We start from the raw sequence: 46,450 nt of genomic DNA, 5'->3' as shown, positions 1-46,450 counted from the left end.
GGCCGGCGCCCTCGTGGGGCGCAACCGGCGAGCCCTATTGTGGGGTCAGGACCTGTAGTCCGCGTTGATGCTGACGTAGTCGTGCGAGAGATCGCAGGTCCACACGGTGGCACTGGCCGCGCCGCGGTGCAAATGGACCTTCACGGTGATCTCGGACTGCTTCATCACGCGCTGGCCGTCTTCCTCGCGGTAGGCCGGATGGCGGCCGCCCCGCACAACCACGTGCACGTCGTCCAGGTGCAGGTCGATCAGGCCCTGGTCGAGGTCGGCGATGCCGGCATAGCCCACCGCGGCCAGGATGCGCCCGAGGTTCGGGTCGCTGGCGAAGAAGGCCGTCTTGACCAGCGGCGAATGCGCGATGGCATAGGCGGCGAGCCTGCACTCGGCCTCGTCGCGGCCACCCTCGATGCGCACGGTGATGAACTTGGTGGCACCTTCGCCGTCGCGCACGATGGCCTGCGCCAGCTGCTGCGACAGCGAGACCAGCGCCTCGCGGAAAGCGCGCGCCTCGGGCGAATCGAGCGAGGTGATCTCGGCGTGCCCGGCCTGGCGCGTGGCGACCAGCACGAACGAATCGTTGGTCGAGGTGTCGCCGTCGATCGTGATGCGGTTGAAGCTGGCATCGGCCGCTTCGCTGACCAGTGCCTGCAGAAGCCCTGGCGCGATGACCGCATCGGTCGCGACGAAGCCAAGCATCGTGGCCATGTTCGGGCGGATCATGCCGGCGCCCTTGCTGATGCCACTCAAAGTGACCGTCCGTCCGCCGATCTGCAGCTGGCGCGAGGCCGCCTTGGGCAGCGTGTCGGTGGTCATGATGCCCTCGGCGGCCAAGGCCCAGCCCGCATCGGCGCGTGCCGCCAGCGCCGCCGGCAGCCCGGCCTCGATGCGCTCGACGGGCAGGGTCTCCATGATCACGCCGGTGGAGAACGGCAGCACCTGCTGCGGCGCCACGCCCAGCAGCGCGGCCAGCGAAGCGCAGGTGCGGCGCGCACGCGCCAGGCCGTCGGCCCCGGTACCGGCATTCGCGTTGCCGGTATTGACGACGATCGCCCGGATGCCCAGCGGCCCGGCCAGGTGCTCGCGGCACACCTGCACCGGCGCGGCGCAGAAGCGGTTGCGCGTGAAGACGCCGGCCACCGCGCTGCCTTCGGCCAGCGTCATCACCACCAGGTCGCGACGGTTGGCCTTGCGCACGCCGGCCATCGCGACGCCGAGTTGAACACCCGGCACGGCCAGCAGGCCGGCGGGATCGGGGGCGGTGAGGTTCACGGGCATCGCGCAGCGCTTCGCAGGTTCAGGCCAGGCGGCCGTGGCAGGCCTTGTACTTCTTGCCGCTGCCACAGGGGCACGGATCGTTGCGGCCGACGCGCGGCACCTGGTCGGCCAGCGTCGCCACGTCCTGCTCCTCGCTGACGCTGCCGTCCTCGTTCGGATGCGTGTAGGTGACGTTGCTGACGTGGCCGGCGCGTTCCTCGATGGCCTCCGCCGCCTGGGCCACCTGCTCCTGCGTCTGGATGCGCACGGTCATCAGCACGCGGGTGACTTCCAGCTTCACCAGGTCCAGCAGTTGCGAGAACAGCTCGAAGGCCTCGCGCTTGTATTCCTGCTTCGGGTTCTTCTGCGCGTAGCCGCGCAGGTGGATGCCCTGACGCAGATAGTCCAGCGCGGCCAGGTGCTCGCGCCAGTGCGAGTCGATCGACTGCAACAGCACCATGCGCATGAACGGGTTGAACTGCTCGAGCCCGACCACCTCGATCTTGGATTCGAACACCCGCGTGGCCTCGGCGACCACCTTCTCGACGATGTCCTCGTCGGTGATCGAATCGCTCTTGGCCACCTCGGCCGCCAGCGAGAGCGAGGTGAGCTGCCATTCCTCGGCCAGCGTCTTCTCCAGGCCGGGCAGGTCCCACTGCTCCTCGACGCTTTCCTTGGGCACGTAGGTGCGCACCACGTCTTCGAGCGCGCTGCGGCGCAGGTTGGTGATCTGTGCCACCACCGAGTCGCTCTCGAGGATCTCGTTGCGCTGCTGGTAGATGACCTTGCGCTGGTCGTTGGCGACGTCGTCGTACTCGAGCAGCTGCTTGCGGATGTCGAAGTTGCGCGCCTCGACCTTGCGCTGCGCGCCTTCGATGCTGCGGGTGACGATGCCGGCCTCGATGGCCTCGCCCTCGGGCATCTTCAGCCGGTCCATGATCGCGCGCACGCGGTCGCCGGCGAAGATGCGCATCAGCGGGTCTTCCAGCGACAGGTAGAAGCGCGACTGGCCGGGGTCGCCCTGGCGGCCGGCACGGCCGCGCAACTGGTTGTCGATGCGCCGGCTCTCGTGCCGTTCGGTGGCGATGATGCGCAGGCCGCCCGCAGCCTTGACCTGCTCGTGCAGGCCCTGCCACTCGTCCTTCAGCTGCTGGATGCGGCGCGCCTTCTCGTCCTCGGGGATCGCGGCGTCGGCCTCGAGGAACTGGATCTGCTTCTCGACGTTGCCGCCCAGCACGATGTCGGTCCCGCGACCGGCCATGTTGGTGGCGATCGTGATCACGCCCGGGCGCCCGGCCTGGGCCACGATCTCGGCCTCCTTCGCATGCTGCTTGGCGTTGAGCACCTGGTGCGGCAGCTTGGCCTGCGTGAGCAGTTGCGAAATGAGCTCGGAGTTCTCGATCGAGGTGGTGCCCACCAGCGTCGGCTGGCCCTTCTGGTGGCAGGCGCGGATGTCGTCGATGACCGCGTTGTACTTCTCGCGCGCGGTCTTGTAGATCAGGTCGTTCTCGTCCTTGCGGATCGTCGGCCGGTTCGGCGGGATCACCACGGTCTCGAGACCGTAGATCTCCTGGAACTCGTAGGCCTCGGTGTCGGCCGTGCCGGTCATGCCGCCGAGCTTGGCGTACATGCGGAAGTAGTTCTGGAAGGTGATCGAGGCGAGCGTCTGGTTCTCGCTCTGGATCTGCACGCCTTCCTTGGCCTCGACGGCCTGGTGCAGGCCGTCGCTCCAGCGACGGCCCGTCATCAGGCGGCCGGTGAACTCGTCGACGATGATGATCTCGCCGTTCTGCACCACGTAGTGCTGGTCACGGTGGTACAGGTGGTTGGCCCGCAGCGCCGCGTACACGTGGTGCATCAGCGTGATGTTGGCGGCGTCGTACAGGCTCGCGCCTTCCACCAGCAGGCCGGCCTGGCGCAGCAGCTCCTCGGCATGCTCGTGGCCGTCTTCGGTCAGGTAGACCTGGTGCGTCTTCTCGTCGACGGTGAAGTCGCCCGGCTCGATGACGCCTTCGCCGGTGCGTGGGTCGGCTTCGCCGATCTGCTTCTTCAGGCCCGGGATCACCGCGTTGATGCGCACGTAGAGCTCGGTGTGGTCCTCGGCCTGACCGCTGATGATCAGCGGCGTGCGGGCTTCGTCGATCAGGATCGAGTCGACCTCGTCGACGATCGCGAAGTTCAGGCCGCGGGCGACGCGGTCGGCCACCTCGTAGACCATGTTGTCGCGCAGGTAGTCGAAGCCGAACTCGTTGTTGGTACCGTAGGTGACGTCGGCGTTGAAGGCGGCCTGCTTTTCCTCGCGGCTCATGCCGGGGACATTCACGCCCACCGTCAGGCCGAGGAAGCCGTAGAGCCGGCCCATCCATTCGGCATCGCGGCGTGCGAGGTAGTCGTTCACCGTGACCACGTGCACGCCCTTGCCCGACAGCGCGTTCAGGTACACCGGCAAGGTGGCCATCAGCGTCTTGCCTTCGCCGGTGCGCATTTCGGCGATCTTGCCGTTGTGCAGCGTCATGCCGCCGATCAGCTGCACGTCGAAGTGCCGCATCTTCAGGCTGCGCTTGCCGGCCTCGCGCACCACCGCGAAGGCCTCGGGCAGCAGGTCGTCCAGCGTCGAGCCGGCGCCCAGGCGCTGGCGGAATTCGTCGGTCTTCGCCTTCAGCGCGGCGTCGTCCAGGGCTTCGAACTGCGGCTCCAGCGCGTTGATCTTCTCGACGACGCGGCGGTATTGCTTGAGCAGCCGGTCATTGCGGCTGCCGAAAATCGAGGTGAGGAGCTTGGGCAACATGCGGTGTCGGGACTCGGCGTGGCAGCCTGCGCATCTGGGGTCGCTTGGCGCCGGTGCAAGGGGCCACGGCAGGCGGTCGGCCGGGCGCGGAAAAAGCCAGCGAGTCTACCACCCGGGGTATGGCGCCCCCTGGGCGAACGGCCTCGGCTCAGCCCGGCGCGCGGACGCGCGCCAGGGCCTGGGCGGACAGGAAGCGTGTCGGGTCCTGCGGCGAGCCGTCGACCAGCACTTCGAAGTGCAGATGCGCACCGGTCGAGCGGCCGGTGTTGCCGACCTCCGCCACGCGCTGGCCAGGCTTGACCAGGTCGCCGGCATGGACCAGCAGCTTCGAGACATGGGCATAGCGCGTGACCAGACCCTTGCCATGGTCGATTTCCAGCATCTGGCCGTACTGCGGGTGCCACTCGGCCAGCTGCACCATGCCGCCGGCCGCGGCCACGATGCTGGTGCCGACGTCGGCCGGAAAGTCCAGGCCCGAATGCAGCGCCGCGCGACCGGTGATCGGATCGGGTCGCACGCCGAAGCCCGAGCCGATGGGACCCTCGACCGGCAGCACGCTCGGCACCGTCAGCTGCTGCAGGCGCGATTCGAGCAGGCGCGAGGTGATCAGCGTGAAGAGATCGGTGCCGAGCGCGCTGCGCTCGTCCAGCTGCGCCAGCGCCAGGTTCAATTCGTCGAGGCCGGCGCGCCGCGGCAGCCGGCCGTCCGGGCCAATCGGGTAGTACGGTCCGCCCTGTCCGCCCGGGGTCTTCGCGGCGTTGCCGGTCGCCGGCGTGGCCGGCTTCAGGGCGCCGGCATCGACCCCCGCGAGATCGGACACCCGGTCCCCCATCGCCTCCAGCTTCACCAGCCTCGCCTGCATCTCGCCGACCTTCTGCGCCATGGCGTCCAGGCTGTCCTGCATGAAGCGCTCGCGCTGCGCCAGTTCGAGGCGGACGATCGGCCGCACCAGCTGGCTGACCACCGGCCAGCCATCGCGTACCGCCTTCAGGAAGACGAAGTGATAGACCGTGCCCGACAGCAGCAGCAGCAGGCTGGTCAGCCCCGCCAGTGCCGCCACCAGCTGCCAGCGGCTGAACTGCAGCACGCGGGTGCGCGCCACGGTGCCGTGGGTGATCATGATTTGCATCGGCTGGATCTCCTGCCCGTCCGGCCTGCGGCCCGTGCGCCGCGCGAAGGGGTGGGCAGGCTACGCCGAAGCGCCGCCTGCGGCAAGCCCGCGCCGGACCCGATGGCCCGGTTTTACACTGCGCCGATGGCCCTGCCCCCGCCGCCCAACACGCTGTCGATCGACGCCGCACTGGCCGCCAACGAGTCCCTGAGCCGCCTGGGGGAACGCCTGCGGGCCTCGCAGGCCTGCCTGGCCGCCGTGGCCCCGCTGTTGCCGGCGCCGCTGGCGGCGCAGTTGCGGCCTGGCCCGATCGACGACTTGAGTTGGACGCTGCTGGTGCCCAACGGCGCGGTGTCGGCCAAGCTGCGGCAATGCCTGCCGATGCTGAACGCCCGGCTCGCGGAGCTGGGTCAGCCGCCGCGCGAGATCCGCGTGCGCATCCTGACCGGGTCGTGACAACCGCGTGAATCCGGCGCGCCCCACGGTCGACGAATTAGGGGGCTGCAGGGATTCCAGGCCACGCTTGTGCACTTTGGCGGATTGACCGGTCAGGTCCCGCCGGTATCGTCGCGGAACCTCGAATGCCACGCCACGGGTGACGGTCCGCCGCATCCGCAGGAGCCGCCATGCGCCTGTCCGCCACCCGCCCGCCCTCCGCTCGCCCGGCAGCCCTGCCGGACGATCCGACCACGATGCCGATGCCCAACGAGCCGGTGGCCTGGCGCCGCTGGGCCGATGCGATGCCTGACATCTGCCTCTGGATCGCGCCGCACTCGGGCCGCATCGTCGACTGCAATCGTGCCCTGTTCGGCGTGCTCGGTTTCAGCCGGCAGGAGGTGTTCGGCTGGCCCTTGCAGGCCCTGGCCGAGCCGCGCAACCTGAGCCAGGCAGCGGCCACCTGGCGCAGCCTGGCTGCCTGCCGGACGCTGCGCGATGCCGATTGCACGCTGCGCGCGCGCGAAGGCTTCGAGGTGGCCGTCAGCGCCACGGCCAGTCCGGTGCTGAACGACGAAGGCAAGGTGGTGGCCGGCCTGGTCGTGCTGCGCGACATCACCGAGCGGCGACGCCGCGAACAGACCTTGCAGGCCCGCAAGCGTCAGCTGAAGACCCTGGCCTACGAGCTTGCTGCCACCGAGGCGCGCGAGCGCCAGCGCCTGGGCGAACGCCTGCTGGCCGAGGCCGGCCCGCTGTTGAAGGCTGCACGCGACGGGCTGCTGGCGCTGGGCAAGCCGGGCGATGCGGTGCAGGCGCAGCGCATCGGTGAACTCGACGCCCTGCTCGGCAGGGTGCTTCAGACGCAGCGCGACACGGCCGACGACCTGGCCCTGCCGCTGCTGCGAACACGCGGGCTGCAGGCGGCGATCGATCACCTCGCGCAAGGACTGACCCGCGAGGGCGGGCTCGTCGCGCGGGTCGAAGGCGCCGTGCCCGACACCCTGGACATTCCCGAGGCCGTGCAGGCCACCCTCTTTCGTGTCCTGCGCGAGCTCGCGACCAATGCCAGCCGGCATGCCCATGCACGCCACCTGTGGCTGCGCATTCAGGCCGAACCGGAGCGACTGGGCATCGTGATCGGCGACGACGGCTGTGGCTTCGACATGGCGCGGCTGTCCACCGAACCGGCCGCTGGCGGCGGCATCGGCCTCTTTGCGGCCGATGCGCGGATGCAGGCGATTGGCGGCCGCCTGGTCGTGCAGTCCAAGCCCGGGCGCGGCACGCGCGCCATACTGATGCTGCCGCTGATGGCGGCCCCTGCAGCGCAAGACACCCGCTGAAGCCCGATGAGCACCTGGCGCCTGTTCCGTCCGCTGGACACCACCACGCTCGACTTCCTGTCGCTGGGCGCCGACGCCGCGGGCAGCCTGCTCGGCGGCGACCATTTCCGGGAGACGGGCGGCGACCTCGTCCTCGATCTGTTCGGCGACGGTCTGCGCGCCAGCCACGGCGAGCTGCTGCCCTTCGGCGACATCACCCGCATCGAGCTGGGCGACTCGATCGACGCGGCGCTGCAGGTGGTGGACATCGTGTGGGATCTGCTGAAGATCCTGTCGTACTACAACCCGCTGACCGATCGCTGGGACACCCAAGGTCTGCTCGACTACCTGTTCCGCGAGGCCGACTGGTTCGACGGCTCCGACGGCAATGACCGCTTCGCCGGCCTGGGCGGCAACGACACGCTGCGCGGGGGCGGGGGCATCGACACCGCGATCTACCGCGGGTCACGCGGCGACTTCGTCCTCACGCGCCAGGCGGACGGCTGGCAGTTGCAGGACACGCGGGGCCGCGAAGGCCGCGACGCGTTGAACGGCATCGAGCGCCTGCAATTCGCCGACGGCGACCTGGCCCTGGACCTCGACGGCCACGCCGGCATGGTGGCGCGCCTGATCGGCGCGCTGTTCGGCAAGGACGCGCTGGCCCGCGGTGACCTCGTCGGCCTGGGCCTTTCGCTGCTCGACGAGGGCCGGTCTTGGAGCGATCTGGCGGCGCTGGCCGTGGACAGCGACCTGTTCGCACAGGCAGCCGGGTCGCATTCGAATGTCGACTTCGTGCGCGTGGTGTACCGCCATGTCGTGGGCACAGCGCCCGACGATGCCACGCTGAACCACTACGTCCAGCTGCTCGACAGCGGCGCCACCAGCCAGGCCACGCTGGCACTGATGGCCAGCCAGACCGACCTGAATGCACAGCAGATCGACCTTGCCGGCCTGACCGAGCACGGCCTGGCGTTCCTGCCGGCCGGGTGAGCGCCGGCTTCAGGGCGCTGGGCTGCTGGGCGCAGTCGGCGCCTTGGCCAGGGTCAGCTCGTTGCGCACGTCTCGCACACCCGCCGGTGCGCGCGCCAGCACCGAGGCCCGTTCCCGCGCCGCGACCGACGGGGCCGGGCCGCTCAGGGTGACGATGCCGCGCTCGGTGCGGACATCGATCTTGAAGGCGCTCAGGACGGGATCGGCGACCAGCCCGGTCTTGATGCTGGTGGTGATGCCGACATCGGCCAGGGCCGCTGCCACATGGTCAAGACCCTCGGTGCCGGAGTGCGCCAATCCGTCGGCGAGGCCACGCGCGGCGTCTTCGCCACGTTCGACGGTCGCATCCAGCCGTTCGCCGAGCGTGGCCGTCTCGTAGTGACCCGACACCAGGAAGCCGGCTGCGAGCGCACCCAGCGCGGCTGGCAGCAGCCAGGACCAGCCCGAGCCGCGCCTGCGCGGCGGCGGTGCGGGTCGGGTGGGCGCGGGGGTCGGCGGCTCGGGGTCGCCGTCAGGTCGGTGGGTCCCGCGAAGGTCCGGCCGGCCGTGATGCAGGAGGTGTGTCGCCATGGTCACCAGCGTAGGCGCAGCGCGCTGCGACAGCTGTCAGCCGGGCTGCGAACGCACTGTCCGCATCCGCTGACAGGGCGGGACGCAGGATCGGGCCGCTGGTGCCGGCTGTCAGAATCGAACTGACGACCTTCCGCTTACAAGGCGGGTGCTCTACCAACTGAGCTAAGCCGGCGGCGAAAGCGAATTCTAGGCGCCGGGCCAGCGGGCTACTTGATGCGCTTGAGCGTTGGCCGGCTGCCGGGTGGCGAGGGGGGCGTGGGCTCGGGCGGCTGGTCGTCGGACCAGCCAGCACGCGGCGCCGGCGGCTCGCCGCTGGGTTCGGGCGCTGCCTCTTCGGCGTGCGCCAGCCGCAGTCCGCGGCTGGCGGGCTCAGGCGCCGGACCAGCGTCGGCCACGCGCGGCGCCGCGCCGGACGAAGACGCCTCGGTCGGCACCGGAAAGGCCATGCCCTGGCCGTTCTCTCGCGCATAGATCGCCACCACGTGGTCGACCGGCACGACGATGTCGCGCGAGACGCCACCGAACCGCGCACGAAACTCGATGAAGTCGTTGCCCAGCTTCAGCCCGGACGTGGCCTCGAAGCCCACGTTGAGCACGATTTCGTTGTTCTTCACGTACTCCATCGGCACCTGCACCAGCCGATCGACGAACACCGCGATGTACGGCGTGAAGCCGTTGTCGGTGCACCAGTCGTGCAACGCACGCACCAGGTAGGGCCGGGTGGAGGTGCCCTGTTCGTCGGGAGCGGACGGTGTGCTCATCGGGTGTCTTCGCTTACTTGCGCATGACCTTTTCGGACGGGGTCAGCGCTTCGATGTAGGCCGGGCGCGAGAAGATGCGCTCGGCGTACTTCAGCAAGGGAGCCGCGTTCTTCGACAGGTCGATGCCGTAGTAGTCCAGGCGCCACAGCAGCGGCGCAATGGCGACATCGAGCATCGAGAAGTCGTCACCCAGCATGTACTTGTTCTTCAGGAAGATCGGTGCCAGCTGGGTCAGACGTTCACGGATCTGCGAGCGCGCACGCTCGAGCTGCTTGTCATTGGCCTTGACGCCCGAGCGGGCCTCCAGCGTGTTGACATGGGCGAACAACTCCTTCTCGAAGTTGAACAGGAACAACCGCACGCGGGCGCGCGCCACCGGGTCGCCAGGCATCAGCTGCGGGTGCGGGAAGCGCTCATCGATGTATTCGTTGATGATGTGCGACTCGTACAGGATCAGGTCGCGCTCCACCAGGATCGGCACCTCGTTGTACGGGTTCATCAGCGCGATGTCTTCGGGCTTCGCGAAGAGATCGACGTCGCGGATCTCGAAGTCCATGCCTTTCTCAAACAGCACGAAGCGGCAGCGGTGCGAGTAGGGGCAGGTGGTTCCGGAGTAAAGCACCATCATGACGGCGGCTCCCAGTGAGACAAAATGCAGGAGAGAGACAGAGGAATCTGAAAAAACAAGGCGCGCAGGGAGCCTTCTAGGCTACCACTGCGCGCGCGGCCCGGGGCTCCGGGCCGGTGGAAAGGCTTACTTGATGTCTTTCCAGTAGGCAGCGTTCAGACGCCAGGCAATCACCGTGAACGCAGCGAGGAACAGCAGCACCCACACCCCCAGGCGCACCCGCTGGGTCTGTGCCGGCTCGCCCATCCACTGCAGGTAAGCCACGAGGTCGGCGACGGTGCTGTCGTATTCGGCGCGGGTCTGGGTGCCGGGCTGGGTCAGCTCGAAACCCTTGAACACATGCGTGGTCTTGCTCGGGTCGTGCGCATCCTTTTCCTCGACGAACACCGCACGCTGCTCACCCTGCAGCTGCCACAGCACATGCGGCATGCCGACGTTCGGGAAGATCACGTTGTTCCACCCTGTCGGGCGCGCCTCATCGCGGTAGAAACTGCGCATGTAGGTGTACAGGTAGTCGGCACCCGAGCCCTGCGCACCGGCGCGCGAGCGTGCGATCACGCTCAGGTCGGGCGGCACTGCGCCGAACCATTCCTTGGCCTGCTTCGGGTCGAGGGCCACCGTCATGAGGTCGCCGACCTTCTCGCCGGCGAACACCAGGTTCTTCTTGATCTGCTCGTCGGTCAGGCCGATGTCGTGCAGACGGTTGTAGCGGTTGAACGCGGCGGAGTGGCAGTTCAGGCAGTAGTTGACGAAGATCTTCGCGCCGTGCTGCAGCGCGGCGACATCGGTCACGCGCTCCTTCGGGAACTTGTCCCAGGGGACGCCCCCCTCGTTGGCCAGGACCGCACTGGTGAAGGACAGGGCGGCCAGCAGGCAGGCAAGCAGTCTTTTCATGTTGTGGCTCTGGGCTGTGCGGTCAATGGGCCGAGAAGGTGACGCGGTCAGGCACCGGCTTGAACATGCCGATCGTGCTCCACCAGGGCATCAGCAGGAAGAAGCCGAAGTAGAACAGCGTGCCCACCTGCGCGATCAGCGTGCCCTCCGGCGAAGGCGGCTGGATGCCCAGGTAGCCCAGCACCAGGAAGAAGACGACGAAGATCCCGTACAGCAGCTTGTGCCAGGTCGGGCGGTAGCGGATCGACTTGGCCGGGCTGTTGTCCAGCCAGGGCAGGAAGAACAGGATGATGACCGCGCCCCCCATCACCACCACGCCCCAGAACTTGGCGTCGAAGTACTTCAGCAGTGCGATGGCGATCACGGCGGCCACCGGCGTGACGACACGGGCCTTGCCCTTCATCGCCATGACAGCGACGAGCGCCGCGATGCCCACCACCACGCACAGCACCGTCACCATCGGATCCGTGGTGGCCCGCAGCATCGAGTAGAAGGGCGTGAAGTACCACACCGGCGCGATGTGCGGCGGCGTCTTCAGCGGATCGGCCGGGATGAAGTTGTTGTACTCGAGGAAGTAGCCGCCCAGTTCCGGACCGAAGAAGACGATCGCGCAGAAGATCATCAGGAACACGCCGACGCCGAACAGGTCGTGAACCGTGTAGTACGGATGGAACGGGATGCCATCGAGCGGGATGCCGGTCTTCGGGTCCTTCTTGGCCTTGATCTCGACGCCGTCCGGATTGTTCGAGCCCACTTCGTGCAGCGCGATGATGTGCGCCACGACCAGGCCCAGCAGCACCAGCGGCACCGCGATGACGTGGAAGCTGAAGAAGCGGTTCAGCGTCGCATCGCCGACCACGTAGTCGCCGCGGATCAGCAGCGCCAGGTCAGGACCCACGAAAGGCACGGCCGCGAACAGGTTCACGATCACCTGGGCGCCCCAGTAGCTCATCTGACCCCAGGGCAGCAGGTAGCCCATGAAGGCCTCGGCCATCAGGCACAGGAAGATGCCGCAGCCAAACAGCCACACCAGTTCGCGCGGCTTGCGGTACGAGCCGTACATCAGCCCGCGGAACATGTGCAGGTACACCACGATGAAGAACGCGCTCGCGCCGGTGGAGTGCATGTAGCGCACCAGCCAGCCCCAGGGCACGTCGCGCATGATGTACTCGACCGAGGCGAAAGCCAGGTTCGCATCGGGCTTGTAGTGCATCACCAGGAAGATGCCCGTGACGATCTGGATCACCAGGACCAGCATCGCCAGCGAACCGAAGAAGTACCAGGCGTTGAAGTTCTTCGGAGCGTAGTACTCCGACATGTGCTCCTTGTACATCTTGGTGGCCGGGAACCGGTTGTCCACCCAGGTCATGAGCTTGACACCCAGCGGCGCATCCGCCGGTGCTTGCTTGAAATCTGCCATGTCGTCGACCTCTTGTGCTTGTTGGGCTAGCGACCGCTGCGCAGCGGTCAGGCCTTCTTGTCTTCGCCGATCAGCAGCACCGTGTCGGACAGGTACATGTGCGGCGGCACCTCGAGGTTGTCGGGCGCGGGCTTGTTCTTGAAGACGCGGCCGGCCAGGTCAAAGGTCGAACCGTGGCAGGGGCACAGGAAGCCACCTTGCCAGTCGTCCGGCAACGAAGGCTGCGCGCCGGGCGTGAACTTGTCGGTCGGAGAGCAGCCCAGGTGCGAGCAGATGCCCACGGCCACCAGGTACTCGGGCTTGCGCGAGCGGTACTCGTTGCGGGCGTATTCGGGCGTCAGCTCGTCGGGCTTGCGCTTGGAGTCGGGGTCGGCCACCTGCGCATCGGTCTTCTTCAGCGACTCGAGCTGCTCCTTGGTGCGGCGGACGATCCACACCGGCTTGCCCCGCCATTCGACGGTCATCTTCTCGCCGGGCTTCAGCGCGCTGATATCGGCTTCCACCGGAGCGCCGGCGGCCTTGGCGCGCTCGGAAGGGGCGAAGGTGCTGACGAAGGGCACTGCCGCGGCAACGCCACCAATGGCGCCGGCGCCGGCCGTGATCGCCACCCAGGTGCGTCGACTTTGGTCGACCGGGCTGTCACTCATGGGATTCCTCGGATGAAGAGCTGCGTTTGGACTTCGGGCAACCCGGGATTCTAGCGGAGCGATCAAGCCCCGCCCCGCCGGCAAGGCCCGGTTGACTTCGCGAGGCACTGCGCAATACTGGCCCGGCGCCGTGTCTGTGGCGCGCCTACATCAGAAATTACCGCAGCAGGAGTGAGAAGCCCATGGGATTCGCCAGCGAGTTCAAAGAGTTCGCGATGAAAGGCAATGTCGTCGACCTGGCGGTCGGCGTCATCATCGGTGGCGCCTTCGGCAAGATCGTCGATTCCGCCGTGAAGGATCTGATCATGCCGATCGTCAACCTGGCGCTGGGGGGCCAGGTCGATTTCTCGAACAAGTACCTCGTGCTCTCGGGCAGCGTGCCGGCCGGTGCCTCGCTGGCGGAGGCACAGAAGGCGGCCAACGTCTTCGCCTGGGGCAACTTCGTGACGATCACGATCAACTTCGTCATCCTGGCCTTCGTGATCTTCATGATGGTCAAGCAGATCAATCGGCTCAAGCGCGCCGAGCCTGCTCCGCCGCCGGCCCCACCCGCGCCGCCGGCAGAGGACGTGCTGCTGCTGCGCGAAATCCGCGACGCCCTCAACCGCCGCTGAATCCCCTTGTAGCAAGGCCGCCGCGTGGCGGCCGCTTTTGGCCGCATACTTCAGGTCGTAACAGGCGTCGCTTGGGAGTTGCCGGGCGGCGCCTTGCCGTCGTGGTTCCCGGCCGCCATGAATCTGACCCCTCCTCTTCGCCTGCCTCCCGCCTTGGAGAGTGCCGTGCAGCGTGTGCGCATGGCGGCCCGTTCCGCTGCCGAACGCACCGTGGACAGCCTGGGCCTGGCTGCACTGTCATCGAACAATGTGTTTCATCGGGATGGTCTGCTCGGCGCGCAGTTCGAGCTGAACCGCAAGCTGGCCATCTTCGCGCTGACGTTCAACGAATCGCTCGACCAGCAGGTGGCGCGCGAGGCGGGCATGCTCGAGGCGCGCAACGCCGCTGGCGGGATGCCGACCAATTGGGACGCCCTGAGCCTGGTCGACGACCATGAGCTCGAAATCCAGGTCTCGGCCGATCGCTTCGCGCTCGAGATCTCCCATGCGTGCGAGTGGGAGATCCGCGAGCTCGATGCCTACATGGGCACGCTGCTGAAACTGGGCCGGGCCGAGCACGAACGCAATCCGCTGCGGGCCGAGGTGGTGGGCCAGGCCATGATCCGCGCCGTCGAGGCGGTGGCCGACCGGCCCGAAACCCGCAAGGTGCTGGGCACCGAGATCGGCCGTTCGCTGGCGAATGCCATGCGGCAGACCTATACCGAGATCGTGGCCGACCTGCGCAATGCCGGCATCAAGCCGGTCGGCCTGCAGGTGCGGCAAACGCCGCACGATGCGGCCGGTCGCGCGGGCAGCACCGGTCCCGGCAGCCTTCACGGTGACCTGCGCGACAGCATCCATGGCCGCGGCCCGGCGCACGAGCTGTCCGCCAGCGGGCGACTGTCGCCACGTGCCGGTGGCAGCAGCGGCCAGGGGGCCTTCGGACCGAGCACCGCCGGCGGCGGATTCAGCCACAGCGGCGGGGGCCGCGGCACGCCGATGGGCCGGGTGGACGGCGAAATGATGGCGCTGCTGCGCCGCCTGTCGCATGGCAGTGGCGCGCTGATGGACAGCGGCAGCAGCGACTTCGGCGGTTACGTCAGCAGCGGGGGCGGCTATGGCGATGCCGGCGCGTCCGGCATGGGCATGCTCGGCGGCGGTGCGTTGATGGCGCCGAACCTGATCGTCGCCCACCGCGAAGAGCTGCGCCAGGCGGCGAGCGGTGCGCTCGACCACATGGTGATCGACGTGATCGCCGGGCTGTTCGACCAGATCCTGTCCGACCCCAAGGTGCCGCCGCAGATGGCGCGGCAGATCGCCCGGCTGCAGTTGCCGGTGCTGCGCGCGGCGCTCGGCGACAACACCTTCTTCTCGTCGCGCAAGCATCCGGTGCGGCGCTTCATCAACCGCATCGCGTCACTGGGCACCGCCGTCGACGATTTCGAGGGCGCGGAAGGCCGCGCCCTGCTGGCCCGCGTTCGCGAACTGGTGCAGGAGGTCGTCGAGGGCGACTTCGAGCAGATCGAGCTCTACGAGCGCAAGCTCAATGAGCTCGAGGCCTTCGTGGCGGAGCAGGCCAAGGCCGAGGTGCACGCCGAGGGCCAGGCCGATGTCCTGCTGGCGCGCAAGGAAGACCAGCTGCGCGTGCAGCAGCGTTTTGCGCAGCAGCTCGACGGCGCGCTGCATTCGCTGCCGGTGCCCGACTTCCTGCGCGACTTCCTGGGCAAGACCTGGAGCCGCGCCATTGCCCAGGCCGAGCAGCAGTTCGGCGCCGACAGCGCGCAGGCCAAGCGCATGCGCGAGGTGGGCCGCGAACTGGTGATGAGCGTGCAGCCCAAGGGGGTGCCGGCCCAGCGCCAGGCCTTCCTGCGCACGCTGCCGCAGCTGATGAAGGACGTCAACGCGGGCCTGGACCGGCTGCGCTGCAGCGAGGAACTGCGGCGCGACTTCTTCGCCAAGCTGCTGCCCGCGCACGCCGAGTCCCTGAAGAGCCAGGCGCTCAGCACGCTCGAGCACAACCTGCTGGCCAAGCAGGTCGAGACCGCGCTGGCCGTGCCGTTGCCCAAGGCGACCGAGCTGCCGCCGATGCCCGCCAGCGCGCTGCCGGTGCTGAATGACGCGATCATGCCGGCCGACTTCAGCGCCGAGGAAGCCAAGGCCGTCGGCCTGGTGGACGAGAGCAAGGTCAACTGGAACGGCAAGGTCGACATCGACATCGGCGCCGAGCCCGAGATTGCCGCGGCCGACGTCAACATTGCCGGCCTGCCATCGTCGGACGAAGCGCTGGAGCCGACGCAGGGCAAGTCGCTCGCCGACAACGTGCAGATCGGCTTCGCCTACCAGATGCACATCGAGGACAGCTGGCAGAAGGTGCGGCTGAACCACGTCAGCCCGGCGCGCACCTTCTTCGTCTTCCGCTACGGCGCCAAGCAGCGCAAGACCATCTCGATGACCTACCGCATGCTCTCGCGCATGTGCGAGACCGGCCGCATGCGTGCCTTCGAGAACGCGTACCTGCTGGAGCGGGCCACCGCGCGCGCGCGGCGTCAGCTGGCCGGCCTGAAACCTTCGGCGGCGGGCTGAACCACCCGTCAGCGCGAGGCCGCCGACAGCTGGCGCGCCATGCGCAGCGCCGCCTGCAGGCTGCGCGGATCGGCAATGCCCCGGCCAGCGATGTCGAAGGCCGTGCCGTGGTCCGGGCTGGTGCGCACGAAGGGCAGCCCCAGCGTGACGTTGACGCCCTGCTCCACGCCCAGGTACTTCACCGGGATCAGCCCATGGTCGTGCGTCATCGCGACCACCACGTCGAACTCGCCGGGGTGTGCCGGCGGCGCATGGCGCGCGCGCATGAACACGGTGTCCGGCGCGTAGGGGCCGCGCGCGTCGATGCCCTCCGCCACCGCGGCGGCGATGGCCGGCGCGATGAAGCGCTGTTCCTCGTCACCGAACAGGCCGCCCTCGCCGGCATGAGGGTTCAGCCCCGCCACCGCGATGCGCGGGCGTTCCAGCCCCCAGTGCCGCGCTGCCTGCTGCACGATGCGCAGGGTGGACAGCACGGCATCGAAGTCCAGCAGCTCGATCGCGCGCCGCAAGGCAACATGGATCGTCACCAGCACCACGCGCAGCTCGTCATTGGCCAGCATCATCCGCACCGGTCCACCGCCGGCCAGGGCCTGCAGCATCTCGGTATGGCCGGGATAGCCGATGCCGGCGGCGGCCAGCGCTTCCTTGTGGATGGGCGCGGTCACGATTCCGGCCACGCGGCCCTGCAAGGCGAGCTGCGCGGCGGCTTCGATGCACCGGGCCGCCGCCGCGCCGGCCGCGGCCTGCACGGCGCCGATCTGCAGGTCCTCCAGCCCCGCCGGCAAGCCGGCCGGCTCCCAGACCGGGAGGCAGTCGGGCGGGGCCTCGTCGTCCGGCGCATCGAGCAGCGCCACCGGCCGCATCAGCCCGAGCCGGGCCACCGTGCGCCGCATCAGCGCGGCGCTGCCCAGTACCACGCAGCGGCCCGCATCACCGGCGGCCAGGGCCTTCACGATGATCTCGGGCCCGATGCCGGCGGCATCGCCCATCGTGATCGCCAGCAGCCTGTTGTTCATGCCGGGTTCCCGATCTCGATGAAGCGGTGCTCAAGCCCGAATTGCTGTGCCAGGTGTTCGCCGACCGCCGGGGCGCCATAGCGCTCGGTGGCATGGTGGCCGCAGGCCAGGAAGGCAACGCCGGTCTCGCGTGCGATGTGCGCCTGCGGCTCGGAGATCTCCCCGGTGATGAAGGCATCGGCGCCGGCCGCGATGGCGGCTTCGAAGTAGCCCTGGGCCCCGCCGGTGCACCAGGCAATGCGCCGCAACGGCCGGTCGTCCCCCGCCAGCAGCACGGGCGCACGCTGCAGGCGCTGGCCCACCCGCTCGGCCAGCGCGGTGGCATCCAGCGCCGCATCGGCCGCCCCGATGAAGCCGAGGTCCTGTTCGCCGAAACGCGCGTCCGCCAGCAGGCCCAGCCGCAGCCCCAGCTGCGCGTTGTTGCCCAGCTCGGCATGCGCATCCAGCGGCAGGTGATACGCGAACAGGTTGATGCCATGCGCCAGCAGGCGCGCCACACGCTCGCGCAGCCAGCCGACCAGCCGCCCGTCCTGGCCGCGCCAGAACAGGCCGTGGTGGACCAGCAGCGCGTCAGCCCGCGCCTCGATCGCCGCGTCGATGAGCGCGCGGCTGGCCGTGACGCCGGAGACGAGCGTCTGCACCTCGTCACGCCCCTCGACCTGCAGACCGTTCGGCCCATAATCCTTGAAACGATCCACCGCCAGCAGCGTGGCCAGATGGGCTTCGAGTTGCACACGCTGCACCATGGTGCGAATTCCTGTTGTCGATGCGAAGACTCTGGCTGATTTTCTCGCAGGCCGCGACCGTGGCCCTGGCGGTGATGTTCGTCGTCGCGACGCTGAAGCCGCAGTGGCTGCAGCGTGACGGCCGCGGCTTCGCCGAAGTGGTGGCCTTGAGCCAGGCGCCACTGCTGCCGGCCAGCGCCGCCGCGGCGGCCAGCGCCGGTGCTTCCTTCACCGGCTACAACGCCGCGGCGCGGGCCGCCTCGCCGGCCGTTGTCAGCGTCACTGCCAGCAAGGCCGGCCTGCGCAATCCGCATGCGCAGGACCCGACCTTCCGCTTCTTCTTCGGCGAGCGTTCGGCCGAGACGCAGGTGGGCTTCGGTTCGGGCGTGATCGTCTCGCCGCAAGGCGTGCTGCTGACGAACAACCACGTGATCGAAGGCGCCACCGAGATCGACGTGCGCCTGCCCGACGGCCGCGAGGCGCGCGCCGAGATCGTCGGCACCGATCCCGAGACCGACCTCGCGGTGCTGCGCATCCAGCTCGACCGGCTGCCGGCCATCACCTTGGGCAACATGCAGGCGCTGCAGGTCGGCGACGTGGTGCTGGCCATCGGCAACCCGTTCAACGTCGGGCAGACGGTCACCTCGGGCATCGTCAGCGCCCTGGGCCGCCAGGGACTGGGCCTGTCGACCTTCGAGAGCTTCGTGCAGACCGATGCCGCCATCAACCCCGGCAACTCCGGCGGTGCGCTGGTGGATGTGCGCGGCCACCTGGTCGGCATCAACACCGCGATCTTCTCGCGCTCGGGCGGCAGCATGGGCATCGGCTTCGCGATTCCGGTCGACGTGGCCCAGCAGGTGATGGAAGGCCTGCTGCGCGATGGCCAGGTCACCCGGGGCTGGATCGGTGTGGAGCCGCGTGACCTGACGCCGGAGTTCGCCGAGAACTTCCGCCTGCCCATCAAGGACGGCGTGCTGATCACCGGGGTGCTGCAGGACGGCCCGGCCAGCAAGGGCGGCCTGAAGCCCGGCGACGTGGTGGTGACGGTGGCCGGCGAGCCGGTGGGCAACACAGCGCAGCTGCTGCACCGCGTGGCGGCGCTGAAGCCGGGCAGCCCGGCGGTGATTGGCGTGCAGCGCGGCACGCAGACCCTGCAGCTGAGCGTCACCGTGGCGCAGCGGCCGCGCCAGACGCAGCGCCAGCGCTAGCGCCAGCCACACCGCGTCAGGTGCCGGTCTTGGCCTCGGCCTCGGCCTCCGCGTCCGGCGCCTTGGTGTGCTTGATGAACAGCACGGCCGACCAGATGCCGAGCTCGTACAGCAGGCACATCGGGATCGCCAGCGACAGCTGCGACACCACGTCCGGCGGCGTGATCACCGCAGCGACGATGAACGCCACGACGACGAAGTAGCCGCGCCATTCCTTCAGCTTCTCGACACTGACCACACCCAGGCGCGCCAGCACGACCACCGCGATCGGCACCTCGAAGGCCGCGCCGAAGGCAATGAACATCGTCAACACGAAGCTCAGGTAGGCCTCGATGTCCGGCGCCGCGGTGATGCTCTTGGGCGCGAAGTTCTGGATGAACGCGAACACCTTGCCGAACACGAAGTAGTAGCAGAAGGCCACGCCCGCCAGGAACAGCACGGTGCTGGAGATCACCAGCGGCAGCACCAGCCGCTTCTCGTGGCTGTACAGCCCCGGCGCGACGAAGGCCCAGATCTGATACAGCACCACCGGCAGCGCCAGCAGCAGGCCGGCCATCAAGGTGACTTTCAGCGGCACCAGGAACGGCGAGATCGGGTTGGTGGCGATCAGCCGCGCGCCTTCGGGCAGGTGGGCCACCATTGGCGCGGCCAGGATGTCGTACAGCCCGGCGGGCCCGGGCCAGATGCACAGCACGCCGAACGCGATGCCAATGGCCATCAGCGCGCGGATCAGGCGATCGCGCAGTTCGATCAGGTGCGAGACGAAGGGCTGCTCGGTGCCGGCCAGTTCGTCATGCGGGTCGTTGCCGGCACTCATCGCTTGAGGCCCGGCGGCCGGAAGCGCGCCACCCGCGCCGCACCGGACTGCGTGTGCAGCCGCACGCCGGCGCGCTGCTTGTACCAGCGCGGGACGGCCGAGCGCTTGAGCCGCCACTTCTTGTTCGGGCGCTTGTACTCGGGCACCGGTGCCCAGGCGTTGCCGCCGCTGTCACCGGACAGGCCCACCGAGTCGAGGCCCGAGGTGGCGTCCTGCAGGCCCTTGCCGATCTCGTTGAAGGCCGCGCTCGCGGCATTCACTTCCTGGGTCACGCTGGATTCGACATCACGCGCCGCGGTCTCGAACTGCGTCTTCATCTTCTGCAGTTCCTCGAGCTCGATCGACCGATTGACCTCGGCCTTGACGTCAGCCACGTAGCGCCGCGCCTTGCCCAGCAGGTGGCCGACCGTCCGGGCCACGCGCGGCAGTTTCTCGGGACCGATGACGATCAGCGCGACCGCGCCGATGATCGCCATCTTGTCGAAGCCGAAGTCGATCATTCAATGCGCGTCAGGACTTGGTCTTGGCTTCGACGTCCACGGTGTGGCTGTCGTTCGCCTTGCTGGCCGTCACCTGCTGCGGCGGCGGCGCGGGGGCGTCGGACGCGCCATCGCGCATGCCGTCCTTGAAGCCCTTGACAGCTGAACCGAGGTCGCTGCCGACGTTCTTCAACTTCTTGGTGCCGAAGATCAGCACCACCACCGCGAGCACGATCAGCCAGTGCCAGATGCTGAGGGATCCCATTGCAGACTCCTGAAAAAGATGGCCGGGATTCTAGGTGACCCGCCCCGGCCGAATTGGTGCCGCACCAGCGCCGGAATTTCAGCCCTTGGCCCAGGGGCGCGGGCCGCCCATCACATGCAGGTGCAGGTGCATCACCTCCTGCATGCCGTCACGGCCGGTGTTGACGACATGACGGTAGCCGTTGGTGACGCCCAGCTCTGCCATCAGCCGTGGCGACACCGCCATCATCCTGCCCAGCAGCGCCTGGTCCTCGAGCCCCACGTCGACCATGCTGGTGATGTGCCGCTTCGGAATGATCAGGATGTGCACGGGCGCCCAGGGGTGGATGTCGTGGAAGGCCAGGACGTCCTCGTCCTCGTAGACCTTCTTCGACGGGATCTGCCCTGCGACGATCTTGCAGAAGATGCAGTTCGCATCGTGGCTCATGACGGGTCTTCCTTCGAAGGGAAATGAACGAAATCGCGGCTCAGCGCGGCGTGGTCGGGCGCTGGGCGAATTCTTCCAGGCCCGACAGGCCCTCGCGGCGCGCCAGCTCGGCCAGCACGTCGGCCGGCTTCAAGCCGAAGGCGGCCAGCGCGATCATCGAGTGGAACCACAGGTCGGCCACCTCGTAGACGATCTTCTCGGGCACGCCGTCCTTGGCGGCCATCACGGTCTCGGTGGCTTCCTCGCCGATCTTCTTCAGGATCGCGTCGGTGCCCTTGTGGAACAGCCTGGCCACATAGCTCTTGGCAGGGTCGCCGCCGGCCTCGGGCTTGCGCGATTCGATGACCTCGGCCAGACGGGCCAGCAGGTCCTGGGAATTCAGTTCGCTCATCGGCGGTAGATGCGTTCAGGGTCTTCGAGCACCGGATCGGTGGTCAGCCATTGCGTGCCGTCGAGCTTGCGGAAGAAGCAGGAATGCCGCCCGGTGTGGCAGGCGATGCCAGGCTCGTGGCCCAGCTGCGTCACCTTCAGCAGCAGCACGTCGGCGTCGCAATCGACGCGGATCTCGTGCACCTGCTGGAAATGGCCCGATTCCTCGCCCTTGTGCCAGAGTTTCTGTCGCGAGCGGCTCCAGTACACCGCCTGGCCCAGTTCGGCGGTGCGCGCCAGCGCCTCGCGGTTCATGAACGCGAACATCAGCACGTCGCCCGAGGACGCTTCCTGCGCGATGACGGGCACCAGGCCGTCGCGGTCCCACTTGATGCTGTCAAGCCACTCCATGGGCGGCAAGTGTAGGGGGTCGAACCTTCAGCTTCGTGGCAGCCGCAGTTCGAACACGACGCCGTCCCCGGCATTGCGCGCGGCGATCGTGCCGCCCATCTTGGCCATGTAGGTGCGGGCGACGAACAGGCCCTGGCCACGCGAGCCCTCGGCGGCCGAATCGGGCTGGTCCGACACGCCGTACTCGAAGATCTTGTCCAGCATGGCCGCCGGGATCGGCGCCCCGTTGTTGTGGATCGTCACGCAGGCCTCGGTGTCGGTGGCCGCCAGGCCCAGCGTGATCGGCGTGCCGGGCGGCCGGTGCCGGTCGGCGTTGTGCAGCACGTGCGTCACCACGTCCTCCAGCGCGTACTCGTCGGCCGGCACGGCCACGGCTTCATCGGGGGCCGTGAAGCGCACGTCGGCGATGCCCACCGCATCGGCATTGGCCGCCACATGGCCCAGGAACGCGACCAGGTCCAGCGGCTGCAGCTGCAGCGTGGTGGACGCGAAGGCCTCGCTCGGCGAAGCCTGGCCGTACAGCACCCGCACCGCCTGCTGCATGCGGCTGATGTAGCGGCGGCTGGGATCGTCCGGCGCGCCATGCAGCGCCAGCAGCGACTGCAGCGGCGACATGATCTCGTGGCCCACCGCATGCCACTGGTCCTTCTCCTGCGCGGCGCGGATCTGCGCGCGGCGCACGTCCTCGTTCACCCGCTGCAGCAGGTCCTGCAGGCCCTGCGCCAGCACGCCCAGCTCGTCGCGGCCGCGCAGGTCCGACAGGTCGACCTGGGCGATGGCCTCGCTGCCGCGCACGTTGCCGGAGACACTGGCGGCGCGGCGCGTCAGCTGCGTGATGCGGCGGATGATGCGCAGCTCGATCAGCAGCCAGGCCAGCAGCACCGCCGCCAGCATGGCCGCCACGTACCACGACAGCCGCGCCGCCACCTCCGCCAGCGCCTTGTTGACGCTGCGCACGTCACCCGACAGCTCGACGTCATAGCGCCCCAAGGACGTGGCCACCGTCTCGCGCAGCGCCAGGGGCGTGTCGAAGCCCTCCACCGGCAGGCGTCGCACCAGGCGGTCGATCCAGGTCGGCGGACCGGCGTCGGGGTCGCGCCCGATGGCCTGGAACAGGTCCTCGGCCGCGCCCTGGCGGCGAATGCGCAGCCGCTCGCCGGGCAGCAGCAGCTCGGCCAGGTCGGCCAGCGCGAACGGCGGCGCGGCACCCGGCGCGTCGCTGTCGAACAGCGCCGTGCCCGTGCCCGGTGCCAGCACCTGCAGCCGCACCTGGATCTGCGCCAGGTCCGGCGGCGGCCAGACGATGCGGCCGCGGTCGGCCTGGAACAGCGCTTCGCGGAAAGGCTCGATCGGCAGCCGCACCGACAGGAACGAACGGCGCTGGCAGTCGGCCGCCGCCGCGGCGGGTGTGTCGTCGATGCAGCGCCCGTCCTGCCACAGCCAGCCGCGGAACTCGCGCACCGGCCGCACACCATGCGTGACGGGCACCTCATCGGCATAGCCGGTGAGCCGGCCGCGGCTACCGGGCCCGGCGCCATCGGGCAGCGCCTCGAAGGGTGCGATCCAGCCGAAACGCTGGCCGCGCAGGGCCACGCTCACCTGCACCCGGTGCGAGCTGCTGAAGTCGAGGTCGCCGGCCAGATGCGGCACCAGCGGCCCGCTGGCAAAGCTGCCCGCCAGGTACAGGAAGCCGCCGGCGAACGGGTTGTTGCCCACCGCCACGCACAGCGTCGCGCCGTCGCGGTACTGCACCTGGCAGCCGGCCATCTCCACCGCCTGCTGGGCCTTGGTCTTGTCGTCGAAGTCGATGGCCGAGAACGGCAGCACCAGCGGGCGCAGCGGCTTGCCGGCCTCGCCGCTGGCGCGCGGGTTCAGCAGCGCCAGCTGACCGGTGGGGTGGCGCAGCCGCGCGACGATCTGCGCGCCGGTCTTGCGCAGCCCTTCCTCGTAGTGGCGGTGGCTGCGCTGCTTCTCCTCCTTCAGCACGCCCACCGCCATCGTCAGCGTCACCAGCGCCAGCAGCAGGAACACGCCGCGGAAGAACAGCCGCAGCCGCAGCGGTACCCGCTGCGCCAGGCGCCAGCGCGCGCGCCAGGACCTCAAGCCCCCGCCACCCATCGGAAACCGCGCATCGGCACGTTTTCGATGCCGTCGAAGCCCGGCTCGATCTCGCGCAGCGCATCGCGGATGGTGCTGACATGCTTGCGCACGTTGTCGCGGTTGCGGCCACTCTTGACCACCTGGAACAGTTCGTCGTAGCTCACCACCTCGCCGCGGCGCTGGTGCAGCGTGGCCAGGATGCGCTGCGCGGTGAGGGGCAGGTTCAGCCGCTGGCCGCGCCAGATCGGCGAGCTCTGGCGCAGCGGGTCGATCGACAGCTCGGTGGCCGGCGCAGCGGCCGGGGCGGCCGGCCGGTCGCGCACCGCGCGCAGCATGTCGAGCACGGTGTCGATGAAATCGGCCTCGGAGAAGCTGGTCTTCTGCAGGTAGTCCCAGGCATCCAGCGCCTTCATGATGCCGCGGTAGATGGCCGCCGGCATCGCCGACACCACCAGCACCGGCGTGCCGTGGTGCAGCCGGTTGATCGCGTTGATCAGCGCCACGCCGGCATGGCGCTCGCGGCCCAGTTCGATGTCCAGCACCACCAGGTCGTAGCGGGTGCGCTGCAGCGCGGCCTCGGCCTCGTCGCGGGTGAACCATTGCTCGATGCGCACGCCGGGGCGCGCCGCCTCGATCCAGCCCTTGAGCTGATTGCTTGTCGGCGCGTCGTCTTCGATCAAGGCCACGGAAACCATGACGGCATTGTCCCGTGGTGGCACGCAGGGCGGTGTGAAGCTTTCTTCCGGACCTGGAAGACAGTCGCCCGGCGCGCCGCTATCAGCTTCCGGGGCCGCTGCGAAGAATGGGCTGCGTCGGACACACGACACACCCCCGCAACCACCGGAGCACCACGATGAACCCCCGCCTGAACGCCCTGACCCAGTTGATGAACAGGGCGCTGCGTTCCACCGCCACAACCTTGCGCAGCCGTGGCGTGCTGCTGATCGGCACCGCCGCGGTCGCCGTCGGCAGCTACTGGCTCATCGTGCATCCGCCGGTGCAGTCGGTGCCGGGGGGCGAGCTGGTGATCCGTCAGAACCAGTTGACCGGCGAACTCAGCCAGCATCGTGAGGGCTCGCTGTGGGTGCTGCCCGGTCTGCACGCCGTGCGCCACTTCACGCTACGCGACCAGGTCTACCGCCCGCAGGACAGCGCCAAGGCCGATGGCGCGGCGCCGTTCCAGTCGATCGAAGGGCTCTCGCTCGGCGTCGACCTGACGATCCGCTACGCGCTCGACCCCGCGCGCATCGGCGCGATCGCGAAGAACCTGCCCGAGGACCTGGGCGCGGAGGTGGTGCAGCCCGCCGTGCAGGGCGTGATCTACAAGACCTTCACCCGCTACACGGTGCGCGAGATCTTTTCCAGCAAGCGGGCCGAGATCCAGCAGCAGATCGAGACCGAGTTGAAGCCGCGCCTGGCGGCCGACGGCATCGTGCTGCGCGCGGTGCAGATGGGCCAGGTCGACCTGCCGGCCGAGTACCGCGCCGGGCTCGACAAGCTGCTGGCCACCGAGCTGGAGAGCGAGAAGATGCGCTACACGCTGGAGCTGAAAGCCAAGCAGGTGGAGCAGACCGCGCTGGAAGCCGAGGCCGACCGCGTGCGCCGCGAGAAGAACGCGCAGGCCGCCGCCAACGAGCAGCTGATCGCCGCCCGTGCGCAGGAAGAGGCGATGAAGCATGTGCTGCCGTTCAAGGAGAAGCAGATCGCGCAGCGGCAACTGGAGGCGGAAGCGGAAAAGCAGTCCCGGATTCGCGCCGCCGAAGGCGCCGCGCAGGCCCGCCGCATCGAGGCCGCGGGCGAAGCCGAGTCACGCCAAAAGCTGGCGGATGCCGAAGGCTACCGGCTCGAGCGCGTCGGCAAGATCACCAGCGAGCAAATGGCCCGCGACGGTGCGCTGCTGAGCAAGCACCCGCTGTTGATCCAGAAGGCGATGGCCGACAAGCTGTCGGACAAGGTCGCCGTGATCATCGCGCCGCCGCCCAGCGATGGCGGCTTCATCGGCACCGCATTGCTCGGCAAGCTGCCGCCAGCGCAGCCGCAAGGCGAGGCTGCTGACAAGGAAAGCGAGTGACCATCATGCTGTTCACGATGCTCGCGACGATGGCCATCGTCACGCAGGACCAGGCCGCGCTGCGCGCCGGTGCGCGCGAATCGGCGGCGCAGCAGGCGGTGCTGTGGCGGGGCGATGCGCTCGAAGTGCGCGGCCGCAGGCTCGACTACCTGCAGGTCTGGGACCACCGCCGCGAGCGCGGCGGCTTCGTGCGCGCCAGCCAGGTGCGCGTCACCGAGCTGCAGCCGGCCGAAGCGCCGGAGCTGCTGTCGGTGCTGCGCTTCGTGCGCGACACGCCGGGCGCCGAGGCGCTGGGCGTGGCCTACGCAGCGGCCTACCTGCAGGCCGTGCCGCCGGCGCAGCTCGGCCCCGAGGTGTTCGACGCGATCGGCACGCTGGCCGACCGGCTGGCGCGGCGCGCCGCGATGAAGCCGGGGCAGAGCAGTTCGGCAACGATCGCCGCACACCTGGAGGTGGTGAAGTTCTACGGCGTCGCGATCGGCGGCACCGAGCGCGACGGCCAGTTGCAGCCCTGCTACGACGGCGAGGCCTTCCGCCGGGTGCTGGCGCTGCCCTCCAGCGCCGAGCAGCGCGCTCGCGCCGCGCTGGGGCTGACGCGCCACGACTGCGTCGACACCAGCCTGTCACCCGTGCAGCGCCTGCCGCTGGACCAGTGGCGCGCGCAGGTGCTGGACCAGCTCAGCGCCGAGCAGTTCGCCAGCCTGCCGGAGCAAACGCGCAACCAGCTGCGCCTGCGCCGTGCCGGCGTCTGGGCGAGCCTGGCGTACCAGCAGACTCGCCGGCACGAGCCGGCAGCCGCGGCCGCCGCTGCCCAGCGCGCGCTTGGCGAGCTGGCGGCGGTGAACAAGACCGAGCTGAGCGACGACGACCGCGCGGCGTACCAGGAAGCCGCGATGCGCGTCAGTGCCTCGCGCTGGGCCGCCGAGGCGGAACCGACGCCGGCCGCCGCGGGCCTGGCGATCCGCACCGAAGCGGGCCAGCCCGGTGAGACCTGCGTGCAGTTGGTCGACGCGCGCCAGCCGCAGGCCAGGCCCTTGGCCAGCCGCTGCACCTACGGCCTGGTATGGGCGGCCTCGGCGCGCGCCAACCCCGCCGGCAACGCGCTGGCGCTGGCCGTGCAGCCGCTGGACACCTGGCGCGAGCTGTGGGTCTTTCGCCGCCAGGGCAAGGACTGGGTCGTCGACGCGCTGCCGCCCGCGGCCAACGGCCCCGAGCTCGGCTACCTCGAGTTCGCCGGCTGGGTGCCCGGCAGCGACCGCCTGCTGGTCGCGCGCGAGAGCAAGGTCGAGGGTCGCGTGAAGCGCAGCTTCGAGGTGCTCAAGCCCGACACCGGCGGCCAGGCCGAGAAGAGCGCTGCCGCGCCGGACCAGATCGCCGCCTTCGCGCGCTGGCAGGACCCGGCCTGGAAGCGCCAGACCGTGAGCCTGCGCTGAATCGCGACTGCGCCGCGACGCCGGCCGCTCAGATCCGGTCGAGGTAGCCGAAGGTGCCCTGCTCGAACACCTCGGTCGCGGCCTTCTGCATCGCCGACATCGCCGCGCGGTACAGCGAAGTGGCCAGGCTGATGCGCCGTACGCCGACGGCCTGCAACTCGGGCACGCTGAAGGACTTGCCCTTGATGCCGACCATGAAGTTCACCGGCTTGCCGGGCAGCGCGGCGCACACCGCGCGCACCGCGTCCAGCGTCGGCAGGCCGGGCGCGAACAGCACGTCGGCGCCGGCCTCGGCAAAGGCCTGCAGGCGGCGGATGGTGTCGTCCAGGTCGGGGTTGCCGCGCAGGAAGTTCTCGGTGCGCGCGGTCAACGTGAACGGCACGCCGACGCTGCGCGCAGCCTCGGCCGCGGCCGCCACGCGCTCGACCGCATGGCCGAAGTCGTACAGCGGCTGCTCGGGCCGGCCGGTGGCGTCCTCGATCGAGCCGCCGGCCAGGCCGATGGCCGCGGCCAGGCGGATGGTCTCGGCGGCGAAGGCCGGCGCATCGCCGAAGCCGTTCTCCATATCCGCCGCCACCGGGATGTCGACCGCCTCGACGATGCGCCGGGCATGCGCCAGCGATTCGTCGCGCGTGATCTGGCCGTCCTTGCGGCCCAGCACCATCGCCGCCGCGCCGCTGGAGGTGGCCAGCGCCGGGAAGCCGATCTTCGCCAGCGCCTGGGCCGAGCCGGCGTCCCAGGGATTGGGAATCAGGAAGGTCGGGCCCTGGTGCAACTGCCGGAAACGTTGCGCCTTGTCCTGCTGGGTGCTGCTCATGACGGATCGCTCTCCTCGTGGTCAGGAGGCGCAGTATCGCGAAGCGCGATGACCCGCCAAGAGCTGAGGCTTAGCCCTTCGGCTTGGGTCGTGCTGCAGCCTGCAGCCGTTGGACGGCGCCCTCGCCGAGCCGTGCCTTCAGTGCCTCGCGCAGCAGGTACTCGACCTGCGCGTTGCTGCTGCGCAGCTCGGCCGCGGCCAGGCGCTCCACCTCGGCCCACAAGGCCGGGTCGATGCGCAGCAGGAAGGACTTCTTGCCAGGGCTGGCCATCGTGCAGCGCTGCGCCGTCAGTGAACCCTGTGGTCACGCATGGCCGCTCACTTCAGGTGTACAGCGTGCCTGCGTTGACGACCGGCGTCGCGTCGTGGTCGGAGCACAGCACCACCAGCAGGTTGCTGACCATCGCGGCCTTGCGCTCGTCGTCCAGGTCGACCAGGCCGCGCTGCTCCAGGCCCTTGAGCGCGAGCTCGACCATGCCGACGGCACCCTGCACGATCTTGGACCGTGCCGCCACCACCGCTTCGGCCTGCTGGCGGCGCAGCATGGTGCCGGCGATTTCCGGCGCATAGGCCAGGTGCGTCAGCTTGGCATCGAGCACGCTGATGCCGGCCTGCGCGAAGCGCGCCTGCAGCTCGGTGCGCATCGCCAGCGCGACCTCTTCGGTGCCCGAGCGCAGCGTGATCTCGGCCGACGCATTGCCATGCTCGTCGACCTGCAGGTTGTCGTAGGCATAGCGCGAGGCCAGGTGGCGCACCGCGGCCTCGGCCTGCGTCAGCACATAGGCCTCGTAGTTCTCGACATCGAAGCTGGCACGCGCGGTGTCCTCGACGCGCCAGACGATGGCCGCGGCAATCTCGATCGGGTTGCCGCGCAGGTCGTTGACCTTCAGCTTCTCGCTGTTGAAGTTGCGCGCCCGCACGCTGATCTTGCCGGTGCTGTAGAACGGAATCGCCCAGCGCAGGCCCTCGCTGCGGTCGGTGCCGCGGTAGCTGCCGAAGAACAACAGGATCGCGGCCTGGTTGGGCTGCAGCATGTACAGCCCGGCCCAGCACCAGGCGGTGGCCAGGAACAACAGCAGTGCGATGCCGATCGTGCTGCCGCCGGGTCGCTCCATGACGAGCCAGATCGCCAGCGCGCCGCTCAGCAAACCGAGCGCGATGGCCCCGAATCCGTTGTACGTGCGGGCTTGTCTCTCCTGTGCGGGCTGGTGCGCCATGCGGCCTCCTGGGCTGCTTTCAAAGTGATATCACTTTAGTAGCAGACCCAGGCGCCCGTCAAGCACCTGTCTTCGGGACCTCGGCCGGGGTGTTGCCGATGTCCAGCGGACCGGGGTGCCCGCGCTCGGCCGCGAACCAGCGCAGCACCGGCACCGTGCCGGGCAGCACCGGCTGCACCTGCACCGGCAGGTCCTGCCAGGCCATCTGCTGCTGCTCGCGCATCTCGAACTCGCCGGTCCAGTCGTACACCTTGCAGAAGTGCAGCTTCACCAGCGCATGCGGGTAGTCGAACACCTCCTCGTGCCACGGGTGCACCGCGCCAATGGTGATGCCCAGCTCTTCGTGCAGTTCGCGCCGCAGCGCCTGCGCCAGCGTCTCGCCGGGCTCGAACTTGCCGCCCGGGAATTCCCAGTACCCGGCGTAGACCTTGCCGGCGGGCCGCGAGGTCAGCAGGAACTGGCCTTCGTTGCCGGCGGCGTCACGCCGGATCAGCACACCCACCGCCACGTCGATGGGCTGCCGCGCCTCAGACACGGTCCAGCCCTTCCGGTGCCGGCGTGTCGCTGGACGGTGCCGCAAACTCGTCGGCCGTGTGGTCGCGCCCGGCCCAGTCGCGCGCGAACTGGTAGGCCACGCGGCCCGAACGCGAGCCGCGCTCCAGCGCCCACACCAGCGAGGGCTGGCGTGCCCGGTCGATCGCCGGTTCGCTAACCCCGAAATGGCGCAGCCACTGCGCCACGATCACCAGGTATTCCTGCTGGCTGAACGGGTAGAAGCTGATCCACAGCCCGAAGCGCTCGGACAGCGAGATCTTCTCCTCCACCACCTCGCCCGGGTGCACCTCGCCATCGTCGGTGTGCGTGTAGCTCAGGTTCTCCTTCATGTACTCGGGCAGCAGGTGGCGGCGGTTGCTGGTGGCGTAGATCAGCACGTTGTCACCGGCGGCCGAGACCGAGCCGTCGAGGATGGACTTCAAGGCCTTGTAGCCCGGCTCGCCCTCGTCGAAGCTCAGGTCGTCGCAGAAGATGATGAAGCGCTCGGGCCGCTCGGCCACCAGGTCCACCAGGTCCGGCAGGTCGACCAGGTCGGCCTTGTCGACCTCGATCAGCCGCAGGCCCTGCGCGGCGTATTCGTTCAGGCAGGCCTTGATCAGCGAGCTCTTGCCGGTGCCGCGCGCGCCGGTCAGCAGCACGTTGTTGGCCGGCGCGCCGGCCACGAACTGCGCGGTGTTGCGCACCAGCCGTTCCTTCTGCCCATCCACTTCCTGCAGGTCGGTGAGCGCAATGCGCGCCACCTGGCGCACCGGCTGCAGGAAGCCCGATCCGCCGCGCTTGCGGTAGCGGAACGCGACGGAGGCCGCCCAGTCAGGCGCGGTCAGGGGGTGCGGCAGGATGGCTTCCAGTCGGCTCAGCAGGCTGTCGGCGCGCTGCAGCAGGGTGTCGAGGGAGGACGAACTCATCGCGGCAGTGTACGAGCCGTCCCTTGGCGGCCGGGCCGCGGGCCGGGTATTCAAGGGTCGTTAAGCCACCGAAAATCCGTTAATGTTCTGGTCATGAACCTGCTGCTCGCCGAAGATGACGCGATCCTGGCCGATGCGCTGAGCGCGCAGCTGCAGCAGGCCGGCTTCGCGGTCGAGCATGCGCCGAACGGCGCGGTGGCCGAGTACCTGATGCTCAAGCACGAGTTCGACGCCGCGGTGCTGGACATCGGCCTGCCGATGGTCGATGGCTTGACGGTGCTCAAGCACGTGCGCGCCGAAAAACCGGCGCTGCCGGTGCTGGTGCTGACGGCGCTGGACGGGCTGGACGACCGGGTTGCGGGCCTGAATGCCGGCGCCGACGACTACCTGACCAAGCCCTTCGACTTCCCGGAGCTCGAAGCCCGTCTGCGCGCGCTGCTGCGCCGCACGCGTGCGATGCCGGCGCCCACGCCGCCGGCCGACATGGGCCGCCTGGCCTTCGACCGCGAGGCGCGGCGCGCCAGCATCGACGGCAGCCCGATCGAGCTCTCGCCGCGCGAATGGGACCTGCTCGAGCTGCTGCTGAGCAACCGCAACAAGGTGGTGCACAAGGACCAGATCACCCAGGCCTGGACCAACGACCGCGACGAGGCGCCCACCGCGCCCGGCATGATCGAGGTCTACATCCACCGGCTGCGGCGCAAGCTGGAAGGCTCGGGCGTGGTGATCCGCACCGTGCGCGGCCTGGGCTACCTGCTCGAATCCGAAGCCGCGCCGAAGGCCGGCAGCGTGCAGTAACGCGCTGCCAGCTAGCGCACAAAGACGATGGCCATCCTCTCCTGGCTGCAGCGCCGGCTGGCCAGCGCGGTCGGTCACCGCTCGCTGCACCGCCAGCTGCTGCTGTGGGTGCTGCTGCCGCAACTGGTGCTGTGGCTGGCGGCGGCCTACGTCACCTACAACGTCGCCGCGCGCTATGCCAACCGCGGCATCGACGCCAGCCTGCTGCAGGCCACGCGCTCGCTGGCGCGTCAGGTCAAGCCCATCGGCAACGGCCTGTTCATCGACTTCCCGCGCGCCGCGCAGGACATCATCGAGGCCGACCCCGACGACCGCGTCTACTACATGGTCAGCACGCCGCCGGGGCAGTTCATCCTCGGCAACCGGCAGCTGCCACTGCCACCGGGCATCGAGCATCCCCGGCTTGGCGAGCCCTACTTCTACGACGGCAAGCTCGACGCGGTGCGCATCCGCCTGGCCGCGCTGTTCGTGCCCATCGGCGACAAGGACGAGCGCCAGGTGATGCTGGTGCAGATCGCCCGCAGCCAGGCCAGCCGCGACGAGCTGGCGCGCGGCATCCTGCTGGACACGGTGCTGCCGCTGTCGGCGCTGATCGTGCTGATGACGATGATCGTCTGGGCCGGCATCCGCGCCGGCCTGGCGCCGCTGGCCCGGTTGCGCGCGCTGGTGGAAGACCGCGCGCCGAACGACCTGGCGCCGCTGGAGCTGGAAGCCGCGCCGCAGGAGGTGCGCGCGCTGGCCCGCGCGCTGAACCAGCTGCTGGCCGCGGTGCAGGAAAGCGTGGCCGCGCAGCGCCGCTTCATCAGCAACGCCGCGCACCAGCTGCGCACGCCGCTGGCCGGGCTGAAGAGCCAGACCGAGATCGCGCTGAAGGACAACCGCGACCCCGAGCTGGCCACCCGCCTGGCCCGCGTGCACGAGGGCGCGGTGCGCAGCGCACACCTGGTGAACCAGCTGCTCACGCTGACCCGCGCCGAGCCCGAGGCCGCCGCCGCGCTGCCGCGTACTTTGTTGAATATGCGTTCCAGCGTTGCCGCCTGGGTCACCGACTGCGTGCCGCGCGCGCTGCAGGCCGGCATCGACCTGGGCCTGGACGATGCGCCGCCCGGCGCGCCGCCGGTGCCGGTGCTGGGCAACGAGCTGCTGCTGCGCGAAGCGGTGTTCAACCTGATCGACAACGCGATCCGCTATGCCGGCAGTGGCGCCGAGGTGACGGTGAGCGTGCGCGCCGAAGGCGGCCGCGCGCAGGTGGAGGTCAGCGATAACGGCCCGGGCCTCCCGCCCGACCAGCACGAGGCGGTGTTCGGCCGCTTCTACCGCGCCACGCACGAAGGCAGCGGTTGCGGCCTGGGGCTGGCCATCGTGCGCGAGATCGCCGAACGCCACCAGGGCCAGGTGCGGCTGCGCTCGCTGCAGCCGCACGGGCTGTGCGCGCAGCTCAGCCTGCCGCTGGCAGCGGCCCCCGCTGCGGCCGGCTGATGTCAGGCTGCATTCATTTATTAATTTAGTATTAACACCTAGAGACTTTTTATTAATCATTAAGGCACATTAACGCCGCCTTGCGTTAATGCGCCGTGCGGCCGCACCGCCGCGAGGCAACCCGAACACCCACAACCGGAGACCTCGCGTGAACACCCACCCCTCCCGCCTCCCTTCGCTGCGCGCCGTTCGCACGGCCGCGGCGCTGGCCCTGCTGGCCGGCGCCGGCGCCTCGCATGCGCTCGACTACACCGGCTACTTCCGCGCCGGCCCGGGCCTGACCTCGGCCAACGCCTCGCGCGCCTGCTATGCGCTGGGCCAGGGCAGCAGCGGCATGAAGTACCGGCTGGGCAATGAATGCGACTTCTACGGCGAGTTCCAGCTCAGCCAAGGCTTCCAGAAGGACGGCATCGACTACCGCGCCACGCTGATGGTCAACCAATACACGCCGGCCACGCAGAACGCCGGTGACAAGGGCCTGAACATCGAGCAGATGTGGGCCGAAGCCAAGGGCTTCGACATCGCGCCCGAGGCCACCTTCTGGATCGGCAAGGAGCGCGGCCGCCGCGGAGACGTGCACATCGTCGACACCTTCTTCATCGAGATGCTCGGCGTGGGTGCCGGCTTCAAGGGCCAGCCGGCCGGCCCCGGCAAGATCGGGGCGGCCTTCTACAAGACCGACAGCGACGCGGTGCACCCGGGCAACCGCGTCAACATCGAGTACGTGGACATGCCGGCCAATGCCAACGGCAAGCTGAACTTCTTCGCCACCTTCACGAAGGGTGATTTCTCCGGCGGCAAGACCGGCGCCGGCTTCACGGTGCGCCACGACCAGGCCCAGCTTTTCGGCACCGGGCTGTCGAACACCTTGTGGCTGCAGTTCGCGCAGGGCTCGGCCGGGCTGAACGCCAACTTCGGCGACCTCACCGCCGGCAGCAAGGCCAGGAGCTGGCGCATCGTCGAGAGCTTCAACGGCCAGAGCGGCCCGCTCGGCGGCCAGGCCATCTTCCTGCTGGCCAGCGAGAAGAACGGCGCCGGCCTGAAGGTGGACTCGGCCAGCGTCGGCGGCCGCGTGTCCTACGCGGTGACCAAGAACTTCAAGTTCGTCAGCGAGCTGGGCGTCTCGCAGTACAAGCCCGATGGCGGCCAGACCGCCCGCCTGACCAAGCTGACCCTGGCGCCCACGCTGTCGATCGGCCCGGACTTCTGGAGCCGGCCCGAGTTCCGCCTGTACGTGACCAGCGCCAAGTGGAACAAGGCCGCCGGCAACGTCACCGGCATGGCCGATTTCGCGAACAAGACGTCGGGCACCAGCTATGGCGCCCAGGTGGAGTGGTGGTTCTGAACCCGCGGGCGCCGTAAGCTCGGCGCCGCATCACAAGGAGACTGATCGATGAGCAAGAACACGATGCAAACGCTGGGGGCCATCACCCTGGCCTGCGCCGCACTGGTTGCCGGGCAGAACGCCCGCGCCGGCGAGATCGAGGTGCTGCACTGGTGGACCTCGGGCGGCGAGGCCAAGGCCGCCGCGGCGCTGAAGCTGACGCTGCAGAAGAGCGGCCATCGCTGGAAGGACTTCGCGGTCGCCGGCGGCGGCGGCGATTCGGCGATGACGGTCCTGAAGTCGCGCGTGGTCTCGGGCAACGCGCCCTCGGCCGCGCAGATCAAGGGCCCTTCGCTGCAGGAATGGGCGCAGGAAGGCGTGCTGGCCAACATGGACGACGTGGCCCAGGCCGAGAAGTGGGACGAACTGCTGCCCAAGGTCGTCTCGGACATCATGAAGTACAAGGGCCACTACGTCGCCGCACCGGTCAACGTGCACCGCGTGAACTGGCTGTGGGTCAACCCCGCGGCACTGAAGAAGGCGAATGCCAAGGCACCGACCACCTGGGACGAGTTCTTCACCACCGCCGAGGCATTGAAGAAGGCCGGCATCATCCCGCTCGCCCATGGCGGCCAGAACTGGCAGGACTTCACCACCTTCGAGAGCGTGGCGCTCGGCGTGGGCGGGGCCGAGTTCTACAAGAAGGCGCTGGTGCAGCTGGACCCCGCGACGATCAGCGGCCCGACGATGACCAAGGTGCTCGAGACCTTCAAGAAGGTCAAGGGCTACACCGACAAGAACGCCCCCGGACGCGACTGGAACCTGGCCACCGCGATGGTCATCAAGGGTGAAGCCGCGATGCAGCTGATGGGCGACTGGGCCAAGGGCGAGTTCATCGCCGCCGGCAAGACCCCGGGCACCGACTTCCTCTGCGTGCCGGCACCCGGCACCGCCAAGGCCTACACCTTCAACGTCGACTCGTTCGCGATGTTCAAGCTGAAGGACCCGGCCAACATCGCGGCCCAGAAGGAACTGGCCAAGGAAATCATGGCCCCGGCGTTCCAGGAAACCTTCAACCTGTACAAGGGCTCAATCCCGGTGCGCCTGGGCATGAAGATGGACAAGTTCGACGATTGCGCCAAGACCTCGGCCAAGGACTTCGTCGACACCGCCAAGTCCGGCTCGCTGGTGCCTTCGATCGCGCATGGCATGGCCGTGCCCTCGGCGGTGGAAGGCGCGATCAAGGACAGCGTCAGCCAGTTCTGGAACGACGACAAGATGAGTGTCGCGGACGCCCAGGGCAAGCTGGCCGCGGCGGCCAAGACGCGCTGATCCGATAACGACAACCAGGCAAGTTCTCATTGGAGCTTTTGGCCACGCGGTGCTGCCCGCGTGGCCTCTTTTGCCTGCTGCCCTGAACGCTTCGTTGGAAAGACCGAGCCCGCGATGTCCGCCCCCAGCGCGCTGCGCACCCCCTGGCTGCCCAAACTGGTGGTCGCCCCCAGCTTCATGCTGGCGCTGTTCTTCATCTACGGCCTGATCGCCTGGAACGGGCTGCTGTCGGTCTCGGCCTCGCGCCTGCTGCCGAACTACGAGATCGTCGGCTTCGCGCAGTACCAGACGCTGTTCGCCAGCGAACGCTTCCAGCTCGCGCTGAAGAACATGCTGATCTTCGGCGTGCTGTTCATCGGCGGCGCGATGGCGCTGGGCCTGCTGCTGGCCATCCTGCTGGACCAGAAGGTGCGCGCCGAAGGCGTGCTGCGCACGATCTACCTGTACCCGATGGCGATCTCGTTCATCGTCACCGGCACCGCCTGGAAGTGGATGCTGAACCCCGGCCTCGGCCTCGAGCACCTGGTGCAGCAGTGGGGCTTCACGTCCTTCACCTTCGACTGGCTGGTGAACCCCGACAAGGCCATCTACTGCGTCGCGATCGCGGGCGTCTGGCAGAGCGCGGGCTTCGTGATGGCGCTGTTCCTGGCCGGGCTGCGTGGCATCGACGACTCGATCATCAAGGCCGCGCAGGTCGATGGCGCGAGCCTGCCGCGCATCTACTGGCGCATCCTCATCCCCTCGCTGCGGCCGGTGTTCTTCTCGACGCTGATGGTGGTGAGCCACCTCGCGATCAAGAGCTTCGACCTGGTGATGGCGCTCACCGCCGGCGGCCCCGGCTTCGCCACCGACCTGCCGGCCACCTTCATGTACGCGATGAGCTTCACCCGCGGCCAGCTGGGTCTCGGCGCGGCCAGCGCCACGGTGATGCTGGCCACGGTGGCCGCGATCGTCGTGCCCTACCTGTACTCCGAACTGAGGACACGCAAGTGAACCGCTTGACCGTCCACCGCCTGCTCTTGTGGAGCGCGCTGCTGCTGTTCGCGGCCTGGTTCCTGACGCCGCTGTACGTGATGGTGGTGACCTCGCTGAAGGACATGGCGCAGATCCGCGACGGCAACCTGCTGTCGCTGCCCAGCAGCCCCGGCTTCGCTGCGTGGGCCAAGGCCTGGAGCTCGGCCTGCACCGGCACCGACTGCGGCGGCCTGAAGCCCTTCTTCTTCAACAGCGTGCTGATGGTGGTGCCGGCGGTCGCCGTGTCCACGCTGATCGGCGCGCTCAATGGCTACGTGCTCAGCAAGTGGCGCTTCCGTGGCAGCGAGACGCTGTTCGCGATGCTGCTGTTCGGCGTGTTCATGCCGATGCAGGTGGTGCTGCTGCCGATGAGCCAGGTGCTGGGCTGGCTGGGCCTGGCCAGCTCGATCTGGGGGCTGATCGTGGTGCACGTGATCGCCGGCATCCCGTCGACCACCCTCTTCTTCCGCAACTACTACATCGGCCTGCCGGACGAGCTGATCAAGGCCGCGATGCTCGACGGCGCCTCGTTCTGGCAGATCTTCCGCCGCATCGTGCTGCCGCTGTCGACGCCGATCCTGGTCGTCACGCTGATCTGGCAGTTCACCAACATCTGGAACGACTTCCTGTACGGCGTGGTGTTCTCGGGTGCCGATTCGAAGCCGATCACCGTGGGCCTGAACAACCTGTCCAACACCTCGAGCTCGGTGAAGGAATACAACGTCGACATGGCCGCCGCGCTGATCGCCGCGCTGCCCACCTTGTTCGTCTACATCGTCGCCGGCAAGTACTTCGTGCGCGGGCTCACCGCCGGCGCGGTGAAGGGGTGACATGAATCCCCCCCGAAGCGCCTGGGGCGCCTCCCCCCAGGGGGCGCAGCCGGCGGCCCGGCGGAGCCGGTTCCGCGGCTGCCGCTGGGCTGCCGTCGATTCGTGCATCGTGGGTCGCGCGAAGCACGGCGGAGCCACTGGGATGAAGCCAACTCGCTGCTCACCGTCCGTCCCCGGCCCGTTGCGGTCTTCAACAGGGCATGCAGGAAGCCGGCCTGCGGCGACCGAGCGCGCAACGCCCCAGTGGGCGGGCCGGGTTCCTCATGCGTCCCTAAATCGTCACCCGGCCCGCCCCCTGCGGCGTTGCCGGAGACGCCGGTCGGGCGACGATTTAGGGACGCATGAGGAGTCCGACCGGGCGGCCGGCCCTGGCCGCGCTTCGCGCCTATCGTCGAACGTCGGCTTGCCATGTCGAGCAACGACCGCAACGGGCCGACTGCTGCGACTGCCGGCCCGACTTGTTTTCAATCACTGACGAAAAATCCTTCGGAGACTGCCCCATGGGAGCCCTGTCCATCCGCCACGTGCGCAAGACCTTCGGTCCGGTCGAGATCCTCAAGGGCATCGACATCGACATCGGTGCCGGCGAATTCCTGATCCTGGTCGGCCCTTCGGGCTGCGGCAAGTCGACCTTGCTGAACATGATTGCCGGGCTGGACGTGCCCACCGAAGGCACCATCCACATCGGCGAGCGCGACATCACGCACCTGCCCAGCAAGGATCGCGACATCGCGATGGTGTTCCAGAGCTACGCGCTGTACCCGAACATGAACGTGGCGCAGAACATCGCCTTCGGCCTGGAGATGCGCAAGGTGCCGAAGGACCAGCGCGAGGCCGCGGTGCAGCGCGTGGCCAAGATGCTGCAGATCGGCCACCTGCTGGACCGCAAGCCGGGCCAGCTCTCGGGCGGCCAGCGCCAGCGCGTCGCAATGGGCCGCGCGCTGGCGCGAGACCCCAAGCTGTTCCTGTTCGACGAGCCGCTGTCGAACCTGGACGCCAAGCTGCGCGTGGAGATGCGCGCCGAGATCAAGCTGCTGCACCAGCGCACGCGGACCACCACGGTCTACGTCACGCACGACCAGGTGGAAGCGATGACGCTGGGCGACCGCATCGCGGTGATGAAGGACGGCGTGGTGCAGCAGTTCGGCACGCCGGAAGACATCTACACGCGGCCGGCGACCCGCTTCGTGGCCGAGTTCATCGGCTCGCCGGCGATGAACCTGATCACCGCCACGCGCAGCGGCAACGCGCTGCTGGCGCACGGCATCGAGCTGGCCGCCAGCGACGCGCAGCGGCACGCGCTGCAGGCCGCGAACACCGGGCCCGAGCTGGTCTACGGACTGCGCCCCGAGAGCCTGAGCTTTGCCGACGCCGGCCTGCCCGGCACGCTGGCGATGATCGAGCCCACCGGGCCGGAGACCTACGTGATGGTCGACACCGCGGTCGGCAAGCTCACCGTGCGCGTGCCCGGCAACACGCACCAGCAGGTGGGCGAGCGCGTGCACCTGCAGTGGCAGCCGCAGCATGCGCATGTGTTCGACGCGGCCAGCGAGCAGCGCATCGCGTGACGCGCGGCCTGCGCCGGCTACGGCGTGCCGGAAGCGCTGGACGCCGCGCGCGGTCGAAGGGCCAACACGCGGTCTTCGCTGACCGCGAAGACCTGGTCTTCCGGTGCCCGCGGCAGCGCATGCATGCCGGTGAAGCCGCCGAAGGCGGGCAGCACGCCGACCTGCGCGCCGAAGTGGAAGCAGGGCAGCCGCAGCCGGTCATTCGCACGGCCGCTCAACACCACGCAGGGGTGCACATGGCCGGCCAGCGCGTAGGCGCCGGGCACGGCTTCGGGATGGTGCTGCAGCGCCCAGGGCCCGAGGCGCAGCGGCCCGTCGATGCAGGCAATGCCCAGCGCGGGCGGCGGATCGCCGGCCCGCTCGTCGTGGTTGCCGCGCACCAGCGTCATCTCGATCGCCGCATGGCCTTCACGCCAGGCCTGCACCTGCGCCAGCACGCCGGGCGCGAGGCCGCGCTTGGCATGCAGCAGATCACCCAGGAACACGATGCGCCGCGCGCCGGTGGCCGCCAGCAGCGCGTCCAGCCGCGCCAGGCCTTCGGCCGTGGTGCCACTGGGCACCGGCACGCCCAGGCGGCGGAACGATTGCGCCTTGCCGATGTGCGCATCGGCGATCAGCAGGCTGCCTGAAGCCGGGTCGAAGGCCGCACGCTGCGGCCACAACTGCAGCGGCGCCCCGGGCAGGGGCTCGACCAGCAGCGGCGTGCTCACGCCGTCAAGCGCGCCAGCAGCAGGTCCAGGTGCTCGGTGGGGCTGCGCTTGAAGCCGGAACGCGCGTAGCGCTGCAGCCGGCCGATGATCAGCGCCGTCAGGCCCGAGGCCAGCGCGTTGGCATCGACCGTCGGCGTCAGCGAGCCGGCGGCATCGGCCGCGGCGCGCAGGCTCTGGCGCAGCTGGGCTTCGACACGGTCGAAGAACTGGTTCATGCGCGCGATCAGGCGCTCGTGCTCGAACACCAGCGCATCGCCGACCATCACCCGCACCATGCCGGGATTCTTCTCGCCGAACTGCAGCAGCATCTGGCCGATCTTCTGCGCCTGCAGCGCGCCGTTGGCTTCGCGCTCGATGATCTGGTTGACCAGCGTGAACACGCTGGATTCGATGAACTCGATCAGGCCCTCGAACATCTGCGCCTTGCTGGCGAAGTGGCGGTACAGCGCGGCCTCGCTGACCTCGAGCTTGGCCGCCAGTGCCGCGGTGGTGATGCGCTCGGCGCCCGGCTGCTCCAGCATGCCGGCCAGCGTTTGCAGGATCTGCACGCGGCGCTCGCCGGGGCGCGGCCGCTTGCGTACCGGGGCGCTGGGCTCGGGGCTTGCCGCGGCCGCCGCGTCATCGGCCGGCAGCACCGCCGCGGCAGCGTCACCAGATGGCTCGGGCATGTCGGACATCACGGCGGCGCGGCGGAGGGAAGCGGTGGAATCCGGCGCAATGGCCGGGGTGGCGTCAGGGGCAAAAAACATTCTGGCACACCGTTACCGGCACGCCGGGCCCGCGTAAACACCTATCCGGGTGACGGGCCGGCGCAAGGCCGTCTACGTTGACGTTCGGCTACCGTCCCTTGCGCATGAAGAAGGCCAACACTGCGTAGGCCACCACGCCCATGAAGGCCCCGAAGCCCGGACTGGTCGCCACGGCGACCAGTCCGAAGGTGACGAATGCAATGACATAGCGCCACAGTCGCAGGGCCCGAGCGTGGTCCGGTGTGTCTGAGGCCAGGGACCTGGGCCCGGCCGGCGCCGCATCGGGCGACCAGGGTGCCTCAAACTCGACGTAGTCCCCGTGCGCCGCTCCGCCCGGCGATCCGGTCGGACGCTCTCCGGCCGGCTCGACGCCCGCACGACCTTCACGCCCGCGATCGGCGGTTCGGCGGACCAGCTCGGCCAGGGCCGCCTCCCGACGCAGCCGTTCGACTTCCTTCAGCTGTTCTGCGCCGCGCGGTCTGCCAGCAAGGTGCTCAGACGGGCACGCGCTTCATCCAGCGCAGATTCCGTCGCCGCGGAAGCGACTGCATCGAAGATACCCATCACACGCCCTCCATGTCGCAGTCCTATCGGCCCTGTGGACTGCGACTTGAGGGCGCTCGCGGCAGCCCGCGCAACGGCGGCTCGGTCAGCCTCGCGGCGGCTGGCGGCGCAACGGCCGCAGGCCGCGCAGCACCTGGTCGACATAGGCCGGCCGCATCGACCAGCGCGCCAGCTTCATGTCGCCATGCCCGCCGCGCCGCGCATAGCGCTGCATCCACACCGTGCACATGCCGACGCGGCGTGCCGACCTCTGATGCACCAGCGTGTCCTCCACCAGCACGCAGCGCGAGGCCGGGACGCGCAGCCGCGCGACCAGGCGGCGCAGCATGCGCGCGTCGGGCTTGGGCCGCAGCACGCCGAACATCTGCATGTCCTCGATCGACAGCACCGCGTCGAACAGGTGCTCGATGCGCAGCGCGCGCAGCACGCGCAGCGCATAGGCGCGTGGCGCGTTGGTGAGGATCAGCTTGCGTCCGGGCAGCGCCTTCAAGGCCGCGAAGTCGTGACGGTGGCCGTCCAGCCGGGCCTCGAGCCCGGGCAGGCGGTGCGTGTCGTGCAGGAAGTGCGCGGCCTTCACGCCATGGTGGCGCACCAGGCCGAGCAGCGTGGCGCCATAGCGCTGCCAATACTGGCGCCGCAGCGCGTTGGCCTGGGCCTCGTCGACCTGCAGTTCGCGCTGCATGTACTCGCGCATCGAGCGGCTGAGCTCACCGAAGACATAGGTGCCGGCGTCGTGCAGCGTGTTGTCCAGGTCGAACAGCCAGACGCGTGTCGTCGTCATGCGCCCTCGACGAGTTCAGCCACGAAGTAGTGGCCCGGCGCCGGCGCCCCGGGCTTGTACTCGTGCACCGCTCGCACGCGGTGCGGCACCGCCTGCGCAAAGCGTGGGCCATCGAACACGAAGGTGTGGAACTCGCCGTTCTCGCCGCAGGCATCCACGTTGGCCGGCAGGTCGGCGATGAACGCGGCATCGAACGCGCGGCCGCAGAAGGAGGCATCGAGCCAGCGCGCATCGACGCACACCACCCGTGCGCGGTAGCCCAGCGCCAGCAGTTCGTCGACCAGTGCACGCCGCGGCGCCTGCCACAGCGGCAGCTCCGCGCGCAGGCCGGCCGCGGCGCAGACCTTCTCTTCCCAGTCACGGTGCGGCTGCAGGTCGATGTCGCCGAACAGGCCGGCTTCGAGGCCCTGCTGCGCGAACTGCGACAGCTGGTCGGTGAACACCGCCTCGTAGTCGGCCCACGAGGCCTGGCGCATCACCAGCGGAATGCCCAGCGCCTGCGCTTGCGCGCGCATCAATCCGGGCGGTATGGCGTGCGAGCGCGAACGCTCGCCGCTTTCATCGAACATCGCCAGCAAGGCCTCGACACGCCACCCGGCGGCCAGCGCACGATGCAGCGCCAGCATCGAATCCTTGCCGCCGCTCCAGCTGAAGAAGGCCCGCATCAGTGGGAGCGGATCATCGTGCCGTAGGCCTGGTCGGTGAGGATTTCCAGCAGCAGCACATGCGGCACGCGCCCGTCGATGATGTGCACCGCGTTGACGCCGCTCTTGGCTGCGTCCAGCGCGCCGGCGATCTTCGGCAGCATGCCGCCGGAGATGGTGCCGTCGGCGAACAGCTCGTCGATGCGCCGCGCCGTCAGGTCGGTGAGCAGCTTGCCGGTCTTGTCCAGCACGCCGGTGATGTTGGTCAGCATCAGCAGCTTCTCGGCCCGCAGCACGGTGGCCAGCTTGGCCGCCACCACGTCGGCGTTGATGTTGTAGCTTTCGTTGTGTTCGCCGAAGCCGATCGGGCTGATCACCGGGATGAAGGCATCGTCCTGCAGCGCCTTCACGACGCTGGGGTCGATCGATTCGATGTCGCCGACCTGGCCGACGTCGTGCTCCTTGGTGGGGTCGTCCTTGTCGACCATCTTCAGCTTCTTCGCGCGGATCATGCCGCCGTCGCGCCCGGTCAGGCCCACCGCCTTGCCGCCGGCCGCATTGATCAGGCCGACGATGTCCTGCTGCACCTCGCCACCGAGCACCCATTCGACGACTTCCATCGTCTCCTCGTCGGTCACGCGCATGCCCTGGACGAAGGTGCCCTTCTTGCCGATCTTGGCCAGCGCCTCGTCGATCTGCGGGCCGCCGCCATGCACCACCACCGGGTTCATGCCCACCAGCTTCAGCAGCACCACGTCCTCGGCGAAATCCTGCTGCAGGGCCGGGTCGGTCATGGCATTGCCGCCGTACTTGATGACGATGGTCTTGCCGTGGTACTTGCGGATGTAGGGCAGCGCCTGGGCCAGGATCTCGGCCTTCTCGCGCGGCTGGATGTGGTCGAGGGACGGTGTGCTGGGATCGGGCTTCATCGCGGGTCTCGCTGCGGGCAGTGGGCGTCGACGCGGATTGTAGGGAAGGCACTTCGGGCGGCAGGGCAAACGGGCCGGCCGGGCCCGGCCTTTCGGCTACGCTTTGCGGATGGCCACGCACACCAACGCCCCGCTCGGCGCGCAGCACCAGCACGACCTGCGCCCGTTCCGCCACAGCCATGCCTTCGGCAGCGCCGGCGAGGAAGCGCGCAGCCGGGCGCTGCTGGCGGTGACGGTGGTGACCGTCGTCACGATGGTCATCGAGCTCGCCGCCGGCTGGTGGAGCGGCTCGCTCGCCCTCACCGCCGACGGCTGGCACATGGGCACGCATGCGGCCGCACTGGGCGGCGCGGTGCTGGCGATGCGCTGGTCGCGCCGGGCCCGCGACCATGAAGGCTTTGCCTTCGGCGGCTGGAAGATCGAGGTGCTGGCCGCCTACACCAGCGCGCTGCTGCTGACCGCGGTGGCCATCGGCCTGGCGGTCGATGCGGTGCAGGTGCTGCGCCAGCCGCGGCCGATCGCCTTCGGCGAGGCGATGACGGTGGCGGTGATCGGCCTGCTGGTCAACCTGGCCAGCGTGTGGCTGCTGGCGCGCGGCGGCGGGGATGCGCATGGGCATGGGCACTCGCACGGCCACGCGCACAAGCATGCGCACGGACATGCGCACGGACATGCGCACGGACATGCGCACGGACATGCGCACGGACATTCACAGGGCCATGCCCATGCGCATCACGCCCATGCCGACCACAACTTCCGCGCCGCCTACGTGCATGTGATGGCCGATGCCTTCACCTCGCTACTGGCGATTGCCGCCCTCGCCGGCGGCCTGTGGTGGGGCTGGCGCTGGCTGGATCCGGTGGTGGCGCTGGTCGGCGCCGCGGTGATCGGCCAATGGAGCTGGGGCCTGCTGCGCACGACCTCGCGCGCGCTGGTCGACGCCACCGCCGACGCACCGCTGCGCGACGCGGTGCGCGCCGCGATCGAGAGCGATGGCGATGCCAAGCTCGCCGACCTGCACGTGTGGCAGATCGGCCCGCAGGCCTGGTCGGGCGCCATCAGCATCGTGGCCGACCAGCCCTTGCCGGTGGCCAGCTACCAGCAGCGGCTGCAGGCCATCGGCGCGCTGAAGCACACGACGATCGAGTTGCACCGCTGCGGCAACTGCCCGGCGGGCGGCTGAGCGAACGAGAGGCCCTCCGATGCTGCACTTCGGTCTCGACAACAGCTATGCCCGCGAGCTGCCGGGCGCCTACGTGACCTGGCAGCCGGCCCCGGCGCCCGACCCGCAGTTGCTGTACCTGAACGAGGCCCTGGCCGCCGAGCTGGGCCTGGATCCGCTGCCGCTGCGCGGTGCGCAGGGCGCTGCGCTGTTTGCCGGCAACGCACTGCCCTCGGATGCCGAGCCGATTGCCCAGGCCTACGCCGGCCATCAGTTCGGCGGCTTCTCGCCGCAGCTGGGCGACGGCCGCGCGCTGCTGATCGGCGAGCGCATCGACGTCCATGGCCAGCGTCGCGACATTGCGTTCAAGGGCTCGGGCCGCACGCCGTTCTCGCGCGGCGGCGATGGCAAGGCCGCCGTCGGCCCGATGCTGCGGGAGGTGCTCGTCGGCGAGGCGATGCACGCGCTGGGCATTCCGACCACGCGCGCGCTGGCGGTGGCGGCCACCGGCGAGCAGGTGTTCCGCGAGGGCGCGCTGCCCGGCGCGGTGCTGACCCGCGTGGCCGCCAGCCACCTGCGCGTGGGCACCTTCCAGTTCTTCGCCGCGCGCGGCGACCTCGAGCAGCTGCGCCGCGTGGCCGACTACGCGATCGCCCGCCACGACCCCGCGCTGGCCACCGCGCACGCCAGCGGCACGCCCGCGCGCTACCTCGGGCTGCTGCACGCCGTGGCCCTGCGCCAGGCGCGGCTGATCGCGCAGTGGATGAACGTCGGCTTCATCCACGGCGTGATGAACACCGACAACATGACGCTCTCCGGCGAAACCATCGACTACGGCCCCTGCGCGTTCATGGAAGCCTACGACCCGGCCGCGGTGTTCAGCAGCATCGACCATGGCGGCCGCTATGCCTATGCCAACCAGCCGCTGATCGCGCGCTGGAACCTGGCCCGCCTGGCCGAGGCGCTGCTGCCGCTGATGGTGGCCAGCGACGCCGAAGCCGAGGTGCAGCGCGCCGTGGCCCAGGTCACCGAGGTGATCGATGCCTATCCTGCAATGTACGCGGCCGAACGGCTGCAGGGCCAGCGTGCCAAGCTTGGCCTGTACAACGCCGCGCCGGCCGATGATGGGGCCGATGGCGCATTGGCAGAGGACTGGCTGGGCCTGCTGCACACGCAGGCGGTGGACTTCACGCTGGCCTGGCGTCGCCTGGCCGACGCCGCCGAGGGCCGCGAGGACGCGCTGCGCTCGCTGTTCGCCGCCCCCGAGGCACTGGATCCCTGGCTCACCCGCTGGCGCGAACGCTGCGCGCGCGACGATACGGCTGCCGGACCGGGCCCGCGCGGTGAGCGCGCCCTGCGCATGCGCCGCGTCAGCCCCTGGCTCATCGCACGCAACCATCGCGTCGAGGAAGCCCTGACCGCCGCCAGCGACGACGGCAACCTGACGCCTTTCGACCAGCTGCTCGCGGCGCTGCAGCGCCCCTATGACGAGACGTCTGAACACGCGGCGTATGCCGAGCCCGCGCCGGCCGCGGTGACGGCCGGCTACCGCACTTTCTGCGGCACTTGAGGCGGGCTGGGGGCGGGGGCCGCCTTCAGCTCAGAAGTGGATGCCCCGCATCATCTGCTGCAGCGCCATCGCCTCGGGGCTGAGCTTGGGCTTGTCGCCCTTCTCGCCACGCGCCGCATCGCTGTCCGGGAACATGCGGAAGCTGGTGTTCATGACGATCTGCGCCACGCGCGGCGCGAAGGCGTG

General features: G+C 69.2%; 46 protein-coding genes and 1 tRNA gene. 17 read left to right on the top strand and 30 right to left on the bottom strand.

Annotated elements, in window-relative coordinates:
- Positions 1 to 45: 45 nt before the first annotated feature.
- The 3 genes from argJ to ACILR4_RS19455 form a co-directional block, all read right to left on the bottom strand.
- On the bottom strand, positions 46 to 1,275 hold the full coding sequence (gene argJ / locus ACILR4_RS19465) for a bifunctional glutamate N-acetyltransferase/amino-acid acetyltransferase ArgJ (protein WP_395702528.1): 1,230 nt from the start codon (positions 1,273 to 1,275) through the stop codon (positions 46 to 48).
- Positions 1,276 to 1,294: 19 nt separating this feature from the next.
- Positions 1,295 to 4,042 carry a preprotein translocase subunit SecA gene (gene secA / locus ACILR4_RS19460; protein WP_395702527.1) on the bottom strand — a complete coding sequence of 916 codons (2,748 nt, stop codon included), beginning with the start codon at positions 4,040 to 4,042 and terminating at the stop codon, positions 1,295 to 1,297.
- A 148-nt stretch (positions 4,043 to 4,190) separates the two neighbouring features.
- On the bottom strand, positions 4,191 to 5,171 hold the full coding sequence (locus tag ACILR4_RS19455) for a M23 family metallopeptidase (RefSeq protein WP_395702526.1): 981 nt from the start codon (positions 5,169 to 5,171) through the stop codon (positions 4,191 to 4,193).
- A gap of 126 nt (positions 5,172 to 5,297) precedes the next feature.
- On the opposite strand from ACILR4_RS19455, the gene ACILR4_RS19450 reads away from it, so the two are divergent.
- The 3 genes from ACILR4_RS19450 to ACILR4_RS19440 all read left to right on the top strand — a co-directional run bounded on the left by ACILR4_RS19450 (position 5,298) and on the right by ACILR4_RS19440 (position 7,897).
- Complete coding sequence (locus tag ACILR4_RS19450) at positions 5,298 to 5,609, top strand: hypothetical protein (protein ID WP_395702525.1); 312 nt, start codon at positions 5,298 to 5,300, stop codon at positions 5,607 to 5,609.
- 170 nt (positions 5,610 to 5,779) lie between these two features.
- Positions 5,780 to 6,928, top strand: a complete 1,149-nt coding sequence (locus ACILR4_RS19445; protein ID WP_395702524.1) for an ATP-binding protein — start codon at positions 5,780 to 5,782, stop codon at positions 6,926 to 6,928.
- Between the two features lie 6 nt (positions 6,929 to 6,934).
- Complete coding sequence (locus ACILR4_RS19440) at positions 6,935 to 7,897, top strand: DUF4214 domain-containing protein (protein WP_395702523.1); 963 nt, start codon at positions 6,935 to 6,937, stop codon at positions 7,895 to 7,897.
- A gap of 9 nt (positions 7,898 to 7,906) precedes the next feature.
- Here ACILR4_RS19440 and ACILR4_RS19435 read toward each other — a convergent pair whose 3' ends face one another.
- The 7 genes from ACILR4_RS19435 to petA form a co-directional block, all read right to left on the bottom strand.
- Complete coding sequence (locus tag ACILR4_RS19435) at positions 7,907 to 8,467, bottom strand: BON domain-containing protein (protein WP_395702522.1); 561 nt, start codon at positions 8,465 to 8,467, stop codon at positions 7,907 to 7,909.
- Positions 8,468 to 8,566: 99 nt separating this feature from the next.
- Positions 8,567 to 8,642, bottom strand: a tRNA-Thr gene (locus tag ACILR4_RS19430).
- 34 nt (positions 8,643 to 8,676) lie between these two features.
- Positions 8,677 to 9,231, bottom strand: a complete 555-nt coding sequence (locus tag ACILR4_RS19425; RefSeq protein ID WP_395702521.1) for a ClpXP protease specificity-enhancing factor — start codon at positions 9,229 to 9,231, stop codon at positions 8,677 to 8,679.
- Between the two features lie 13 nt (positions 9,232 to 9,244).
- Positions 9,245 to 9,859 (bottom strand): glutathione S-transferase N-terminal domain-containing protein, encoded by a 615-nt coding sequence (locus ACILR4_RS19420; RefSeq protein WP_395702520.1) that lies wholly within the window; start codon positions 9,857 to 9,859, stop codon positions 9,245 to 9,247.
- 126 nt (positions 9,860 to 9,985) lie between these two features.
- Positions 9,986 to 10,753: a cytochrome c1 gene (locus ACILR4_RS19415; protein ID WP_395702519.1), complete on the bottom strand. Its 768-nt coding sequence runs from the start codon at positions 10,751 to 10,753 to the stop codon at positions 9,986 to 9,988.
- Between the two features lie 22 nt (positions 10,754 to 10,775).
- Complete coding sequence (locus ACILR4_RS19410; RefSeq protein WP_395702518.1) at positions 10,776 to 12,173, bottom strand: cytochrome bc complex cytochrome b subunit; 1,398 nt, start codon at positions 12,171 to 12,173, stop codon at positions 10,776 to 10,778.
- 47 nt (positions 12,174 to 12,220) lie between these two features.
- On the bottom strand, positions 12,221 to 12,820 hold the full coding sequence (petA, locus tag ACILR4_RS19405; protein WP_395702517.1) for a ubiquinol-cytochrome c reductase iron-sulfur subunit: 600 nt from the start codon (positions 12,818 to 12,820) through the stop codon (positions 12,221 to 12,223).
- A gap of 182 nt (positions 12,821 to 13,002) precedes the next feature.
- Between petA and mscL the strand changes: the two genes are divergently transcribed.
- Positions 13,003 to 13,434, top strand: coding sequence for a large conductance mechanosensitive channel protein MscL (gene mscL, locus ACILR4_RS19400; RefSeq protein WP_395702516.1), 432 nt, complete (start codon positions 13,003 to 13,005; stop codon positions 13,432 to 13,434).
- A gap of 117 nt (positions 13,435 to 13,551) precedes the next feature.
- A complete protein-coding gene (locus tag ACILR4_RS19395) occupies positions 13,552 to 15,996 on the top strand; it encodes a DUF1631 family protein (protein ID WP_395702515.1) in 2,445 nt (814 codons plus the stop codon).
- Positions 15,997 to 16,004: 8 nt separating this feature from the next.
- Here the strand turns inward: ACILR4_RS19395 and pdxA are convergent, their stop codons facing one another.
- Together pdxA and ACILR4_RS19385 are read right to left on the bottom strand one after the other, a co-directional pair.
- A complete protein-coding gene (gene pdxA / locus ACILR4_RS19390; RefSeq protein ID WP_395702514.1) occupies positions 16,005 to 17,012 on the bottom strand; it encodes a 4-hydroxythreonine-4-phosphate dehydrogenase PdxA in 1,008 nt (335 codons plus the stop codon).
- Positions 17,009 to 17,758 carry a Nif3-like dinuclear metal center hexameric protein gene (locus tag ACILR4_RS19385; protein WP_395702513.1) on the bottom strand — a complete coding sequence of 250 codons (750 nt, stop codon included), beginning with the start codon at positions 17,756 to 17,758 and terminating at the stop codon, positions 17,009 to 17,011. Before ACILR4_RS19385 ends, pdxA begins: the two co-directional genes overlap by 4 nt.
- Positions 17,759 to 17,778: 20 nt before the next feature.
- On the opposite strand from ACILR4_RS19385, the gene ACILR4_RS19380 reads away from it, so the two are divergent.
- Positions 17,779 to 18,945 (top strand): S1C family serine protease, encoded by a 1,167-nt coding sequence (locus tag ACILR4_RS19380; RefSeq protein ID WP_395702512.1) that lies wholly within the window; start codon positions 17,779 to 17,781, stop codon positions 18,943 to 18,945.
- A 16-nt stretch (positions 18,946 to 18,961) separates the two neighbouring features.
- Here the strand turns inward: ACILR4_RS19380 and tatC are convergent, their stop codons facing one another.
- The 8 genes from tatC to ACILR4_RS19340 all read right to left on the bottom strand — a co-directional run bounded on the left by tatC (position 18,962) and on the right by ACILR4_RS19340 (position 24,507).
- Complete coding sequence (tatC, locus tag ACILR4_RS19375) at positions 18,962 to 19,762, bottom strand: twin-arginine translocase subunit TatC (RefSeq protein WP_395702511.1); 801 nt, start codon at positions 19,760 to 19,762, stop codon at positions 18,962 to 18,964.
- Entirely contained in the window at positions 19,759 to 20,262 is a 504-nt protein-coding gene (tatB, locus tag ACILR4_RS19370; protein ID WP_395702510.1) for a Sec-independent protein translocase protein TatB, read from the bottom strand. Before tatB ends, tatC begins: the two co-directional genes overlap by 4 nt.
- A gap of 10 nt (positions 20,263 to 20,272) precedes the next feature.
- Complete coding sequence (gene tatA / locus ACILR4_RS19365) at positions 20,273 to 20,506, bottom strand: Sec-independent protein translocase subunit TatA (protein ID WP_395702509.1); 234 nt, start codon at positions 20,504 to 20,506, stop codon at positions 20,273 to 20,275.
- Positions 20,507 to 20,584: 78 nt separating this feature from the next.
- Positions 20,585 to 20,932, bottom strand: coding sequence for a histidine triad nucleotide-binding protein (locus tag ACILR4_RS19360; protein WP_395702508.1), 348 nt, complete (start codon positions 20,930 to 20,932; stop codon positions 20,585 to 20,587).
- Positions 20,933 to 20,972: 40 nt separating this feature from the next.
- Positions 20,973 to 21,323, bottom strand: a complete 351-nt coding sequence (locus ACILR4_RS19355) for a phosphoribosyl-ATP diphosphatase (RefSeq protein ID WP_395702507.1) — start codon at positions 21,321 to 21,323, stop codon at positions 20,973 to 20,975.
- Entirely contained in the window at positions 21,320 to 21,712 is a 393-nt protein-coding gene (gene hisI / locus ACILR4_RS19350) for a phosphoribosyl-AMP cyclohydrolase (protein WP_395702506.1), read from the bottom strand. Before hisI ends, ACILR4_RS19355 begins: the two co-directional genes overlap by 4 nt.
- A 27-nt stretch (positions 21,713 to 21,739) precedes the next feature.
- Entirely contained in the window at positions 21,740 to 23,815 is a 2,076-nt protein-coding gene (locus ACILR4_RS19345) for an ATP-binding protein (protein ID WP_395702505.1), read from the bottom strand.
- Positions 23,812 to 24,507: a response regulator transcription factor gene (locus ACILR4_RS19340; protein WP_395702504.1), complete on the bottom strand. Its 696-nt coding sequence runs from the start codon at positions 24,505 to 24,507 to the stop codon at positions 23,812 to 23,814. The genes ACILR4_RS19345 and ACILR4_RS19340 overlap by 4 nt, the downstream gene beginning before the upstream one ends.
- A gap of 158 nt (positions 24,508 to 24,665) precedes the next feature.
- On the opposite strand from ACILR4_RS19340, the gene ACILR4_RS19335 reads away from it, so the two are divergent.
- Together ACILR4_RS19335 and ACILR4_RS19330 are read left to right on the top strand one after the other, a co-directional pair.
- Complete coding sequence (locus ACILR4_RS19335) at positions 24,666 to 25,883, top strand: SPFH domain-containing protein (protein ID WP_395702503.1); 1,218 nt, start codon at positions 24,666 to 24,668, stop codon at positions 25,881 to 25,883.
- Positions 25,884 to 25,888: 5 nt separating this feature from the next.
- Positions 25,889 to 27,316: a hypothetical protein gene (locus tag ACILR4_RS19330; RefSeq protein WP_395702530.1), complete on the top strand. Its 1,428-nt coding sequence runs from the start codon at positions 25,889 to 25,891 to the stop codon at positions 27,314 to 27,316.
- A gap of 28 nt (positions 27,317 to 27,344) precedes the next feature.
- On the opposite strand, the gene ACILR4_RS19325 is transcribed toward ACILR4_RS19330, so the two are convergent.
- The 5 genes from ACILR4_RS19325 to ACILR4_RS19305 all read right to left on the bottom strand — a co-directional run bounded on the left by ACILR4_RS19325 (position 27,345) and on the right by ACILR4_RS19305 (position 30,810).
- Positions 27,345 to 28,133 (bottom strand): isocitrate lyase/phosphoenolpyruvate mutase family protein, encoded by a 789-nt coding sequence (locus ACILR4_RS19325; RefSeq protein WP_395702502.1) that lies wholly within the window; start codon positions 28,131 to 28,133, stop codon positions 27,345 to 27,347.
- A 70-nt stretch (positions 28,134 to 28,203) separates the two neighbouring features.
- On the bottom strand, positions 28,204 to 28,404 hold the full coding sequence (locus ACILR4_RS19320) for a hypothetical protein (RefSeq protein ID WP_395702501.1): 201 nt from the start codon (positions 28,402 to 28,404) through the stop codon (positions 28,204 to 28,206).
- Between the two features lie 52 nt (positions 28,405 to 28,456).
- Positions 28,457 to 29,350, bottom strand: a complete 894-nt coding sequence (locus tag ACILR4_RS19315; protein WP_395702500.1) for an SPFH domain-containing protein — start codon at positions 29,348 to 29,350, stop codon at positions 28,457 to 28,459.
- A 58-nt stretch (positions 29,351 to 29,408) separates the two neighbouring features.
- Positions 29,409 to 29,885: an NUDIX domain-containing protein gene (locus ACILR4_RS19310; protein WP_395702499.1), complete on the bottom strand. Its 477-nt coding sequence runs from the start codon at positions 29,883 to 29,885 to the stop codon at positions 29,409 to 29,411.
- Positions 29,878 to 30,810: an ATP-binding protein gene (locus ACILR4_RS19305; protein ID WP_395702498.1), complete on the bottom strand. Its 933-nt coding sequence runs from the start codon at positions 30,808 to 30,810 to the stop codon at positions 29,878 to 29,880. The genes ACILR4_RS19310 and ACILR4_RS19305 overlap by 8 nt, the downstream gene beginning before the upstream one ends.
- Before the next feature lie 93 nt (positions 30,811 to 30,903).
- Between ACILR4_RS19305 and ACILR4_RS19300 the strand changes: the two genes are divergently transcribed.
- The 7 genes from ACILR4_RS19300 (at position 30,904) to ACILR4_RS19270 (ending at position 39,155) form a co-directional block, all read left to right on the top strand.
- Complete coding sequence (locus ACILR4_RS19300) at positions 30,904 to 31,608, top strand: response regulator transcription factor (RefSeq protein WP_395702497.1); 705 nt, start codon at positions 30,904 to 30,906, stop codon at positions 31,606 to 31,608.
- A 27-nt stretch (positions 31,609 to 31,635) separates the two neighbouring features.
- Positions 31,636 to 33,087, top strand: coding sequence for a sensor histidine kinase (locus ACILR4_RS19295; RefSeq protein WP_395702496.1), 1,452 nt, complete (start codon positions 31,636 to 31,638; stop codon positions 33,085 to 33,087).
- Positions 33,088 to 33,235: 148 nt separating this feature from the next.
- Complete coding sequence (locus ACILR4_RS19290; protein ID WP_395702495.1) at positions 33,236 to 34,432, top strand: maltoporin; 1,197 nt, start codon at positions 33,236 to 33,238, stop codon at positions 34,430 to 34,432.
- Between the two features lie 63 nt (positions 34,433 to 34,495).
- The gene (locus ACILR4_RS19285; protein WP_395702529.1) at positions 34,496 to 35,743 is read left to right on the top strand and encodes an ABC transporter substrate-binding protein; all 1,248 of its coding nucleotides are present in this window, start codon (positions 34,496 to 34,498) and stop codon (positions 35,741 to 35,743) included.
- Between the two features lie 114 nt (positions 35,744 to 35,857).
- Positions 35,858 to 36,736 carry a carbohydrate ABC transporter permease gene (locus ACILR4_RS19280; protein WP_395702494.1) on the top strand — a complete coding sequence of 293 codons (879 nt, stop codon included), beginning with the start codon at positions 35,858 to 35,860 and terminating at the stop codon, positions 36,734 to 36,736.
- Positions 36,733 to 37,587, top strand: a complete 855-nt coding sequence (locus ACILR4_RS19275) for a carbohydrate ABC transporter permease (RefSeq protein ID WP_395702493.1) — start codon at positions 36,733 to 36,735, stop codon at positions 37,585 to 37,587. The genes ACILR4_RS19280 and ACILR4_RS19275 overlap by 4 nt, the downstream gene beginning before the upstream one ends.
- 500 nt (positions 37,588 to 38,087) lie before the next feature.
- Complete coding sequence (locus ACILR4_RS19270; protein WP_395702492.1) at positions 38,088 to 39,155, top strand: ABC transporter ATP-binding protein; 1,068 nt, start codon at positions 38,088 to 38,090, stop codon at positions 39,153 to 39,155.
- A 17-nt stretch (positions 39,156 to 39,172) separates the two neighbouring features.
- On the opposite strand, the gene pdeM is transcribed toward ACILR4_RS19270, so the two are convergent.
- From pdeM to argB, 5 genes are all read right to left on the bottom strand, one after another.
- Positions 39,173 to 39,865: a ligase-associated DNA damage response endonuclease PdeM gene (gene pdeM / locus ACILR4_RS19265; protein WP_395702491.1), complete on the bottom strand. Its 693-nt coding sequence runs from the start codon at positions 39,863 to 39,865 to the stop codon at positions 39,173 to 39,175.
- Complete coding sequence (slmA, locus tag ACILR4_RS19260) at positions 39,862 to 40,533, bottom strand: nucleoid occlusion factor SlmA (RefSeq protein ID WP_395702490.1); 672 nt, start codon at positions 40,531 to 40,533, stop codon at positions 39,862 to 39,864. Before slmA ends, pdeM begins: the two co-directional genes overlap by 4 nt.
- Positions 40,534 to 41,263: 730 nt before the next feature.
- A complete protein-coding gene (locus ACILR4_RS19255; RefSeq protein ID WP_395702489.1) occupies positions 41,264 to 41,959 on the bottom strand; it encodes a pyrimidine 5'-nucleotidase in 696 nt (231 codons plus the stop codon).
- The gene (locus ACILR4_RS19250; RefSeq protein WP_395702488.1) at positions 41,956 to 42,624 is read right to left on the bottom strand and encodes a diphthine--ammonia ligase; all 669 of its coding nucleotides are present in this window, start codon (positions 42,622 to 42,624) and stop codon (positions 41,956 to 41,958) included. Before ACILR4_RS19250 ends, ACILR4_RS19255 begins: the two co-directional genes overlap by 4 nt.
- Positions 42,624 to 43,532, bottom strand: coding sequence for an acetylglutamate kinase (gene argB / locus ACILR4_RS19245; protein WP_395702487.1), 909 nt, complete (start codon positions 43,530 to 43,532; stop codon positions 42,624 to 42,626). The genes ACILR4_RS19250 and argB overlap by 1 nt, the downstream gene beginning before the upstream one ends.
- Positions 43,533 to 43,641: 109 nt before the next feature.
- Here argB and dmeF point away from each other — a divergent pair, with 109 nt between their 5' ends.
- Together dmeF and ACILR4_RS19235 are read left to right on the top strand one after the other, a co-directional pair.
- Positions 43,642 to 44,715, top strand: coding sequence for a CDF family Co(II)/Ni(II) efflux transporter DmeF (gene dmeF, locus ACILR4_RS19240; RefSeq protein WP_395702486.1), 1,074 nt, complete (start codon positions 43,642 to 43,644; stop codon positions 44,713 to 44,715).
- 19 nt (positions 44,716 to 44,734) lie between these two features.
- On the top strand, positions 44,735 to 46,264 hold the full coding sequence (locus ACILR4_RS19235) for a YdiU family protein (protein WP_395702485.1): 1,530 nt from the start codon (positions 44,735 to 44,737) through the stop codon (positions 46,262 to 46,264).
- Positions 46,265 to 46,450: the final 186 nt, after the last annotated feature.

The organism is Aquabacterium sp., from assembly GCF_044226965.1.
In the GTDB taxonomy this organism is placed as follows: domain Bacteria; phylum Pseudomonadota; class Gammaproteobacteria; order Burkholderiales; family Burkholderiaceae_C; genus Pseudaquabacterium.
The sequence above is the reverse complement of the archived record's forward strand: the minus strand, read 5'-3'. Positions and strand labels throughout refer to the sequence as shown.

Bases quoted from the DNA above. Each gene is read 5' to 3' on its own strand.
- pdxA (WP_395702514.1), bottom strand. From the start codon at position 17,012: ATGAACAACAGGCTGCTGGCGATCACGATGGGCGATGCCGCCGGCATC.
- ACILR4_RS19285 (WP_395702529.1), top strand. From the start codon at position 34,496: ATGCAAACGCTGGGGGCCATCACCCTGGCCTGCGCCGCACTGGTTGCC.
- ACILR4_RS19455 (WP_395702526.1), bottom strand. From the start codon at position 5,171: ATGCAAATCATGATCACCCACGGCACCGTGGCGCGCACCCGCGTGCTG.
- argJ (WP_395702528.1), bottom strand. From the start codon at position 1,275: ATGCCCGTGAACCTCACCGCCCCCGATCCCGCCGGCCTGCTGGCCGTG.
- ACILR4_RS19325 (WP_395702502.1), bottom strand. From the start codon at position 28,133: ATGAGCAGCACCCAGCAGGACAAGGCGCAACGTTTCCGGCAGTTGCAC.
- ACILR4_RS19445 (WP_395702524.1), top strand. From the start codon at position 5,780: ATGCGCCTGTCCGCCACCCGCCCGCCCTCCGCTCGCCCGGCAGCCCTG.
- dmeF (WP_395702486.1), top strand. From the start codon at position 43,642: ATGGCCACGCACACCAACGCCCCGCTCGGCGCGCAGCACCAGCACGAC.
- ACILR4_RS19450 (WP_395702525.1), top strand. From the start codon at position 5,298: ATGGCCCTGCCCCCGCCGCCCAACACGCTGTCGATCGACGCCGCACTG.
- ACILR4_RS19355 (WP_395702507.1), bottom strand. From the start codon at position 21,323: ATGAGCGAACTGAATTCCCAGGACCTGCTGGCCCGTCTGGCCGAGGTC.
- ACILR4_RS19385 (WP_395702513.1), bottom strand. From the start codon at position 17,758: ATGGTGCAGCGTGTGCAACTCGAAGCCCATCTGGCCACGCTGCTGGCG.
- ACILR4_RS19420 (WP_395702520.1), bottom strand. From the start codon at position 9,859: ATGATGGTGCTTTACTCCGGAACCACCTGCCCCTACTCGCACCGCTGC.
- tatA (WP_395702509.1), bottom strand. From the start codon at position 20,506: ATGGGATCCCTCAGCATCTGGCACTGGCTGATCGTGCTCGCGGTGGTG.
- ACILR4_RS19300 (WP_395702497.1), top strand. From the start codon at position 30,904: ATGAACCTGCTGCTCGCCGAAGATGACGCGATCCTGGCCGATGCGCTG.
- ACILR4_RS19320 (WP_395702501.1), bottom strand. From the start codon at position 28,404: ATGGCCAGCCCTGGCAAGAAGTCCTTCCTGCTGCGCATCGACCCGGCC.
- ACILR4_RS19425 (WP_395702521.1), bottom strand. From the start codon at position 9,231: ATGAGCACACCGTCCGCTCCCGACGAACAGGGCACCTCCACCCGGCCC.
- slmA (WP_395702490.1), bottom strand. From the start codon at position 40,533: ATGCCCGAGCCATCTGGTGACGCTGCCGCGGCGGTGCTGCCGGCCGAT.
- ACILR4_RS19235 (WP_395702485.1), top strand. From the start codon at position 44,735: ATGCTGCACTTCGGTCTCGACAACAGCTATGCCCGCGAGCTGCCGGGC.
- ACILR4_RS19340 (WP_395702504.1), bottom strand. From the start codon at position 24,507: ATGGTTTCCGTGGCCTTGATCGAAGACGACGCGCCGACAAGCAATCAG.
- ACILR4_RS19295 (WP_395702496.1), top strand. From the start codon at position 31,636: ATGGCCATCCTCTCCTGGCTGCAGCGCCGGCTGGCCAGCGCGGTCGGT.
- ACILR4_RS19315 (WP_395702500.1), bottom strand. From the start codon at position 29,350: ATGGCGCACCAGCCCGCACAGGAGAGACAAGCCCGCACGTACAACGGA.
- secA (WP_395702527.1), bottom strand. From the start codon at position 4,042: ATGTTGCCCAAGCTCCTCACCTCGATTTTCGGCAGCCGCAATGACCGG.
- ACILR4_RS19250 (WP_395702488.1), bottom strand. From the start codon at position 42,624: ATGCGGGCCTTCTTCAGCTGGAGCGGCGGCAAGGATTCGATGCTGGCG.
- argB (WP_395702487.1), bottom strand. From the start codon at position 43,532: ATGAAGCCCGATCCCAGCACACCGTCCCTCGACCACATCCAGCCGCGC.
- ACILR4_RS19360 (WP_395702508.1), bottom strand. From the start codon at position 20,932: ATGAGCCACGATGCGAACTGCATCTTCTGCAAGATCGTCGCAGGGCAG.
- mscL (WP_395702516.1), top strand. From the start codon at position 13,003: ATGGGATTCGCCAGCGAGTTCAAAGAGTTCGCGATGAAAGGCAATGTC.
- hisI (WP_395702506.1), bottom strand. From the start codon at position 21,712: ATGGAGTGGCTTGACAGCATCAAGTGGGACCGCGACGGCCTGGTGCCC.
- tatC (WP_395702511.1), bottom strand. From the start codon at position 19,762: ATGAGTGCCGGCAACGACCCGCATGACGAACTGGCCGGCACCGAGCAG.
- petA (WP_395702517.1), bottom strand. From the start codon at position 12,820: ATGAGTGACAGCCCGGTCGACCAAAGTCGACGCACCTGGGTGGCGATC.
- ACILR4_RS19335 (WP_395702503.1), top strand. From the start codon at position 24,666: ATGAACCCCCGCCTGAACGCCCTGACCCAGTTGATGAACAGGGCGCTG.
- ACILR4_RS19270 (WP_395702492.1), top strand. From the start codon at position 38,088: ATGGGAGCCCTGTCCATCCGCCACGTGCGCAAGACCTTCGGTCCGGTC.
- ACILR4_RS19435 (WP_395702522.1), bottom strand. From the start codon at position 8,467: ATGGCGACACACCTCCTGCATCACGGCCGGCCGGACCTTCGCGGGACC.
- ACILR4_RS19415 (WP_395702519.1), bottom strand. From the start codon at position 10,753: ATGAAAAGACTGCTTGCCTGCCTGCTGGCCGCCCTGTCCTTCACCAGT.
- ACILR4_RS19330 (WP_395702530.1), top strand. From the start codon at position 25,889: ATGCTGTTCACGATGCTCGCGACGATGGCCATCGTCACGCAGGACCAG.
- ACILR4_RS19380 (WP_395702512.1), top strand. From the start codon at position 17,779: ATGCGAAGACTCTGGCTGATTTTCTCGCAGGCCGCGACCGTGGCCCTG.
- ACILR4_RS19280 (WP_395702494.1), top strand. From the start codon at position 35,858: ATGTCCGCCCCCAGCGCGCTGCGCACCCCCTGGCTGCCCAAACTGGTG.
- tatB (WP_395702510.1), bottom strand. From the start codon at position 20,262: ATGATCGACTTCGGCTTCGACAAGATGGCGATCATCGGCGCGGTCGCG.
- ACILR4_RS19395 (WP_395702515.1), top strand. From the start codon at position 13,552: ATGAATCTGACCCCTCCTCTTCGCCTGCCTCCCGCCTTGGAGAGTGCC.
- ACILR4_RS19305 (WP_395702498.1), bottom strand. From the start codon at position 30,810: ATGAGTTCGTCCTCCCTCGACACCCTGCTGCAGCGCGCCGACAGCCTG.
- ACILR4_RS19255 (WP_395702489.1), bottom strand. From the start codon at position 41,959: ATGACGACGACACGCGTCTGGCTGTTCGACCTGGACAACACGCTGCAC.
- ACILR4_RS19410 (WP_395702518.1), bottom strand. From the start codon at position 12,173: ATGGCAGATTTCAAGCAAGCACCGGCGGATGCGCCGCTGGGTGTCAAG.
- ACILR4_RS19440 (WP_395702523.1), top strand. From the start codon at position 6,935: ATGAGCACCTGGCGCCTGTTCCGTCCGCTGGACACCACCACGCTCGAC.